Source organism: Gardnerella sp. c11Ua_71 (genome assembly GCF_055818025.1).
The window spans coordinates 1-56,907 of record NZ_JARFVR010000001.1 but is presented as its reverse complement, the minus strand read 5'-3'; the positions used below and the strand labels follow the sequence as shown (position 1 = coordinate 56,907).

The following is a 56,907-nucleotide window of genomic DNA, read 5'->3' as shown; positions in this document are numbered from 1 at the left end:
GATGCGTTCCAACTTATTGATGAATATATAAATGTTTTGTATCCAGGCAGGCATTTTAAAGATTTAAAACAAATGGATACTGATGCGATTATTGAAAAATATAATGTTGCGCCTAAGCAATATTCAGATTTAGCAGCTCTTAGAGGAGAAACTTCCGATAATATTCCAGGTGTTCCTGGAGTAGGCGATGGTTATGCAGCAAAGTGGATTAATCAATTCGGTGGATTAGAAGGCATTATAGAACACGCGGATCAGGTGACTGGCAAAAAAGGTGAGTCTTTGCGAGAGAGCATAGATCAGATTCGTCTAAATAAGAAAGTAAATACTCTTGTTAAAGATTTAGATCTTGGTGTTAGTATTAATGATCTTGAATTTGGAAATGTTGATGCCGCGTCGGTTGGCGAATTGTTTGAAAGACTCGAATTTGGTACTCGCAGTAGAAGGAAGATTTTAAAAGAATTTACGCGTGGAAGCAAAGAGCTTTTAGAAGAGAACATTAAGATGATGATTTCTGCTGGAAGCACTCATGCTGGCAGTGATGTTAGTTCTACAGAGTCTGATAATTCAGATGATTTAGAGGATTTCAAAACTATAGTAGATAAAATAAATATTCATAAAATTTATTCAGAATCTGATTTAGATAATTGGATTAATCTCGTTTCACCATGTATTGAGAAAAGTGAGTCAAATGAATCGTCAGAATTAGTTAAAGAGAATACGGAATATAAATCTAAAGCAACCGTAGATTTGTTTGAATTACTTGAGTCTCAAGAAAAACCTTCTTTAAATCTTATAAGAAATGATTTAGAGTGTGCAAAAACTATTAAAGATCACAAAGAACTAGTTATATATGCATTGCAAAAACCAAATAATAGCAGTCAGTTTGGTATTTATGCAGATGTGCTAGTAATGCTATCGCAAAATAATGCTGCAATTGTGTATTCTGATGTTCTTAATGAGGATTCTAGCGAAGATTGTAATAAAATCTGCCACAAGCTAAAAGATTTCATAAAAATGTATGAATCTTCAATTGTTTTGCATGACTACAAAAAACATATAGCTCTTCTTAAATCGCTGAAAATTGTAGATAATAATTACTCTTTTAATCCATTACTTGACACTCGTTTAGCATCTTATTTGATAGAACCAGATTTTCGCAATGAAAATATTGAAGATATGGCGGAACACGTTCTAAATATTCATGTAGAAAATGAAAAATCTAATGAAGAGCCTGCACAAGGAGAGCTTGATTTTGTTTTAGAAGATAGTGATAATCCTGAAGAGTTAAATCAAGAAGAGGATAAGCGTAAAAAGCAAGAAAAGCGTATTTTGGAAACTGCTATAACAATAAGATTGTTGGCAAAGCAATATGCTATAAAACTAGATGAACGTAAACAAACAGGCTTAATGGTCGATGTAGAAATGCCTGTTTCTAGGGTCTTAAGAGGCATGGAAGATGCAGGTGCTGCCGTAGATATGAACAGGCTCGTATCTATGAGAGATAATTTTGCGGCAGAAGCTCAATTTGCCCAAAAAATGGCTTTGGATGTAGCAAACAAGCCGATAAATTTGCAAAGTCCTAAGCAGCTTCAACAATTGCTGTTTGAGGATATGGGTTTAAAGCCTACAAGAAGAACGAAAAGTGGATCTTATACTACTAATGCAGAAGCATTGCAAGAATTATATGCAAAAATTGATCCAGATGAAAAAGCTAGTCAATTCTTGGGGGCTTTGCTAAAACATCGTGAGACAAACAAGTTAAAGCAGATTGTACAGAGTCTTATTGATTCTGCAAGATATGAAGATGGCAGGATTCATACCACTTTTGAACAAACTATTGCAGCTACTGGGCGTTTAAGTTCTTCGGACCCAAATTTGCAAAATATACCGAATAGGAATGTGGTTGGTAGGGAAATTAGAGCTGCTTTTATTCCAGGAAACCAATACGATCAGCTTATGAGTTGTGATTATTCTCAAGTAGAGCTTAGAATTATGGCTCATGCCTCTGCAGATGAAACACTTATTAAAGCTTTTAAGTCTGGTGTTGATTTTCATAAGTTTGTAGCAAGCTTGGTTTATAAGATTCCAGTTGAACAAGTTAGCTCAGATCAGAGATCGCATGTTAAAGCAATGAGTTACGGATTGGCATATGGGCTGAGTACTTATGGTTTAGCAAAACAGCTTTCTATTAGTCCTGCTGCTGCAGAAGTCCTTAAAGAAAAGTATTTCAATACTTTTGGTGGCGTGCATGACTATTTGGAGTCTTTAGTAGATAAAGCTAGAAAGCTTGGATATACTCAAACGATGTTTGGTCGTAGAAGGTATTTTCCTAAGCTAAATTCCACGAATAGGGCATCTCGTGAGGCTGCAGAGCGAGCAGCTTTAAATGCTCCTATTCAAGGAAGTGCTGCAGATATTATGAAGCTTGCAATGATTCAAGTAGATAAGGATTTGCGAGAAGCTAAAGTAAAAAGTCGTGTGATTTTGCAAATACACGATGAACTTGTTCTCGAAATAGCACATGGCGAAGCAGATATTGTAGAAAATATTGTTAAAAACGCTATGGAACATACTGTTGAGCTAGACGTTCCGCTTAATGTGTCTACTGGATTGGGAGCTGACTGGCAGCTTGCTGCTCACTGATTTTATTTGTGAGAATTATTGTAAAGCCAATGTAGGTTTATTGTAGGTTTATTGTAAAGGTGTAGAATATGGCAACTTTAGTTGATGTTGTTAGGGTTTTAGAAGACTTATATCCTCTAAATCTTGCTGAATCTTGGGATAATCCTGGACTAATTGTTGGAAATCCTATGGATAATGTGAATAAGATAGTTTGTTTATCTGATCCAACTTTAGAAGCTGTTGAAGAATCGTGCAAAATGGGTGCTAATTTGATTGTTTCTCATCATCCTTTATTCTTTAGGTCAGTTCATGAAGTTTCTGGTTTTTCTGTTCGAGGAAAAATAGTTCAGACGCTTATTGAAAATCGTTGTGGCTTGTGGGTTGGTCACACTAATGCGGATGCGGCTTTTAGGGGAGTGGCGGATGCTGCAGCTAATGCTTTTGGTCTTAAAGATTTGCATCCTCTTGTTCCAGCAAGTAATAATGACCTTTCTCTTGGTCTTGGTAGAGTTGGAGTGCTTGAGCAAAAAATCACGCTTAAAGAGTTTGCTATACGCGTTTTTAACGCTTTGCCTACTACTAATCTAGGCGTTCAAGTGTGTGGAGATATTAATGCTATGGTTAGCAAAATAGCTGTTCTTCCAGGTTCAGGTGATTCTTTATTTGATGAAGTTCGCGCTTGCGGAGCAGATGTGTATGTAACAAGTGATTTAAGGCATCATCCTGCAACGGACGCGTATGAGCAAGCTATTTATGAATCGCAACTAACGCACTCTAATATTATTAAGCCTATGCTTATAAACACTCCTCATAGTGCCATTGAGTCGTTGTGGTTTAAGTATGCTGTGCAAGATGTTCATGATTCTATATACAAGAATTTTGGTGAATCGTTGGATGTTTCTTGGATTGGTAGAGCTTTCGACCCTTGGAATTATGTGATTAATTAGAGTGATCGATCAGCGCGATTAGCGGATATGAATATGAAAAAACAGAAAAGTCTTGCCGATTTCTCAGCAAGACTTCATTCCGTGTCCGGAGCGGGACTTGAACCCGCACGCCTGTACAAATAGGCACTAGCACCTCAAGCTAGCGCGTCTACCATTCCGCCACCCGGACGGGTGTTTTAGACAACAGATAGAACTATAACATCTTTTTTAACTCTTTGCTTCGGCGTGTTGAAAATTAATCTATTTTTGTCATAATTTTGTTAATTTCATCCTTATTTTGATGATTAATAGGCTTGTTTGGGTCAAAATCGACAATTATTACTGGAATATTTTGTACTTCACCGCTTGAATCCACTATAGAATGTTGTGGATTTTGATTGTTATTACGTTTTGGATAGTCCAATCTTGTGAATGCTCCACGAGATTCATGTCTTGCAAGTGATGCTTGCAGAACCGATTTTGCAAGCGTAATCATGTTTTGTAATTCCCAAATAGCAATTAGCTCTTGATTAAAAACAAGATTTTGTGAATGTAAAATAAGAATTTTAGCTTGCGGAATAATAATCGTATCGATTTTTTGCAAAGCATCTTTAAGGGTATTTTCACTGCACCTAACCGCTGCAGCATTTTCCATAATATTTTCTAGTTTTTCTAGTAGATTATATGGGTTTGTTGTGTTGCTAGATGTACTTGTATTTTGAATAAGACCGATTATCTCTTGTACACGATTTTCTGATAATTTGTCTAGATTTTCAAAAGTATTAGGAGTGCTATCGTACACATTTTTTGATGTATCTGCTGTATGTTCCTCGTGTTTTTCCTGACTTTTCTCCTGACTTTGTTCTTTTAATTCTTTTGCAATAGACTTACCAGCTAGTTTTCCGAACAGGCATGCATCAAGAAGAGAGTTTCCGCCAAGGCGATTGGCTCCATGTACTCCCGAGCATGCGCATTCTCCTGCGGCATATAATCCTATTATTCTCTGTTTTTTATTATTAACCAGTTTATAAACTTGCCCGTTAAGTGATATGGGTATTCCCCCCATCGTGTAATGCGCTGTAGGTCTAATAGGTATAAGATCTTTTGATGGATTAAGATGAGCGTATTTTTCAATAGTTTCTACAACCTGTGGAAGAGCTTCTAGCATATGTTGCTTTTCTATACGAGTCATATCTAGCCATACGCAATCTTTTCTATCAATGTTGCTAGTAGTATCTTCAACGCCTCTTAAAGCATCTATTTCTGATACAATCGACCTGCTTACTACATCTCTTGGAGCTAAATCCGCATGCGTGTCGTCGTAGTTTTTCATAAATGCTTCATTCTTGCAATTCCTAAGAACGCCGCCTTCTCCTCGAGCTGCTTCCGAAAGCAATATTCCAGTATGAGCTAGACCAGTCGGATGGAATTGTATGAACTCTATGTCTTCTAGTTGCAATCCTGCGTTTAGTGCTAAAGACATTCCGTCCCCAGTTAAATCCCAGGAATTAGATGTTGTTGAAAATAGTCTTCCAGCTCCGCCAGTTGCTATAAGAACATTTCTTGCACATATTTTTTCTACTTTTCCACTTTTTTCGTTTAGTGCGATTATGCCCTCTACGCTATTGGATTTGTGGTTTATAGCAAGATCTGTTACATAAACATCTTCTTCGATTTTAATATTTTCCTCTATGCATTTTTGCCATAGACTGTATAGAATTTGGTGTCCAATTCTGTCTGCAGCGTACGCAGCTCGTCTAATTGGCTGCTGGCCGAAGTCGGCAGTATGCCCACCAAAAAATCTTTGATTAATATGACCATCTTCTGTTCTAGAAAAGGCAACTCCAAAGTGTTCTAGTTCAATAACTGTATCTCTAGCTTCTTTTGCTAGCATTTTTGCTGCGTCTTGATCGCTTAGCCAGTCTCCACCGTGAACTGTGTCGTAATAGTGCCATTGCCAGCAATCTTTTTCTATGTTTCCTAATGATGCTGCGATTCCGCCTTCGGCAGAACCTGTATGAGACCTTAACGCTTGAAGCTTGCAAATCACTAATATTTTAGGCTGTTTTCCTTGAGATTTTAGCGTTTTATATTCTTCAGATTTCACTAATCCCAGTGCTGCAGAAAGTCCTGCTGCTCCTGCGCCGATAATCACAACATCGTATGATGATTGCTCTACTTGTATTTGTACAGTTTTTTCTTTAACTGTAGTAGTATTTTCTTTTTGCTGACTCAAGTTTGACTGCATAACATTTATTTTCTCATATTTTCTGCTTTTTATTTAAGATTTTTCCTATTTAAACTAAAAACACCATTTTGGTTTTTGACTATTCCATTTAATTCAAGAATTGCTATTTCTCCAGAAATCTTAGATATTGAAAAATCATTATTTGAGTTTGTATGAAGCATGATTGCGTGTATATTGTCAATGTTTGCGCATATTTTTTTGCTCTTACACTCTTGAATTGCTTTCAATATAATTCTTTGAAAATCATTACACGTATTTGGAATAATATTGTTATTGCTTAAAGAGTGTGGCAAATAATGGTGTGAATTAGGGTAGATACTATCTATATCATTTTGTGAACATATCATCATAGCTTTCCCATCGTGAATAAGCATATTGCATCCAGCGTTACTCGGTGATGTTACATCTCCTGGAACAGAATAAATCTCGCGATTTAAGCTATTTGCCCAGTTTGCTGTGTTTAAAGCTCCAGATCGTAATCGTGCTTGAGATACTATTACCTTGCTGGCAATAGCCGCAATAAGGCGATTTCTGAGTAAGAATCTACGTGCAACAGGAGTAGTGTCTGGGCATAATTCGCTAATACATGCTCCGCCGCTAGAAAGAATCGCATCAAAAAGTTGAGCATTGCTTGAAGGTCCCATTTTGTTCAAACCTCCAGCAAAAACAACAATTGTCTTGCCAACAGGATTAACATTTGCTGCATGAGAGTCTAAAGCATCCAAGGTTCCCCAATGAGCTGCAGCGTCAATACCATAAGCTCCGCCAGAAATAACTGTGTGCCCCTTTTTAGCGCACGATTTAGCGAATGTAAAGCTAAGCTCGTATCCGTAGTCATTGCAACCTCTAGAGCCAACAATTGCAAGTGGTTGCTTACATTGAATAAGTGCGTTTGGATCTCCAATTCCCCACAAACACAATGGGGGAGCTACTTGGCATTGTGTTGCTAAATCTTGTAGCTGTTTTGGCCAATATTTACTGTTTGGTGAAATAATCCATTGCGTTCCGTTAGAACTAAACCATCTTTTAAGTTGATTTGAATCCCAAGAAGGCAATTGTTTTAGTCTTAAACACCATTTTTTAATGGATTTGTGTAATATATCAAAATTGTTAATAGCAATTTTATTGTCAGCATTATTGCTTCCCCATATTTTAAGACCTTTTAGAAAATATTCTTCTAAAACAGAAACCTTCGAGTGATTTTTTATAATATTAAGAATTTTTCCATCATTTTCTAAATCATTTAAATTCGATTTAGTCTGATTTTCTAAAGATACGTCTATGTAAAAATCATCTTGACAGCAGCTATTTTGCAGATCTAACTCTAGTTGCTTGTTTTTTGTTTTACCAATAGATTCACTTATAGATTCGCAAATAAGGTGAAGTGTTTCCACAATACTGCCAGCGTTTACTGACCCTATTACAAGCGTGTACATTATTGCGTCTGCGCCATCAATACAAAATGTGAGTATTGCGCGCGATAAAGTATCGTCATCTATTCTGTAAGTATTGTTATTGCCATTTATGCTACTAATACTGTTCATATTCTGGTCCTTAAACTAATTGCCTGAGCCATGTCAGTTAAATCTGGAGAAGTGTGCCCATAAAGATCAGCCAAAGTCCATGCAAGCCTTAAAGCTCGATCTGCTCCGCGTAAACTCAACTTGTGGTTTTCAAGTGATTTATTAATCAACTCAATAGCGTATTTAGATGTGTATTTTCTAAGCCACGTTCCAGACGCTTGAGCGTTACAACTCCAGCCGAGTTTTCTAAAACGATTTTGAGCAACCAGCCTTGCGTTTTTTACGTTTTCTCGCATCATTGCACTAGTTAGAATTTTTTCTGACATTTGACTAGATCCATGTTCTAATTGCGCTTTTGAAGTAATAATTTTTTCTACAGGTGGAACATCCATTTGAATATCAATCCTGTCTAGAATTGGTCCAGAAAGTCTAGAAAAATAACGTATTCGTTCCTTCTCTTTGCATGTACATCGTTCGCCATTGCCATATGCGTATCCACATGGGCATGGATTTGCTGCGATAACAAGTTGGAATTTAGCAGGATATAATGTTGTTCCTTTAGATCTAGAAACAGCTATATGACCAGATTCCAATGGTTCTCTAAGAGTTTGCAAAACTCTTGGTGAGAATTCTGGAGCTTCATCCATAAACAAAACTCCACAATGCGCACGAGTTATTATTCCAGGCTTGGCTAGACCTGCGCCTCCTCCTATAAGAGATGCTGCAGAAGATGTATGATGAGGTGCCTCAAAAGGCGGAACATCTGTTATTCCATAGTAGGGTAGTGTTCCGCAAAGTGACCTAATAGATGCCACTTCAAGCTGTTCTTGCTCGTTTAGTGGACACATGATGCTTGGCATTCTAGATGCCAGCATAGTTTTACCAGATCCTGGAGGTCCAATCATCATAACGTGGTGTCCGCCAGCTGCCGCTACTTGCAATGCCCACTTTGTGTGTTCTTGCCCTAATACTTCCGACATATCACCGATTTCTCCTAGCGGATTGGCGCTTTTTATTGGATCAACATTATCCGTATTATTCATGTTTGAAGTCGTATTATCGTTAAGCGCTGATTTGGAATAGAGTCTTGTATTATCGATTTCTTTAATATGAAGATGATCATAAGGGTTAATTGCTTTTAATGCTCGTTCTCTGTTCTTTTCGGCAATTGGTCTAGCCTTGTTTTCTAATTTCCCGTTTAGTTCGTCTACCAAATCTAAAATGTGTTTAATCCCAATTACTTCAATTCCATTTATCAGCTTGGCTTCTGAAAGATTTTCGTAGGGAATAATCATTTTTGTAATATTTTTTTGCTTGGCATATAAACAAATTGGTAGCATGCCTTGAATTGGTAGAACTGACCCATCTAAGTTAAGTTCTCCTAAAATAATCGTATTTTCTAGCTCGTTAAGTGGAATAATTCCTCTAGCACTAAGTATGCTTGCTGCAATTGCAAGATCGTAAGATGCTCCACTTTTTGGCATAGACGCAGGTGAAAGATTCACTGTTAATCTTGTTTCTGGCCATTCGCAGCGTAAAGACGTATATGCTGATTTAACTCGTTCTCTCGCCTCGCTTAAAGAGGTGTCAGGAAGACCAATAATAGAGAATCCTGGCAATCCACTAGATATGAATGCCTGCAATTGTATTGTAAAGGCTTTCAAACCCAGTAATCCTACAGATAATGCGTTTCCAATAACCATTAGAATGCTCCTAAAATGTGACGTAGTTGAATATTTTTATCTTTTGAAATTAGTATTGATACAACGTCGAATCGTATTTTTCTGTGTTTAAAAAAGTTATGCTCGTCTAACCACTTAAATCCAGCTTTATGTGTTTTTAAGCATTTTTCGTTTGTTACCGCTTCTAGTGGAGTTCCAAATCTTACGCTTCGTCTCGTTTTTACTTCTATGAATACAATTCTTCCAAACGGATCCATCATCACAACATCAAGCTCTCCAAAACGACTATGCCAATTTCTGTCCAATAGAATCCAATTTTTAAGAATTAGTTTTAGAGATGCGTATTCTTCTCCAAGATTTCCTATTGTTTTATTAGGGATTGAAAAATCGCATAGTTCTACTTCAATTTCTGCTATGCGATTTAAAATTTCTTCTTTTAATCCCACGTCATCCGTGTAATATTCGTTTTGCTTATATGTCATGTTGCTATTTCATCAACACTAAAAACGAATTACCAGATTTTTTAATCAATGTGGTTAAAGGATGCTTTTGGCGTGTTGCGTTGGTTTTAAAGGAGAATTAGCACATAAATATAATTCATATTTTTTTTTTATTATGCGTTAATTGTGATTATTTTTGAATCTTTTTCATCTTTTATAAAGAATCGCCTACAGTATTAATGAAAACTATATAAATATATGCAATACTTGAATTATGCAAATTAGACCAGGTTCTATGTATCCGCTTGGAGCTACCTACGACGGTGCAGGCGTGAACTTCGCATTGTTCTCTGAGGTGGCAAAGCATGTTGAGCTATGCTTGTTCGACGAGCAGGACAATGAGACTCGCATCGATATGACCGAGCAGAATTCTTACGTTTGGCATACCTACATATCTGGAATACAGCCAGGGCAGAGATACGGTTATCGTGTGCATGGACCGTATGATCCAAATCATGGATTATGGTGTAATCCAAACAAACTTCTTTTGGACCCTTATGCAAAGGCAATAGAAGGCAATATTGACGGTGACGAAAGCCTATTTTCGTATTGGTTTGCTAATCCAGATGATTTAGCCGCAATGAACACTTTGGATTCTGCAGATCACACTATGAAAGCAGCTGTTATTAACCCATATTTTGATTGGGGTAACGACCAGCATCCAATGATTCCGTACCACGATAGCGTGATTTACGAGGCTCATGTTAGAGGAATGACGAATTTAAATCGTAATGTTCCTCCAGAAATTCGTGGAACATACGCAGGTTTAGCTCATCCAAGTGTAATATCTTACTTAAAAAAGCTTGGTATTACTGCTATTGAGCTTATGCCTATCCACCAGTTTGTAAATGATTCTTTCTTGCAAAATAAGGGATTAAGCAATTATTGGGGATATAACACCATTGGATTCTTTGCTCCTCAGAATTCGTACTCGAGTTCTGGACAACGCGGCGAGCAAGTTAACGAATTCAAGGCAATGGTTAAGGCGTACCATGCTGCAGGAATGGAAGTTATTCTAGACGTTGTTTACAACCATACCGCTGAAGGAAACGATAGAGGTCCAACCTTAAGCTTCCGCGGAATCGACAATCGCGCATACTATCGTCTTGTAGATAACGATCAGAGACATTATTTCGATACTACTGGTACTGGAAATTCGCTTCTTATGCGTTCTCCTAAAGCGTTGCGACTAATCACAGACAGCTTGCGCTATTGGGTAACTGAAATGCACGTAGACGGATTCCGATTTGACTTGGCAGCAACGCTTGCTCGTCAATTCCAAGAAGTAGATAAGCTTTCTGCATTCTTCGACATTATTGAGCAGGATCCTATTATTTCTAGCGTAAAGCTTATTGCAGAGCCTTGGGATATTGGCGTAGGAGGATATCAAGTTGGAGGATTCCCTCCAAGCTGGTCCGAGTGGAATGGTCGCTACCGTGATTGTGTACGCGATTTTTGGCGCTCGCAGCCTTCGACTTTGCCTGAATTTGCAAGCCGACTTATGGGAAGCTCGGATTTGTATGAGCAAAATGGACGTAAGCCTGTAGCTTCTGTGAACTTTATTACCGCTCACGATGGTTTTACTATGAACGATTTGGTGAGCTATAACGAAAAGCATAATGAAGCGAATAAAGAAGGCAATAACGACGGTGCTAACGATAATCGTTCGTGGAATTGTGGAGTAGAAGGTCCTACTAATATTCACGATGTTAACGAACTTCGTCAACGTCAAATGCGAAACCTGTTCTCAACTTTGTTGATGAGCCAGGGCATTCCTATGATTTGCGCTGGTGACGAGATTATGCGTACTCAAAATGGAAACAACAACGCATATTGCCAAGATAATACTATTTCTTGGATTAATTGGGATTTTAATTCCACACAAAAAGATATGTTTGATTTTGTTTCTAAGCTTATTCATTTAAGACTAGATCATCCTGTTCTTCACAGGCGTAGATTCTTTACTGGTCGAGAACCAGGGGATGATGTTTCAGAGATTCCACAAGTAGAATGGTTTGATCATACTGGTTCTGTTATGGATATGGAGGCATGGAGTAATACTCATGCTCTTTCGGTAATGATTTATTTGAATGGTTCAGATATTCCAGAAACCGATTGGTATGGAAGCAGAATGGTAGATAATGACTTCCTTCTTATTTTCAATGCGCATTATGAGCCTATAACATTTACTTTGCCAGATAAGAATTATGGTGAAAAGTGGACTCTTGTTGTGGACACTCATAATCCAAAAGGACCGCAATTGCATTATGAATCAGGATTCAATATTGTTGCTCAATCGCGAAGTTTCCTTCTGCTTATGAGCGAAAATCAAGAAGAAAATAATCTAGCATAAAAATATTCATATATAAAACTAATTTTCATATATAAAACTAATTGAGGCTTAGATTCTAAAAACTAGATTCTAAGCCTCAACTTTTTTATTGATTAATCTATATCATATTGAATATTGTTTTTAGAATGTTCATTTATTTTAATTTGCAAACGGTCGCTTTGCATTGCAGCGACCTGTCTTGAAAATACTATTATCCATCCTAAAAAGAGTAAACAAGATAATGCTTCTACATTAGTTAATGTGTTATGACCCTGCACCCATTGGTTTCCAACCCATGCGGTAAGGACTACTGCTAAATCTGAAGCTACGTAGAATGTTTTAGAAAGTCTAGGAGCAAGCCAAGGAAGGCAAATAAGCATAGTGCAAATAAGACCAGTAACACCTCTTGCACATAAATCATGTATAACTGGGTGAGGAGTGTATCTAAATGTTCCTATGCCAATAAACGCAATTCCCCCCAAAATTAGTAATGTAGCCATAATGGTGGTTCTAGTTTTAAAGTGTTTTGTAATATTAGTGTCTTTATGTTGCAAAATTTCTTTCTGAGTGGCAACGAACTCTGTTATAGCAAAGTAGCTTGTAATAATAATGCATATTCCAGATAAAATCAGCGTAGCATTAAACATGCTTGCAGCAAATGTTGTTTTATCTCCTAGTTGAGAGAAGTTATTGTTGTACCAATACGGGTCGTCGGATGTCAATCCAGCTGTTGCTGCACCAGAAATCACAAATAGTGGTAGCAGTGATGCAACGGTTTTCGCCTCTAAGAGTTCCGCTTGAACCAGAGTTGCGTATCCAACAATTCCACTTAAAGCACAACAAAGTACAGGAAGATAACTGTTTACTGCGCTTCTTCCAATAATGCTATTGATTATAGAAAGCAGAGCGAAAGACATAAGCAGCATTGTTGCGCCATAAATCGTAGATAATGCGATTATTTCAAAAGCATGTTTTGCAATTTGTAGCCAATTCTTTTTAAGTATTTCTTTGTGTGTTCTTAAATATCCGACTACAAAAGTACACATGCTGCAAATAGCCACTATTCCAGATGCTACCGTAAATAATCGTTGCGTAACTTGCCAAATCGCTGGCATAGTTTTCATGTATACAGACATTACGACTATGCTGAATATTGCACAAGCTAAAAAAGCTATTAATCCAGCCGCTTCTGCACGCTGAAAACGCCCCATGCTAACCTCTAAAATCTATCGCCTATTTTCAATGCTATTTATATTCTATCGCGCGTGTTGCAAATTTGCGTTTGTCTGCGATGTGCGCTATTGTAGTTGATTGTGCTTGGAGCTGGTAGTCAGCTTGGAAGCCTCGGGGTGTAGCGCAGTTTGGTAGCGCGCCTGCTTTGGGAGCAGGATGTCGCAGGTTCGAATCCTGTCACCCCGACTTTTTTGTATTCGCTTGTATTTGCTTGTTTTTGTGTAATTTTTAATCAAACTGTGTACGTAGTTGTGTACTTATATAAATGTGCTTATACAAAATTGCGTATTTGCATTTTCAACACTTACTATACAAAAAAGTACTCTATGTGTATTCTTGAAAAGGTGAGTTTTTGATGCATTATTTGCGTTGGATTCTTACATTGTGATTATAAATATTTGACTCGGGAGCCGTTTTTGGCTGAGAGGAAGCGAAAGCTTCGACCGATTGAACGTGTGCTAAGTAATGTTAGCAACGGATGTCGCTCTTTCCCCGTGCCCAAATCTTTTAATATTGAAGAAAGGCACTTATTATGACTAATGTTTCAATTGAACATTCTAATCGCTGGCGTATTCTTGATATCGTCATAGCTGCTATTATCGCTGTTGCATCTGGCGTATTATTCTGGGCTTGGGATATTGTGTGCGCAGCTCCTACTAATCTTTTTGCAAGCCTATTGCCTGGTGCTGAAGGTTTATCTAATGGTTTTTGGCTTTTTGCTGGACCTTTAGCTGCAATAATCGTGCGTAAGCCTGGTGCTGCATTGTTTGCTGAAACTCTTGCTGCTTTTGTGGAACTTATGTTAGGAAATCAATGGGGTGTTGGCGGATCGTTAATCGTCGGCATTATTCAAGGTGTTGGCGCTGAACTTGCATTCATTTTCTTTATGTATAAAACATGGAATTTGCTTTCCACTGCAATATCTGGATCGTTAGCAGGCGTAGCTTGCTTTATTTATAATTGGGTTAGCGGCGGTCAAGGCTGGAGTACTCAGTATATTGTTGCAAATCTAATTACTTCTATTATTTCTGGTCTTATTGTTGCAGGCGTTGTAGTGTGGTTTGTTCAAAAGGCATTAGCTGCAACGGGCGTGCTTGATCGTTTTGAATCAGGCCGTCCTCAAGCATTAGTGTGAGTTATATCTAAATACTCATTGCAGCTTGTAAACTATCGTGTTTTGTGTAAAAAGTACAAAACACGGTAGTTTACTCGTATGATGCTTATATTTCGTATTTGTTTTACTTTATATTTTTGAAATTGTGTTATGCAATTTTTATATTTTAGATTTTGCTATGCAATGAAAGTTTGTTTGTATGCAATTTGTGAATAAAACTGAATGGACTCCAGCTAGCGTAGTTGCTAAAAACTGGGGTTGGAGACACGCTACTCGCAAAGATTTTGTGTTGAGGAATGTAAATATTGATATTAAGCCTGGTGAACATGTGTTGCTTTTAGGTGCTTCTGGCGCTGGGAAAAGCACATTTATGGCTGGTTTAGCAGGTGTTTTAGGCGATGAAACAGAAGGTATGGAAGAAGGTAGCCTTCTAATCGGTGGTGTTCATGCTAGAGATGCTCGCGGAAAAGTTGGACTTGTTATGCAAGATCCAGATTCACAAATCATTCTTGAAAGAGTAGGCGACGATGTAGCTTTTGGAAGTGAGAATCTTGGAGTTAACAGCGAAGAGACTTGGAATCGCGTAAAGCTTTCGCTAAAAGCTGTTGGTTTAGACAATATTACTCAAGGAAGTCAGGGTCTTAGACGCTCAACACAATCTTTATCTGGAGGCCAAAGGCAACGTCTTGCTTTAGCAGGAGTGCTTGCAATGCATCCTGGATTGCTGCTTTTAGATGAGCCTACAGCTAATCTTGATCCTGAAGGTGTTCAGCAAGTGCATGATGCTGTAGCGAATATTCTTAAAAAAACAGGTTCTACAATGATTGTAGTTGAACATCATATTGATGTGTGGCTGGATTTGATTGATAGAGTTATTGTTATTGGAAAAAACGAAAATAATAATGATTCAAATGTAGGATGCGTTATTGCAGACGGTAAGCCTGAGGATGTTTTTGAAAAGTATGGCGATATGCTTGCAAAAGGTGGTGCTTGGGTTCCAGGAAGAACAGTTAAATCTTTTGCTCCTAAACATTGCGATGATGAGATCAAAGACGAGATCAAAGATACGGAAGAATCTGTAGCGCTCTATACTAATGATTGCTCTTTTGGAAGAACTTTACCCCTAGCTGAACATGTTAATGTAGCTTTTCGTTTTGGTGAAGTAACGGCTTTAATGGGACCTAATGGTGCTGGTAAAACTACGCTAGCGTTAACGCTTGCAGGCTTGTTAAAACCAATTGCTGGCAGTGTGTGCATGATGGAAAAGTATGTGCCAAAACGACGTAAAAATAATCTTTTTACTTGGAAAAGTCAAGAATTGCTAGGGCGAGTTGGCATGGTGTTTCAGGAGCCAGAACATCAATTCATAACATCTTCTGTAAGAGACGAAGTTGCTGTAGGGCCTAAAAAGCAAGGAAAAAGCGAAAAGGAATCTTACGATATTGTCGATAGCATGCTTGAACGTATGGATTTGAAGCGTTTTGCTCTTGCTAATCCTTATACATTATCTGGAGGAGAAAAACGTAGACTTTCTGTAGCTACGCTTTTAGCTGCTGCTCCACGTGTTGTTATTATGGATGAGCCTACTTTTGGGCAAGATTTTAAAACTTGGACAGCAATGGTGAAACTTATTGCGCAAATCCGCGATAGTGGCTCAGCGGTGATTGTGGTTACTCACGATGATGAGCTTGTAAAGTCTTTAGAGGCAAGAGTAATAAGAGTTGAGTACGAAAAAATCGTAGAGTCCGCTCATAACTATAGCGAAGGGAATGAGTAGAAGTGAATAAAACTAGTAGTGCAGAAGAATCGTCTAGTATTCAAGTTAAAGACTTTGAAAATTTATTAAAAGTTTCGCATATTGATGTAACAGCGTCTTCTAAACGTTTAGAAAGTGAACGACTAGTTTCGCCTTCTTGGTTTATTCGTAAGCTCAATCCAATAAGTCGTTTTATTGGAGCGCTACTACTTTGCTTGCCTATGTTCGTTACATTAGATATTGTTTCATCTTCTATTGCATTCGGTTTAGACGTACTGTTATTTGCAATTGCTGGAGTAACTCCTTGGTATGTTTTACGCCATACTTGGCCAGTTTGGATTGCTGCTTCGGGTAGTTTTATATCGGTGCTTTTATATGGTCAAAGTTCTGGAGATGATATATTTAAGTTTGGCTGGATGCATATAAGTCAAGGATCATTGTATTTGGCAATTTGTACCTTTGTTCGTGTTGCATCTGTAGCAGTTCCAGGCGTTATATTAGCTATTGGATTAGATCCAACTGATTTAGCAGATGGTTTAGTGCAGATTTTGCATTTTTCTCCACGATTTGTGTACGGAGCATTAGCTGGATTGAGAATGTTTAGTCTATTACAAAATGATTGGCGTGCTTTTGGTTTAGCTCGCAGGTCTCGTGGTATATCGGATGGTAAAGCCTTACAGCGCATGCTTTCGCAATCTTTTGGCTTGCTTGTGTTATCTATTCGCAGAGGCACTAAGCTTGCTACAGCTATGGAAGCTAGGGCTTTTGGAAGTAGTATTAAACGCGTTCCAGCACGAAAATCGAAGTTAACAGCATACGATTGTATATTTTATGTAATTTGCATTGCTGTTCCTACTATTGCTTTATATGCTTCAATACAAACAGGATATTGGCATAATGCGTTTATTCATATGTAAAGCATTGTGAAAATTACAATGCGTACATATTTATAGATAGTATTCATAATATGAGCGGAATAATGAATTCTTATAGTTATGATGATGTTTGGAAAGCTCCATCATGCAATACTCCTTTGAATGCAACAGTGAATATTCCTGGAAGCAAGTCGTTATCTAATCGATATTTGATTTTAGCTGCTCTTGGTAAAAAGCCAGTTGTTCTAAAGGGATTGTTGCGATCAAGAGATACGGAACTTATGATTAACGCGCTAAGCGTATTTGGAGTTAAATGCGATTCGCTAAGCCGAGACGGCACAACAGTTTGTGTTATTCCGCCCAAAAATGGCGTTTTTAGCGTAGATGATTGTGCGGTTGTTAATTGTGGCTTGGCTGGAACAGTTATGCGTTTTGTAACAGCTTTAGCGCTGTTTGCAAATAATTGTGTGAAATTTGATGGAGATGAGCAAGCGTATGCTCGTCCAATGAAGCCTGTTCTAGATGGATTGGAACAGTTGGGCGCAAAAATCGTATATCACGGAAAAGTCGGTTTCTTACCATTTAGCGTTATTCCGCCTAAAAATCTTGAATCATATGGTATAAATGACGCTCAAAATTCTTGCAATAATCGCGTTATTCGTATCGACTCTTCGTCGTCGTCTCAATTTATATCCGCACTTCTGCTAATTGCATCTCGCGTTCCAGGAGGGCTACAAATCGAGCATATTGGAAGCAAATTGCCTAGTATGCCGCATATTCAAATGACAATGGAAGATGTGCGCAAAGCTGGCGGAGCGGTAGATATGCCAGAAAGCGGAGTATGGCATGTTAAAGAGCATGATTTGACTTTGCCAGATGAAGTTGTTGTAGAACCAGATCTTTCTAATGCAGCGCCTTTTATTGGAGCCGCGTTGATTGCTGGAGGATGCGTTAAAATCCCTAATTGGCCTCTTAAGACGACTCAGCCTGGGGGATTGTTGCCTGGGATTCTTGAGCAAATGGGCGCAAAAATTGTTTTTGAGCATTCTAGATCATATTCTTCAACATTGTGCGTAACTGGTAGCGGAAAAATTCGTGCTATTAAGTCGCTTGATTTGGCTGCTGCTGGCGAGGTTGCGCCAAGTATTGCTGCGATTCTTGCGTTTGCAGACAGTGTAAGCGAGTTACGCGGTATTGCGCATCTAAGAGGCCACGAAACAAACCGCTTGAGTGCAATAGTTACGGAACTAAATCGCGTTGGAATAGGCGCAGAAGAGCTAGATGATGGAATTCGTATTATTCCTAGCAAAAATATGCATGGGGAAGTGATGGAGACTTATGCGGATCATCGCATGGCAACTTTTGCGGCAATGTTAGGGCTTCGTATATCTAATATAAGCGTAAAAAATATTGCCACTACGCGCAAAACGCTTCCTGATTTTCCAACAATGTGGAATAACATGCTTAAAGAGTGAGCCTAAATAGTGAGCTTAAATAATATGCTTAAATAACAAATAATCCCGAGTTTTTTTTAACCCGGGATTATTTATGTGTTACGTTTTTACGTTACGTTGTTTTACACTACGATTTAGCGTTCAAACTTGTTGCCGTAAGAATCGACTCCATCTTCTGCAATTTGTGCAGACTTTCGAGCGATTGCCAACTCTTCGTTAGTTGGGATTACAGCAATAATCACAGAGCTATCTGGAGTGGAAATAATGCGTGGCTCCTTAGAACGAACCAAGTTCTTCTCTTCATCGAGCTTAACGCCGAATGGAGCAAGCTTTTCGCACACAAGAGCGCGAACAATCTCGTCGTTTTCGCCAACGCCAGCGGTGAATGTGATTACGTCCACGCCGCCCATTTGAGCAGTGTAGTTGCCAATATAGCCAACAATGCGGTGAACGTACACGCCGAGAGCAAGCTTAGCGTCTTCGTCGCCTTCTGCAATTAGCTTGTGAATGTCTCGCAAATCGCCGTGGCCAGTCATACCCATCATGCCAGAACGCTTGTTGAAGAGCGTATCAAGCTCGTCTACGTTCATGTGAGCGTTGCGAATAAGGTGGAACACTACAGCTGGGTCAATATCTCCAGTGCGGCCGCCCATCATTAAACCTTCGAGAGGCGTTAAGCCCATAGAAGTTTCAACTGGCTTGCCAGAAATCTGAGCGGAAGCAGAAGCGCCATTGCCAATGTGCAAAACAATCTGCTTTAAGCCTTCTGCAGGCTTTCCAACAACGCTTGGAACTACAGAGCCAATGTATTCGTGGGAAGTGCCGTGAGCGCCATAGCGACGAATGTGGTACTGGTTTGCAATATCTTTGTTTAATGCGTAAGTTGCAGCAACTTGTGGCAAATCGTGGAAGAACGAAGAATCGAACACCATAATTTGTGGAACATCTGGCAAAAGTTCAGTCATGACTTCAGCGCCAACAGCCTCAGGACCGTTGTGAAGTGGAGCCAAAACAGCCAAATCCTTCACCTTATTAATGGTCTTTTTGTTTACTAATGCAGGCTTAGGGAATGTTAAGCCACCCTGAACAACGCGGTGTCCAACAGCTACGATTCCAGACTTGGAAAGATTTGGACCATATTCCTCGAAGAAGCCGAGTACGCGCTTTAAGCCTTGCTCGTGATCATGCACTGGCTCGTCAAACTCATGCTTTTCGCCATTGAATACGTGCTTGTAGTGTCCGTCAACTGGCTCGCCAATTTTTTCTACAATACCAGATGCAATACCTTCGCCGCTTTCCAAATCGACGAGCTGGTATTTAATCGAACTAGAACCAGAATTGATAACAAGAACGGTTTTTGCCATGAGGGAATCCTCCATAAAGTGTTGATAAGGCTAGTAAATTGCCACGTTTAAGTGTACAGGTAAGTTCCTACAATGAGTAGGTTTTATTAGTCAGAATCTCTGCAGGAACTTACCTATTTATTAAATTTGTTATTTATTATTAGAATTGTGCTTCCAATGCTGTAAGAGCAACAGTGTTAATAATATCTTGAACCAACGCTCCTCTAGACAAATCGTTAACAGGCTTGTTTAATCCTTGTAGGATTGGTCCAACAGCTAAAGCGCCGCTAGAACGCTGAACAGCTTTATATCCAATGTTTCCAGCGCATAAATCTGGGAACACAAACACATTTACGTGACCTGCTACATCATTTCCTTTAGCTTTGGACGCAGCAACAGTTTCAGACCATGCAGCGTCAAATTGAATAGATCCAACAACTTTCAAATCTGGGTCTTTTTCTTTTACAAGCATTGTAGCTTCCTCAACTAAATCAACGTCTGGGCCTTTTCCAGATCCGAGCGTTGAATAAGATAGCATTCCAACTTTAGGATCTAATCCGAAAGCTTTAGCGGTTTGTGCAGATTGAAGAGCAATGTCAGCCAATTGTTCAGCGTCTGGGTTCAGATTAATAGCGCAATCAGCAAATACTGCTACATGATCTTTAAAGCACATAATGAATGCGCCAGAAACAAGCTTAGATCCAGGCTTAGTTTTAATAACTTGAAGAGCAGGGCGAACGGTATTTGCCGTTGAGTTAACAGAGCCAGAAACAAGTCCGTCTGCTAATCCAAGTACCACTAGCATTGTGCCAAAGTAGCTTGCGTCTTTAAGCTGCTCTCTAGCTTGATCTTCTGTCATGCCTTTCTTTGCACGCAATTCGCAAAGCTTGCTAATCATTTTGCCAAGAATTTCTTCGTCGCTCATAGATTGGAAGCTTGCTTTGTTAAGAGACTTTAATCCAAGCTCTTGTGCTCTTGCAAGAATAGATTCGCGTTCTCCAACAATAATGAGGTTTACAATGTCTCTCTCTAGCAAGTAATCAGCTGCTTTTAGAATGCGATCTTCTTCGCCTTCTGGAAGTACTATTGTTTTCTTATTTGCTTTAGCTTTTCCAAGCAAGCTGTATTGGAAGGCATATGGGGTAGTAGGAGCGGCAAATGGCTGCTGCAAAGCGCTAATGATTTCTCCATCTGCAACATAATCGTTGAATTTATCTGATTCTGATTCGCTTATAGAAGGCAAAGTCCAAAGTGGAGCGCCATTATTGCTTTGAGCATAGTCTTCTTTTAGTTCTTTTGCTAAGTCTTCTTTGCAATCAGTTACAAAAATGCCGAATACTTTTGTGTATTCTTTGCTAACGCTTGCGCATTGTGCTTCGATTGTTTGCAAGATTTGCTTGCTATCTCTGCCTTCTGCGCAAATGCTTAGGAACACAGGAGAAGCTAAGTCAGCTGCCACACTTGCATCAAATCGGAATAAATCTGGATCAAATACAGAAGTGGAATCGCTTGCTACAATAACGCATCCTTGAGCGTTCGTTACGCTAATCAGCTCGTTGAAGTGAGCTACAATATCTCCTCTTAGTGTGTCTTTGTTTTTACGAACTGCGCATGGGCATGCTGCGATTACTTGTTCTAGAGTAGCTTTTGTGTTGCTTGATGCTATTAATTCGCTTGTAAACGCGTCATCATGTTTTGCGGATGGCCTAAAAACAGTTGTTGGATAATGACTTGAAAGAGCTTTTGTAACTCCTAGTGCTACGACATTGCGACTTTGTGCGCAATCTGCGCTGATAATAGTTACGTTAACTAACGACACGACTTTTCTCCTTTGATGCGTCTGCGTTTATTTTATTTTGCGTTGCATTTTTATTTTGTTTCGCATTTTCGTTTTTGCTATTCTTCGTATTTCAACGTTGAAAAATTTGCATATCAAACGAAGAATCCTCTAGTTATTTTAGAGCTATTTGCGGGACAACAAGCTGATTTTTTAATTTTTTGCGTATTTTTTATTAATTTTTTAGGGAGCCAACCTTTCGATTGACTCCCTAAAAATCAGCTAAGCAATTTTAGCATTGATAGCTTAAAACTACTCGTTATCGCCAGCGGTTGCAGCGGTAGCGGTGACAGCGCCTGGCTTGTCGGTCTTAACGCCTGGCCATACCCAATCGGTGTAGTCTGGGTGATCAAGACCCTTGTCGACTGCATACTGGAAGGCTTCGAGGCGGAAGTCCTCGAGCTTCTTGATTTCGTCGGCATACTTAGCGGCGTCAACCATGCGCAATGCTTCAGCAGTAAGCTCGTAACGATCCATGTCGTTAACGCGAACCATATCGTATGGCGTGGTGGTGGAGCCCTGCTCCTTGTAGCCATGAACGTTGAAGTTGTCGTGGTTTGGACGATCGTAAATCAAGCCGCGAACGTCATGTGCGTAGGAGTGATAAGCGAAGAGGACTGGCTTGTCAGCAGTGAAGAGATCAGTGAACTCTTCGTCAGTCAAAGCTTCGTTGTTTTCCTTAGCGGACTGCAACTTGAGCAAGTCAACAACGTTAACAACCTTGAACTTAACGCCAAGCTTGTTCAACTTGTCGGCAGCTGCCATCAATTCCTGCTGTGGAACATCACCAACACCAGCGAGAACAACCTGAACTTCGTCATTGTTCTTAGCGTTGGAAGCCCACTTCCACTCAGCAGCACCCTTCTCGAGCTCTTCGCGAGCTTCGTCGAGAGTCAACCAAGTAGCAGCTGGCTGCTTACCAGCGAAGATGGCGTTAATCATGTTGGTGGACTTGTAAGCCTTTTCAGCAACAGCAAGCAACATGTTGGAATCTACTGGGAAGTAGATGCCGATTACGTGATCGTTGTTGAAGGTCTTGTTCAAGAGCACGGAAGTTACGCCTGGATCCTGATGCGAGAAGCCGTTGTGATCCTGACGCCACACGTGAGAGGATACCAACAAGTTCACAGAGGAGATTGGCTTACGCCATGGAATCTCACGAACGGTAGCTTCAAGCCACTTTGCGTGCTGGTTCAACATGGAATCGATGACGTGTACGAAGGACTCATAAGAGCTCCAGATGCCGTGACGACCAGTGAGCAAGTAGCCCTCGAGGAAGCCTTCCATCTGATGCTCGGAAAGCTGCTCGGTGACCTGTCCGGTAACAGCCATGTGCTCATCGACTAAGCCAGAAAGGTAGCCAGCATCCCACTGCTTGTTGGTTACCTCGTAAGCAGCCTGCAAACGGTTGGAAGCAGTCTCATCTGGTCCGAAGATACGGAAGGAATCTGGGTTGTTCTTAATGATGTCACGAGTGTAAACACCAAGACGACGGGTAGCTTCGAGCTGACCCCAGCCGTGACCGAATTCCTTAACTTCCTTAACTTCGTAATCCTCAAGCTTTGGAAGCTTCAAATCTTCACGAATACGGCCGCCGTTAGCGTTTGGATTTTCACCAATACGGAGTTCGCCCTTTGGCATGAAGGAAAGAACGTCTTCCTTAACAGCACCCTTTTCATCGAAGAGTTCTTCAGGCTTGTAGGACTTCATCCAGTTCTTCAAAACCTCGAAGTGAGCTTCGGTATCGCGAGCAGATGCCAGTGGCACCTGGTGGGCACGCCAAGAACCTTCGGTCTTCTTGCCATCGATGAACTTCGGGCAGGTCCAACCCTTTGGAGTGCGGAAGATAATCATTGGATAGTAAGGACGAGTTACATCGTTAGTCTGAGCTTCAGCCTTAATATCGCAAATCTCATCGAAGATGGTTTCGAACATATCAGCGAAGCGACGGTGGATGGAAAGATGATCCTCATCGTCGAAGCCAGCAACGAACTCGTATGGTTCGTAACCCATGCCGTGGAAGAACTCATGAAGCTCTTCGTCAGAAATACGGGAAAGAATAGTTGGGTTAGCAATCTTATAACCGTTCAAGTGCAAGATTGGAAGCACGATACCGTCGGTACGTGGGTTCACAAGCTTGTTGGACTGCCAACCAGTGGCCAAAGGACCAGTTTCAGCTTCGCCATCGCCGACGATTGCTGGAACGAACAAGCTTGGGTTGTTCATAACAGCGCCGTAAGCGTGAGAAAGTGCATAACCAAGCTCACCACCTTCGTGGATGGAACCTGGGGTTTCAGGAGCGAAGTGAGAAGGAATACCGCCTGGGTAAGAGAACTGACGGAAGAACTTCTGTAAGCCAGCTTCGTCCTTAGTGATCTTTGGATAATATTCAGTGTATGTGCCGTCGAGGTAGGACTGAGCAGTACCAGCTGGGCCGCCGTGGCCTGGACCCATGATGATTACAGTATTCTGCTGGTGATCAGCGATAAAACGGTTGATGTGTCCAATAAGGAAGTTAAGGCCTGGAGTAGTGCCCCAGTGACCTACCAGACGATGCTTAACATCTTCGCGAGTAAATGGCTCCTTCATTAGAGGGTTGCTGCGAAGATAAATCTGACCGATTGCGAGATAGTTTGCTACGCGCCAATACTTGTCTACGCCTTCGATGGCCGCCTCAGAAACTGGAGCATTTAGCTTCTTCCAAGGGGTGCCAATAACAGGACTCGTCATGTGTACTCCTGTACTCAAGCACTTTTCAGTGCAATTTTAATCATTACCATTTGGTTATAGAGGCTGAAAAACGAATGTATTAGCCTCTTTTTCCATCATTCTCAGTATAGTAACAGCTTTTGACTTTTGTGCGTTTGATTACTCACTACGTGCGATTTTGTTGAAAAAATGTGTTAAAGTGTTCGCAAAAATCTTCTTAAAATTATCATTTATGTTATGTTTTATGTTCACTTTATTGTTATATAAAGCTTGATTGGTTTTAAAACTAGATAAGTCACGGCGTTTCGAAGCGCTGCAACGTCGCAAAGCGCCATTAGTATAAAATGAATCAGCCTTAAATATCACCTTTAAAACATTTGCAAAAAATAAAGTGATAAATAAGGAATATATAAGAAGCGTGTAAATAAGGAGAATCATGGCAAAAGGTCCGGTACTTGTAGTTGACTTCGGTGCCCAATATGCCCAGCTAATCGCTAGAAGAGTGAGGGAAGCAAACGTTTATTCGGAGCTTGTTCCACACTCTATGCCAGTAGAAGAAATGCTGGCAAAAGATCCAAAAGCCATAATTCTCTCTGGCGGGCCTGCTTCTGTTTATGAACCAGGAGCGCCAAAAATTGACACAAAGATTTTTGAAGCAGGAGTTCCAGTGCTCGGAATTTGCTACGGATTCCAAGTTATGGCTCATGAGCTTGGCGGAGTCGTAGACAAAGCTGCACTAGGTGAATATGGAAAAACGCATGCAACCATTGATGAAGCAGAAGGATTGCTTGCTAATTCTCCATTAGATCAAAATACTTGGATGAGTCACGGAGTGGCAGTTAAGAGCGCGCCAGAAGGATTTGAGGTGCTTGCTCACACTCAAGGCGCTCCAGTTGCAGCTATGCAAGACAAAAGTCGCAAGCTTTACGGAGTACAATGGCATCCAGAAGTCAAGCATACGCCTTTAGGTCAAAAGCTGATTTCCACATTTTTGCACGAGTGCGCAGGATTGGAAAATGATTGGAATCCTTCGAATATTATAGAAGATCAGGTTGCAAAGATTCGCGCTGAAGTTGGAGATGCACAAGTTATTTGCGGACTTTCTGGAGGAGTCGATTCCGCCGTTGCAGCAGCCCTAGTGCATAAAGCAATCGGAGATCAGCTCACTTGCGTTTTTGTAGACCATGGCCTTCTCCGTAAAGGCGAAGTTGAGCAAGTTAAGCACGATTTTGTTGAGGCTACTGGAATCAAGCTTATTGCAGTGGATGCAGAAGATGACTTTTTAGATGCGCTTAAAGGCGTGAGCGAGCCAGAGCGCAAGCGCAAGATTATTGGCGAAAAGTTTATTCGCACATTTGAAAAAGCACAGCGCCAAGTTATTGAAGAAGCTGGAAAATCTGGAGCAGAAGTTAAGTTCCTTGTACAAGGCACACTTTACCCAGATGTTGTGGAATCTGGTGGCGGAGACGGTGCTGCAAATATTAAGTCGCATCACAATGTTGGCGGCTTGCCAAAGGACTTAAAGTTTAAGCTTATTGAACCTTTACGCACTTTGTTTAAGGATGAAGTTCGCGCAATTGGTACGGAGCTTGGGCTTCCAGATGCTATTGTGTGGCGCCAGCCGTTCCCAGGCCCAGGATTGGGAATTCGCATTGTTGGCGAGATTACTCGCGAGCGTTTAGCTGTTCTTAGAGAAGCAGATGCGATTGCGCGCGAAGAGCTTTCGGCAGCTGGATTAGATCGCGATATTTGGCAATGCCCAGTTGTTCTTTTGGCAGATGTTCACTCTGTTGGAGTTCAAGGAGACGAGCGCACATATGGATCTCCAATTGTGCTTCGACCAGTAAGTTCTGAGGATGCTATGACTGCTGATTGGTCGCGAGTTCCTTACGATGTATTAGCAAAGATTTCTACTCGAATCACAAACGAATGTCGCCAGATTAATCGCGTTGTGCTTGATGTAACCTCTAAGCCGCCTGCCACGATTGAGTGGGAATAGATAGTCCTAATATAGTGAGGTAGAATCTGGCTCTAAAAAGAATAAAGTAAGAGTAAGAACAAAGTAAAGCCGCGATTCTTGCAGAAAGGAACAATGATGATCCACAGCATAGAAGTATTTACGAGCTTCAATAAAAAGGCGCTTGTAAAGTTAAAGTTTGTGTTGGCAAGAGTTGCGGCTATAACATCTTGTGTTGCTACGATTTTGGCGGGAGCAGTAGTCGCAAGCAGCCCAGCGATTGCAGATGAGGGTGCAAAATCATCTCAAAAAACTACACAAAAAGGTGTAATCGTAACAGCGTTCCAACAAAATTGGAGAAGTATAGCTAAAGAATGCAAAAAAACGTACGGTCCAGAAGGCGTAAAATATGTACAAGTATCACCTCCGCAAGATCATATTAAAGGTGACCAATGGTGGACAAGCTATCAACCTGTAAGCTATAAGCTAAATTCAAAACTTGGCACCGAAGACGAGTTTAAAAAGATGATTACAACGTGCAAAGCTTCGGGTGTTGGAATTATTGCAGATGCGGTAATAAACCACACAACTGGTTTTGCAAACAAAGACACTGTTGGCGTTGGTGGAAGCAAGTATGATGCTGCAAATCAATCGTTCCCAGATGCAGGATATACAAAAGACGATTTTCATAAGTCAACAGAAAATATCAACACGTATCGAAAAGCAGAAATCGTTTGGACGCATCGACTTGTTGGACTGTTGGATTTGGACACTTCTAATCCTCATGTGCAAAAAACTTTGGGAGAGTACTTTGCACATATGTTAAAGCTTGGAGTGGCTGGGTTTAGAGTTGATGCAGCAAAACACATGTCTCCGCAAGATGTAAAGGGAATAAAAGATGCAGCTGCAGATGCTGCTGGAACAACGCCAGATAAGATTTGGTGGATGCAAGAAACAATAGGGTTTTCTGAGCAAGACCCTAGAATTCAGCCGGACCAATATTTGCAAACTGGTGAAGTGAACGAATTTGAGTACTCTTATAGGCTTAGAAACTATTTTTATGGGTCTATTGAGAATCTTAAACATATCACAGATAAGTTGATTCCAAGCAAAAAGGCTGCGATTTTCGTTACAAATTGGGATACTGAGCGAGATAATGCAAGCAGAGTTTTGACGTATAAAGATGGTAAAAAATACGAGCTTGCAAACGCGTTTATGCTGGCGTATCCATATGGAACTCCAAATGTGTTTTCGGGATATGAGTTTACAAAACGAGATGAGGGAGCGCCTGGAGCTACGCAAACTTCGATTCCTGATGTGAGTTGTGCAAAGGATTCCAAGTGGCAATGCACGCAAAGGATAACTTTGATTCGCGGCATGATTGGGTTCTACAACGCTGTTAGAGGCACTAAGGTTACTAATTGGCAAGATGATGACGATAATAACGTTGCGTTTAGCCGAGGAAACAAGGGTTTTCTTGCGATTAACAACACGGAAAATCCGCAAAAAGTGAGTTATAAAACCGACTTGCCTGACGGTGAATATTGCAATGTTTATGAGTCTAAAGATTGCACTAAAACTGTGAGCGTTAGCGGCGGAAAAGTAGAGACCACTATTGCTGCAGAATCTGCTGTTGCTCTTCATGCTAATGCTGTAAAAAGCCTTGGAAATACTAGAGCTAGAAACGTTACAATATTTATTTGCGTGTGTGTTGCGCTAATTTGTGCGTTTGTTGTTAATAGAAGATTTGTTGAAAAATCGAAGAAGCTTGCTAAAGGCAATAGTGGTGATGTTAAAACAGGTGAAACTAAAGGTAAGTGATTTATTAGATGATTCTTTAGATGATTCTTTAGATAATTCTGAAATAAATCAATAGTCTAAAACAGGTTGACTCTGTTAAAACGTTTATTTATAATAAATAGTCTGGCTTTATACCAGTATTTAACTGATAGTTTGATAAATCAAAAGGGGTCGATCGGTTTCGACGGTGATCTGTTCGCCGCGGGGAAGCGTGCCGAGAATGCGAAAGTCCACTCGTAAACGTCCTTTCGCAAAAGAATAAGTGCTAAATCTAATCGCACTGAGTTCGCTCTCGCTGCCTGAGCTTCGCGCCAGGATTAACCAGTGAGCAGCTGCTCCGTTCACCCACTCACGTCTTCGGGGTGGTGCTGAACGTCATTAGAAGACTTGCTTGAATTGCTGGGCTGCAGGGCAATTCAGGGACTTTTACTGTAGATATGCTCGCCATGAATTGTCTGCGATAACATGGGGGCAGAAAAATTGCCAAATGGTCAGCAGACTACGCACGTAGAAGACCGAGGGTACGGTTTCCGGACCGGGGTTCAATTCCCCGCGACTCCACAAACGCAATAACGCCACTGCTAAAACAGTGGCGTTTTTTGTAGTAAATTCTAATGTTTCCAATGCTTAAGGCTCAAAAGCTTTTAATATTGAATTGTGCAAAATAATGCATTTTGATACGATATAATACATTATGAAGGGCATTATATAGGGCATTGAAAAATGACCTTCAGAAAATCAATGCCCATCATTGCCCTAAGTGCTAAAAATTGGTTAATGCGAAGGGGTATGCATTATGGCACGGCGTAGTTTTGGAAGGCTCAAAAAAGTAACACGATCATACGGCGCTGCATACGTTGCACGCTACTCAACGCCGCCAGCAGCCTTGGCAGAAAACCCATCGCTACCAAAAGAATTTACTCGAACATTGCCAGCAGCCTACCGCGTAGAACTAGAAGCATGGCTTGCACAAGCAGAAAAAGAAATAGCATTAGGCACATGGACACCACCAGCGAAAATAAACCGTCACGAAATAGATAAAAGCTCAATTACGTTCGCTCAGCTAGCAGATGACTATATGCAAAATCAGCGCAAGCCAGACGGAAGCAAGCTTGAAGAAACCACGCAATCACACAAAGAAGGACGATTGCGCAACTACCTACTACCAGCATTTGGAGAAAGACGCATCAAAACAATCACAAGCAAAGACATACAAAACTGGTATGACGCATTCGACTGCGACGAATTTACAGGAAGAAACACAGTAGCAAGATCACACTGCTACACACTGCTTAGAAGCATATTCAACTACGCTTGTGCAAAAGAAGTAAACGCAACTGGAGAAACATTGCTGCAGCGCAACCCTTGCACGCTCAAACTCAAAAAACCACGCACAAGGCACGAAAGCATTGCCATCAGCATTGCGCAACTTGTTGACATATACAGCATGATGGCACCACATTTGCGCATCGGAGTCATGCTAGCTGGAGCGTGCGGATTGCGCGAAGGCGAATGTTGCGCACTCACCAGGAGTGACGTAGATCTTAACGCAATGACAATCAGCGTCAACAAAAGTCTAAAAAGCATAAACCATTTAGGACAAAAACGACGTCTTGAAGTAGGCAAGCCAAAAACAGCAAGTAGCATAAGAAAAGTACCAATACCAGAATGGACGCGCGAATACTTTGAAATGCACATGCGGCAACAAATGCCAAGCGGCAAACCAGATGAGCTAATACTACATACTCGCACACCTAGAGCGTTCGTTGCGCCAGCAAGCCTTAGAGAAAGCTTCAACCGCGCAATAGCACACATGCCGTCGCTCAAGGATATGCATTTCCACGACCTTCGGCACACCGCACTCACGCACTATGGAGAAGCAGGCGCGAGTCTTGCAGAACTCATGGAAGTCGCAGGACATAGCGACATTAAAACCGTATCCGTATATCAGCAAATCAGCCAAGAGCAACGCAAAAGAACATCAGCTAGACTTAATGAACAAGCAAAAGAAGAACAACTTGGAATAAAACAACAAAGCGTTGAAACACAAAAAACTGTAGAACCTACGCAAAGTAATGTAGGACCTACACAAAATCAAGAAAAAGACCCACTCATAGCAGTACTAGCAGCACTCACACTAGATCAGCAAGTAACAACACTCAAAGCAATAGACAAAACAAGACAAGCAACAATAATCAGCCAAATGCCGCCAGAAAATCAAATTCAGCTACTTTCACGGCTACTTTAGGCAAAAAACACGCAAAAAAGGCGCTGAAAATGCAAAAATCGCAATTTTCAACGCCTTTTGGTTGTTATTGTTAAATACTTTTAGCATTCGTGTTGCCTAGGTAGAAAAATAAAATCAATAGAATTTTTTACTTGATTATAATTTTTATTTGATGCAGCCCAATATAACCTATTAGCTACAATATCAGCTGCTCTAATAAGTGCATCTTGTTTTGAATCTTTTAATTTCAAATCAACTGACTTCATGCCAGGAAACAATGGCGGAAAATGTTTTTCCCAAGTCATGTTATACGTTCCATTCTTAAATTCATTCTCTAATGCTTCACGCAATTCATATCTACCGTTTGTTGCAGTAGTATGTTCGTCCATAAAAACATATATGTTCTCTATGGAATTTTTGCATATTTCATTATTATCAAGCATTTTCTGCAACTCAGATTTAACAGCAATCTTAAAAGCATAATCTAAGTATCGTTGTTTAGTTTTCTTATTATTAAAAATATTCTTAATAACATATTCTTGCTCTACAACGACGCCAAAACGATGATAATGATTCATAGAACGGAACATGGAATACTTTTGTTTATTGTTAAGATAAATTGCCTTCATTTCGGAATGCCCGCTAGCAGCACCATTATCGCGCTGAACTTTCTCAGCTGCAATATACAAACGCTGTGCAGAATCTTTTTCATCTTTATCTAAAAATATAAGACCGCCAAAAACAAACACTTTATTGTGCTTATAATCAAACACCCCAGATTCATCCGCATACACAAAAATATTCATATAGTAATCCTCTAACTATAGAAAAAGCCGCAAACGCGGCCTTTTCTAGCCGTGGGACTGACGACGGAACACGCCGCTTAAACGTTAATTCAGTTACCCACGTATACAGCGCAATAAATGCCTGTGTAAAAAAATCTATACGATAGGTAAGACATCACACAGGAACGGGAGAAGACAAGAAAGAGCGATAGTCCTGGATAACATCACAAGTAACACCAAGAGCCTCAGAAAGAAGCCAAACATCAGTGCCATACATTGATTCAGCAAGCTTGTAATCAACATCGCTAATAAGCCTAGAAGCAGTTATGCGCCTTGTGCGAGTCTCAAAACGCGAATCAAGCCCACAAGCAACATCACGATACTCAGCATGAACCAGCTCATGGCACAACGTACACAAACGCTGATGATCAGCCAAATGCTCATCAAGAAGAATCAGTCTACAAGCATCGTAATAGTAGCCGCACACACTGCCAGAAAGGCGGCGCTCTTCCACTCGCACACCAAGACGCGCGGCTTCATCATAAAGCGAATCAAAGCGAAGCATAATGTACCCCAACCGAAAACGTCTTAATGCAGGTTATGTTAATTACTAGATTCAGAAGATTTATTCTGCTTAAGTTTTTTTACTTTTTTATAGCAGACTACACTTACCGTGCCCGTAAAAGCAGCACCAATGAGCATTGTAGGGTCTTTCGGAGAATCAACAATAAGTCCTAGTGTAATTAGAGTACACATTATTGTAATTACAGTCCACACTAGTGTGATTAGAGCCCTCACAAAGCTTCTAAAATTATAATTCTTAGATGTTAAAACTTTTTTAGTTTGTTTTTTTAGCACGGTGTTGCCCTTTGCTTACAAATTGGTTCGTGGAAACATGCTCACTTGGTAACTCTTCTTTATAAATATTGACGTTTTGTTCTTCTTCATAAGCATTATTATTTTGTTTTTCATTTGCATTATTTTTAGAATTTACATGAAGATATTCATCCACGCGATTTTGAACAACAAGTGTAGCCTTGCAATCAGCTAACGAATCATGAGCATTATAGTAATAATCACACTCAGCTGCTGCTACTGTGAGCTTGATAAATTGTTTACCATAGAAGATTTTACCGTATTGTCGCATAGTGTCAGTCACTTTGCTTTCATCCAAATAAAATCCCAATTCACCAAGAAAAGCCAAATCATATTCTGCGTTAAACGCACACACTTCTCCAGCAGCATCAAGAATTGCCTGTATTTTGTCAAAATCTTCAACAATGTGCTTTTTATTGGCTACATCTTCCGGGCTAATCCCATTGACTCTTTGCGCTTCTGGCCATTCGGTGACCTTTTTTGGCTTGTAATACTCGTTCAATAGAGTATCGCCATTGCCATCAATTATAGAAAGCTGAATAATTTCATCTTTTATAGGATCAAGACCAGTGGTTTCGGTATCAAGAACAATTCGAGGGATAGTTATTTTCGCTGAATTATTTTTAGAATCTACACACAATTTGCAGTCCAAGTACGAATTGCCGTCACCAAATTGCGAATATTTTTCACACCAAGAAAGCGAAACATTAGCACACCCGACTAAAGGCTCAAGCATTGCATATTTCCCGTAATTTCTAGGGCCAACCTCTAGCAGTTTTATACCTTTTTGACTCATTATCGCCAATTTAGGCTTACGATTATTTGGCTGAGGTATAGAAATAACAGAGCATTTAGTGTACTTACGAGTGCCAGACAGAGTAGCGTCACTTACAGCTTTATCTGGCTCAATAGTAAAAGTATGCACTCCAAAGAGTTTGCTGGCAGATTTCTTGTAACTTACCATTGTTGCTCTCCTATTTTCTCTTAGTCACGAGGTGTGGTGGATTCGAGGAATTTGTTAGGGTCGGTATGAGCCATAAGAGCAAACTGAGAAGGATCAGCGGCAATCAGGTCAGCAATGTGGCTTATGTAATCATCGTCCGCAGCACTCGGAGGCACGGAAGACGCATCAGAGCTAGAAGACGCATTCGATGCGGACTGTGCAGAACCAGAGTCGGCACTTGTAGGCGCAGAAGACGCATTCGATGCGGAAGAATCCGAAACAGAAGAATCTACAGTCGCAGACGGCTCTGGCTCTTGCTGCTCCATTTTCTTACGCAGCTCTCTTTGCATATAAATTTCAGCCTGTTTAACAAGTTCGTGCGGTTTTAAGTCAAAAACTTCAGCAAGTAGCGCTACATGGCGTACATTTATATTTCTTTCATTTTTCAGCAGTCTCAACAATGTTCTTTCGTTGATTGTCGATTTTTCTGCCAATTCTTTAATGGTCAATCCAGCAGCAGCTCTTTCTGCTGAGATTGATTTTGCCATTGCTTCGTTTATGTCCATATGGTCATCATACAGCACGTATATAAAATAAAAAATGCCCACTCGGTCGGTGTGTCGAGATTGACAGTAGCCCAATTGGTCACTACTATGCAAGATATGGTCACAATTACTGCAGAAACAGTCGCAAATAATGTAAAGTATGCGTTGGAAGAATCTGGATTAACGCTCTCAGAAACCGCTGAGAAAACTGGAATTCCACGCACTACGCTTACACGCAGGCTTACGTCTGCCAATACATCGCCTTTTGACGTGTCAGAACTTTTAAGGTTATCAAAAGTAACAAAGTATAGCATCGAAGACTTTTTCAAGCATAAGCAATCTGCACTTGCAGGCAAAGAAAAGAGTCAACCATGTTAGACGGAATAAACCGCGCGCTCAACACAGACTGCGGCGTGAACACAACCAAAGTCTTGGAACTCATAGCCGAATACCGCAATGCACTCGATCAAGAAGAAAACGCACTCAACAAAGTCAAAGAAGCGCGAGACAAGTGCCAAGCAATAAAGAAAGCAGAACAAGCAGTCAGAGACGCGCAACAAAAATATCACGACGCGCTACAAGAACTTAATAAGCAACAAGACAAATTCAACGAAGACAATGCAGAACTACTCTGCAAAGTCAGCGAAACACATCACGCCAGTAAAGACGCAGAAACGCAACTACTCAACGAAATAAGGAGGTGAGAGGGATGAGCGCAATAAGCTGCATTTTAATAGCACTAATGCTAATAGAAATAATTCTTTTTTATGCGTGGATTCGCCTTGTGCAGTTAGATGGCAAGGAAATAGATGAGTACACAAGACTTGTAGAAGTAGGGACGGAAGAGTGCTTAAAACGGCGTATTCCTATTAGAGAAATCTTATAAAGCGCTAAATATCCCTCCCCCTCCTCGATACGAAAGGAATAAGTCAATGCTACAAATCAGCCCGATGCAAATATGCAGCCTATGCGCGAATTTACTCGTGACAGTTGCAGAAATCTTCATGATATACACGCATTACAAAGACTACAAAGAAGATAAACGCAAAAACGAAGCCATTAAAGCAAAATGCGCAAAACTGCACATTGACTTAACTCCAGCAACTAACGCAAAGAATTAGGAATTTGAAGAGTTAAAGAATAAGACTTCGAAGAAAGGAACAGAAATGGAAGAGCAAAAAGACAAAGAGCGCAAAGGCAACAAAGAGTACAAGAAGCTCAAGAAGATGCTCAAGAAAGCGTATAAGGCTACTGTTAAGGAAAACCGGCTTGATGCATTCATAAAGGAAACAAAGAAGAATTTCCCTGGCTACATGAATGCAGAAAAAGCGTATGACGAAGCTCCTAGAGGCGCAGACTCAGTTAAATGTGCAGCATTCAGCCGCGTGAAAGCTGATTTTTATGAAACATACGCCGAGCAGATAGATAAATATCGCAAAACAGGAGAAAAAGCCTTCAGACTTCGCTGCCTCGTTAGTGGCAAGCTCATCCACTCTGGCGAAAAAGAAAGCGAGGAAGAGTGATGAGCGAAGTCAAAAATTTAGCTGCCGAACTGCACGATGCAGCTGTAGAGAGAGAAGAAGCGCGATGTCTAGTGAAACAAGCACATCATGCTCTTTCCGTTGCAAATAAGAAATACGCCAAAGCATTACGCGCTATAGAAGTACAAGTGTGCTCAGATAACTACAAAAAAGACGTCAATAATTCGCAAGAAGAGGAAGAAGAGTGAGCAAGAACGGGGAGCCAGAAGTGCCAGAATCACAAGAAACATATGAGCTAAAACACGCTCAGCAAGGAATTTTTATGTACCACGTTATTGATGAGTGGGCAAAAGATAAGGTCACTGCATGTAAAAAACAAGCACAAGCAATGACCCCAATAATTGCTATAAGCGCGTTAGTAGTGGCTCTACTAGCAGTAATAATCAGCAAACATAAATGTTAGTTTTGCAAATGTTTTGCAACTTGTTGAGCGCCAAACCCAATAAAATGCACAGCCTTAGCAAGTTCCCTAATTTCACGGCTAGAAGCAGAATCTTGAAGGTTTGCAGCAATGCTAGTACCAAACTCTATATTGCCTATGCCTTCTTTAATTTCTAGCTGATTTGAATAATCCATAATTTAACCTTTCAAAACAATTTTTAATACAGCAGTTACAAGAACTGCAATTACAGCTTACAAAGGAGGCAAAATGAGCTTCGTACAAAAATATCCGTACACAACAACGCTCGTAAGCCTTGTGTGCTTTGCTATTAGCTTTTGGTTTGCAATAAGGAATATGGCTTATTGCTTTAACGGAGCAAACATTTTGGGAATTGCAGGAACAATTATTGCAGTTGTTTTTGAAATTCGTTCAGTATCAATAATTGACGAAAGACTATTAGAACAATGAAAAAGCGTATAGCAATGATCACCGGTGTGCTTATAGCAATAAGCGGCCTAGCGCTTGTATTTAGCGCTTTCTACAACTTAAGCCTTTACTTATGCGTGCCACTCGGATTGTTCCTCATACTCATGGGGATTACGGGTGTAATAGCAGCAACTGAGATTCCAGACGATAAAAAATAGAAAAGGACAAACAATGAGTACATCAGCACTTACACCAAGAATTCCATACAAAAGACTATGGAGCCTTAAAGAAGTATGTGACCAGCTAAGCATGGACAAACGTGCCGTAATGAAGCTCGTAGACGCAGGGATCTTGCACATGCCTCACGGACGCTTACCAGGCAGCAAAGTTTACATTACAAACACAAGCATAGAAAAGTATGTAGGTGAATGAAATGGTTACCTTGCTAACGCCACAAGATGTAAAAAATATGCAATTCACAGAGTGCCCTGGCTTTTTTGGAATGCCAAAAGGGTACGACGAATACGAAGTAGATCAAGCATTAGAAAAAGTCCAAGAAACCATTGAAATACTCGGCAACGAATGGATAAAAGCAGTACAAGCAGCAGCAAAATATCGTGCACAACTTGAAACTGCAGGACTACTAGCTAAATAAGGAAGGCTCATGAGCGATAACACATACTACATTGCAGGGAATCTTACAAAAGACCCAGTGGTAAGCACTACTCCTAACGGCACTACTGTAGTAAATTTCACAATTGCTACAACCACTCGTGTGCTTGATCCACAAACCTCGCAATACAAAGATGCCGGCACCGTTTTTATGCGCTGCACAGCATGGAGAGCGTTAGCAGAACATGTAGCTAAAAGCCTTACAAAAGGCATGAGAGTTATCGCATATGGGAAGTTAGAACAAAGTACGTACGAAGCCGAAGATGGCTCGCGCCATACTTCAATCAAACTCAGCGTAGAAGACATTGGGGCATCAATGCGATTTGCAACCGCGCAAATTACGCAAATAAAGCAGCAAGGTGCGCAGCAAATGATTTCGCAGTCACAACAGCCTATGGAATCTACTCAAGACACATGGCCGCCAAAAAACAATATAGATCGCTACTACAGCGAAGAACCAGCATTTTATAACTAAATTAACGAATTTTAGAAAACTATATACAAACCTTACGAAAGGAACAATAATGGCACCACTATCTGCAGCAAGGCGAAAAGAAGCGTGCGAATTGGTTATTATCGCAAAATGCGATGGTATTAATACGCTAGATTCTAGAGAATTGAGACTTGTTAAACGATATATGCAAGAAATAGGCGTGGAAGCATTGGAAGAAGCTTACAAGCAGGCTCTAGAAGAAAAGAAAGCTCCTGAAGGTCAGCAAAAACCAAGGAAAGCAAAAGAAAAGAGTCTTAATCAAAAGAAAAAGCCAGAATCTAAAAGTAACAATACTTCTACAAGTTCGGAGGAGTTGCTTGAAAACTGGCCTGAAGGGTCATTTGAGAAGTTTGCTTATCCATTGCATTACAAAGATTTTGTTGACAAATGTAAAGCAAATCCAAATCGCGTAGCACTGTTCAAAGAAGGCCTTACAAGGCATACAGCATCTGATACGGCTTTACGAGTGAGAAATGCTAGATATAGGGCGTTTGCAGCTATTAAAGGCCATTTTGAGGCACGAATACTGCAATGTGATGAGTCTTACTCGGTATACGTGAAATATGTTCCACAAAAAGCAGCGTAAAAGGGAGTAAACAATGATAAAAAGATATTCTGAGTATAAACCTTTGTATCCGAGATTGAGATATTTTGAACAGGCGCATCGCATTTATGCTAATAGCGCGTACGCAAAACCTGAGATAGTTCCAGTTGCGCTTACAGGTTCGCAGTACTTCAATAAAACCATTTTTGCCAATAGGCAAGAAGTTGTAATAAAACCACAAAACTACAACAAGCTTGTATATGCACATAGTTGCAAGACGAATAGATCATATCCGTATGCTTTAGAACTTTATGGGTATTGGGCAAAAAATGAGCAAGATGAAAAAGCGAGTTCTAACCAAAAACAAAAAATCAGCGTAAACCCTTTTAAGGCATATTAGAACGTTAAATCTGCAGGGGGCAGTTGGAATAGGTAAAAGTTTTTCTAGTTCCTCTACAGTACTCGCATTGGCCAAATGCGGGACAATTTAATGCGGCATAGACTTACGCCTCTTAGGCAGCGTAAATAGCCGCTGTAAAGACCTATATCGGTTTCCCTACCGATAACATAAGCGTTCCGCGGTATTGAGCGGAAAGAGTCGGGAATTGATGCTGCAAGGTGTCTTATGACAGGACGACCAGATAAGCGAACATGGCAAAGCCAGAGCCTTACAGCAAACCGCCGTGTGGATATTTTTTCACTCGTCATACGCGATGGCATGGCTCCGCCGAAAGCGCTGTATGGACGACCTAAAAGTCATTGAGAAAATGAGATTGAGAAAGCCGAAAAAGCTTTCTCAATTTTTATTTTCCCCTTGACAAGGTCGTCCCACTCAAGCAATTCACCACCGAAAGTACAGGGAATTTTCGAGAGGAGAAAATTGTGAAATGTAGTCAAGATAAAAATATTAGTAAAAAGCGAGAGAGGTTAGAAAAACTTACTTTTAGACTTTCTTACTTGTACAAAATTCTTAACTCAATACACAAAATAGAAGTAGATGAAAGTTACATTATTACTGCACTCGGATTAAGAACATTAAGTAAGTATGACATACATGGGATTCATGCATTGCAGCAACTTATAAGTAGCGGTTTAATGCCGAGACCATTTAAGAAACATGGAATACGCTACTGGAATACTGAAAATCTTATAAATCATTTGGAAGGAATCTTATGATCTACACTGTAAAAGAGCAACGTGAATATATGAAGCTTCTTGGTTCGCTTCCATCGTTAAATAAGCAGTTATCAATGTTGGCGTATTGCGAAGTAAAGCGTAACCAATCGGGGTATCATACTCATGTAAACAGAAGTGTAGTTCCAGTAAACTTGAGTGCTCTTGATAAACTTGATGAGCTGGAAAGTTTAGAGCGTGAAATATTAAGTCAACTCGGCAGCAACAATTTAGCAATTGCACAGACTTCACCAATTGCAACAGTAGTTAAAGCACTTAAAGATAACGCAAAAGAAATAATTTTATTGGCAAGTGCATCAATATCTTATGAGCAATTAAAAACTATTAGAGATAAAGTGCTAGCAGATACAAATCCAAAGGTCTTAAAAACATTTGGATTATGCCCAACTTGCAGGAGGCCATTGAGATATGAAGGCACTAATGAATGCGTTACTTGCCAATCATGTAGATCAGTGACGAATAGCAATGAAGTTTTAAGTAATACGCGTAAAGAATTATCAAAGCTTACTTATGTTGGTAGTAGCAAGCAAGCATCGGAGTTTATCAGAGAGAAAACAGGCATAGATATAAAGCCTGCTACTTTGCGCAAACTATCAAGTACTGGAAGAATTCATATTTCAAAAAGTGTAAATGGAATCAAATGGCCAATAGGAGAAATAGTAAAGAAGAAATTGTTTTAATCATTCAACACTCCCGAAAAGAAAAGTACTTGACAAAGATTCACAGTTATTTGATATAATCACACTGTGGTGTGAAGTGGCCGCAAAGAAGGAACCACCCTCCACGCTAGAAAATAAAAGACGTTAAAGAAAGCCTCGTGGTTAATACCTCGGGGCTTTTTGCATACACAAGGAAGTAATTATGAACCAACCAACAATTACACTTACTATTACTCCTGATTTAACAGAAATAAAAAAGTTCGCTCACGCTTTCGCAGATTGGATAGACGAATACGCAAACGAACAAGATAAGAACACTACTCAAGCTCAGATGCACACTGAGGATGAATAGCGACAACATTATTAGAAGGACAATCTACAGGTTCAATTGGTTTTTCACATACAATGCATATACCTTTAGATTGTTCAACAAATTGGCTCATAGCTTCATCGGCTAGTTGGTTCAACGCATTTGAATCAACTTTTATTTTAATAGACACAAATATCACCTCCTTTCGCTTTTATTAGTCTTATATTAAATACATCATATGCCACAGAAACCAAAGAGTAACCCCCGTAGTAAGTATGGGAGTAGGCGCAAAGCAATGCGCAAACGAGTGCTTGCTTACTATGACACTTGCTACTTGTGCGGCAAGCCAGTAGATAAAACTATTAAGACTCCAGACCCATTGAGTCCTGAAGTAGATGAGATAGTTCCAGTGAGTAGAGGTGGAAGCCCAACAGACTGGAATAACGTTCGACTTACACACAGGCAATGCAATCAGCTTAAGAAAGCACACACTGCAGCTTGGGCGCAAGCAAGAATATACGAGAAAGAACACGGATTAGACACAGGTGTAGCGCCTGAAGCATGTTGCGACGCATACAATCAGAAAAACAGACACTCAAATTGGTAAACACGAGTAACGCAACACAAAACGTTTCAACCTTAGAGCATTTCGACAGGGGGAGTAACCCCACGACTTTCTAAAGGAAACCAAGCCGCACAAAGGGCTAAAATCCCCCCACTAAATAGCCATTACGTTACAGCCAAATCGTTACACGGTGATTTTTCACTACAAAAAGGAGCAAAAATAGCCATGAAATGCAAAAATTGTGGTCGTTTTTTCAAAACAACGGGCCGCGGACGCGCTCCAATGTACTGTAGCGAGAAATGTAGAGTCGATGCACACCGAAAAAAGAACCCAAAAACAACAAAATCAAAAAGACAAGAAGTACTTTTTGAGATTCCAGGCGAATCAAAACCAATAAAAACGACAATACCAACAGACGAATTAACAAAAGACGCATTCGACAGAATGTGTGACAGCAGACTTGAAGACGAGTTAAGATTCGCGCGCGACATTTTACATGCAGCGCTTATAAGTCCAGATACGCCGCCAAGCGCATTGGCAAGCATGGCAAAACAATACATAGAAATAACAGAAAAGCTAGCAGGCGTAGTTGATGACGAAAAAGAAGACGACGAAAATATGGATTCGGAGGTAACTTTTGACGCAGTCTTTACTCCAGACCAAAGCTAGGCATTTTATATACCCAGATGGAATAGTTGCATCAGAATTCCCAGCATTGCAAAAGAAAGCATTACGATACGGCGTAACCTTTGACTCGTGGCAGTCTGAATTAGGCATGTACATATTAGGCAAACGCAGTAATGGCAAATTTGCTGCAGGAGTATCTGGCGTAGTAATGAGCTTGCCGCGCCAAGTTGGAAAAACGTATACGATCGGAATGATTGTAGTCTTTTTATGTTTAATGCACGAGAAAACTATTGCTGTTTGGACAGCACATCACTCAAGAACAAGCGATGAAACATTTCGCGACATGAAAGAACTGATAGAAAACAACAGAGGAATAGCAAGATTTGTAAAAGAAATACGCAAAGCAAACGGTCAACAAGCGATTGAATTTACAAACGAATCACGAATCTTATTCGGGTCTCGCGAGAGAGGCTTTCGAGGGCTACATGAAGTTTCCGTTATAGTTTTCGACGAAGCTCAAATTTTAACAAATAGAGCACTTGACAATGCATTGCCAACATTAAATACAGCTTCAAACCCATTAGCTTTCTATATGGGTACGCCGCCGAGACCATGCGACCCTGGAGAAGTATTTAGAGATAAGCGCACAGCATTATTAAAAGGATCAGATAGAGATGGAATATATCTAGAATTTAGTGCAGACAGAAATTGCAACTTAGATGATAGAGAAGAATGGGCCAAAGCAAATCCGTCTTATCCATCAAGAACAAGCGAACTAGCAATTTTACGCTTACGCAGACAATTTTCCGAAGACTCATTCAGGCGCGAAGCTCTTGGAGTATGGGACGAACTCGCATTAGCAACATCCGCAATCAGCGACAAGCAATGGCAAGCAGCAACAATAAGCAATCGTATAGAAGGCGGCGTTAAAGCATACGGAGTAGAAATCCCACCATCGCGGGACCGCTTAACATTGTCTGCATGCATGAAATATCCCGACGGATACGCACATATTGAATTTTTAGAATCACATCCACTCACAGAAGGCACAGACTGGCTCATCGACTTCCTAGCAGCACGAAAACGCAACATGTTAGGAGTCGGAATAGACGCAGGAAGCGCAACAGGCATACTCTTACAAGATTTCGCAGACGCACACATCCCAACAATATCGCTAACCATGCGAGACGTAGGGCAAGCATGCGGAAGATTCATGGACATGCTAGCAGCTGGAAAACTTACGCATCTGCCAGATGAAGATCAGCCAGCACTCGCAGCAGCAGTAAAAGGCGCATCAACAAGACCTCTTGGCAAAAGCGGACTTTTTGCCTGGGGAAAGTTAGACGATGACGTAGATACCACACCACTCGTGTCTTGCACAATGGCATTACACGCAGCATTCGTGAGCAAACGACATCCTGGAAGAAAGCAGAGGCTATTAGTATGACGTTACAAGATTTTGAGAACACAAGCTCGCAACTGTTGTCATTCGGTAGCAAAATTGATGGCGTAGACGAAAAAGACATGCCAACCATTAAAAGGCTTTACGACACATGGCAACAACATTATGAAAGTAACCAAAAACGAACAAAATACTTTAACGCAGACGAAACAGTTAAAAATCTAAACATTTCCATTCCAGAAGATGTAGCTCGTAGAGTTAAAGCAGTCGTTGGATGGAGCGCGAAAGCAGTAAGAGCATTAGCTGACCTAAGCGTTTACGATGGGTTACAAATCAACGGTGACGATGTACACAACATGCGCGCAATCGCAGAAGCAAACCAGTTCAGCGTGATTTTGCCACAAGCCATCATAAGCGCATACAAACATTCATGCAGCTTCTTGGCAATATATAAGGACGTTGATGCAGGTGGAGCAGTAAGAATCACACCTAGAAGCGCGCTCAATAGTTCCGCATTATGGGATATGGGCCACCAAGAAGTAAAAGCTGCAATGACCATTACAGGAACAAATGAGAAAAACGAAGTCAACGAAGTAAGATTCTGGCTCAAAGGGTACTCATACGAAGTTAAAAAAGTTGAAGGCGCATGGAAAGCAACACTTGCTAAACAGTCCTATCAAGGCGTATGCGTAGTACCAATTTGCTACGATCCACAGCTCGACAGACCATTCGGACGAAGCAGAATCACAAGACCGCTTATGAGCTATACGGATATGGCAATTAGAACCTTCGTAAGAATGGAAGCAACTGCAGAGTTCTACAGTATTCCAAAGTTATGGTTCTTAGGTCTTTCTGAAGATGCACAAAAAGCACAATGGAGTAACTACATTAGTGCAATCAACGGTGTAACGAAAGACGAGGACGGAGACACTCCAACCTTGCAACAGATTACGCAAGCAAGCATGACTCCACACTCGGAGATGCTGAAAACGATTGCACTCATGGTATCTAGCGAAACAGGTTTGCCAGCATGCGACCTCGGCATTACAACATCAAACCCAGAAAGTGCTGAAGCAATGAGCGTAGCAGAACGCAAATTAACGCGCGAAGCAGATAGGCAAAACCTGATTTTTAGCCAATCAATCATCAAAGCGCTCGGCATTGCAGTTTGCTTACAAAATGACGGAATGACAACAATTCCTCCAGATGTTTATGCGGCACAAGTTGCATGGAAACCAACGCAAGAAGTAAGCATGGGAGCTAGAGGCGACTTCTTCAATAAAGTTGCAGCAACATGTCCATCGTACGCAATGAACGAAATCGCATGGCGACAATTAGGGTTCAGCGATGCAGAAAGCAGGGCCCTACTCAGCGAAGCACGAAAGACGCGTGCGCTTGATTCACTTAACAATTTGCTAGGCAAGGAGACGACAATTGGTAACAAGGGAGGATACGAATCGTCTAGCAGCAGCCAACAAGAAGATAAGCGACTCAGCGCAACAAGCAGCACAGGAAGTACTACAGAAAATAGCTAGTGCATCAACAGAAGCTGCTCGCATTGCTCTCATAGACGAACTGATTCCAGCAGTAGCATCACAATATAGCGAACAAATTGCTATGGCGGCTGCGAAATGGTATGAAGAAGTTCGTGCGGACGCATTGCCTGACGTTGACGACGGTTTTGAAGCATCACTCGCACAAACTTATTCCAAGAAAGCAATCGTTGAAGAAATTCACGATCATATACTTTCAAATAGAAACAAGTTTGATGAAGCAATCGTCGACGCCATGGATAGATGGGTTAAAATACCAGGACGCGCAACAATCGCTGAAAATTGCAAACGAGACCCCAAAAAACCACGCTATGCATTAGTGCCACAAGGCAAAACATGCGCTTTCTGCACAATGCTCGCAGGCCGTGGGTTTGTGTACAAGTCTGAAAAAACAGCTCATAAAATGCATGATCATTGCGATTGTGTAGCTTGCCCTGAGTGGGATGCAAATCCAAACAAAATTCGAGGCTACAATCCTGACGCTCTTAGCGACGAATGGGATAAAGCTAAAAAAATAGTTTGGGAGAAAAACAAAGCGGAAGCTCGCAAACATGGTAAAGATGCTAACGAAGTTGTTGAGCCAACATGGCAAGAAGTTGTTGCGCAGTTACGAAAGACGCGCGGACTTTGCTCCGATGGACGGGTAGTAAAATATCCCAAAAATTATCCAACAAATGTAAAGCATATTAGCGACCACGTATGGAAACACATTATGGAAGGAGATGCAGACGGCAAGGGTGGTCATGCAGCTTGGTCTAGCAATCCTGGAAAAACAAAATTCCCTGATAATTGGGATTCAAGGCAAATACAGAAAATGGTTATGTCTGTAATAACTAACCCAAGCGAAGATGTAATCGAATCTTTTAGGAAGCATCGCTATATTAGTGCTACAAGATATGGTGTTAAAATAAAAGTAGTTCTAACAAAAAAGAAACGTGGATGGCGTGTCATTACTGCATATCATGACGTAGAAGATAAGAGAGGTGTGAAAAGCTGATGAACATGATGAAAATTTGTTATGACATGGCTGAGAAACTTCGTCCCTATGCTGAACCCAATATGGACAAACACTCTAAAGAAGCAGCCAATAGCGCTATTAGAGCAGGTGAACCATCAATCGCAATTGATATTTATTTAGTAGACGTATGGATGCGCAAGAGCGCACCTAAAGAATTGCTAATAGAAGCCTATAACCTTCTAGATCCTTATGAATGCGGGGATGTCTATGACGATATAGCAGACGATTTAGGAGTCCCGCGTAAAGTTCATTCACCAGATGAATAAATAAATTTTGGTCCATAACACAGTAACCCTTATTTTTTAACATATTCAATACAACAAGGATTTAACATGACATATCTTGCTAAAGCTGCACTATTTTGTGACCATTGCAAAGCTAAAGTCGAATGTGCACCTGAAGTAGAACCAACACTAGGATTTGACTTGAGGGAGGATTCTCCACTTAAAGGCTGGATAGGTGTTGGGAACAATCACCACTTATGTGCTAATTGTGCAAAAGCCTATCGTGCTAAACAAGCAGAATTCGAACAAGAACTTAAAGAATACTTAAACGATACTAACGAATTTACGCTATAACTTATAGCAATTATCAGATTTTAGCCACCTTGCAAAAGGTGGTTTTTTATTAACCAGCCCCGCATGGGGCTTTTTTATTAAGGAGAAAAGTTGGAAAACACAACACAAGAGACAGAAACCGAAAAGGTCGAAGAACTCAACAATGCCGAAACTACTTCAACGGAAGAAAAAAACGAGGAAGTAGATTACAAAGCGGAAGCTGAAAAATGGCGCGGGTTTGCACGCAAATGGGAAGCCAGAGCCAAGAGTTCAGAACAAGCAGCTGAAAAACTCAAAGCAGTAGAAGAATCTGAAGCAAAGCTGAAAGAAAAACTATCTGCTATTGAAACACAGCGCAAACACGATGAACTCACACAACTCGTCGCAAAAGAAACTGGCGTACCAGCTGCACTATTGCGCGGTTCAACAGAAAAAGAATTACGCGATCACGCGGCGGTAATTAAAGAGTTTTCCAAACCACGAACAGACAGCATTCGCCTTAACGATGAGCCAGACGGCTTAAAAGTAGACGATACTCGTGCGTTTGTTCGCAAACTTTTTTCTAACGATTAAACAAAACCCTATGTAAGGAAGGTAAAAAAATTATGTCAATTTTAGAATCTAAAGACCTAAAGCTCCCTGACCACTTGGTGAAGGGAATTGTAAAAGGTGTAACCTCTGGCTCTGCTGTTGCAGCATTGTCTGCCGCAAAACCAACACTTTTTGGTAATTCCACACTTGTCACCTTGGATTCGAAGCCACGTGCAGAATTTGTTGCAGAAGGCGCAGATAAAGGCGCAACCAACGCAACGTTTGGATCTGTAACTGTAACGCCGCATAAGACTCAGGTAACAATGCGCTTTAGCAACGAAGTGTTGTGGGCCGACGAAGATTACCAAATCGGTATTATGCAAACTCTCGCAGAGGAAGGCGCAACAGCGTTAGCTCGCGCACTCGACTTTGGCGTATTTCATCGCGTAAATCCAGCAAACGGCGCAACAACCGACTGGACGAATTACCTTACTTCTACAAAGAAAACCGTTGATGCTAGTACAAGCATTGACGCAGACATTGAAAAGGCAATTGGTTTAGTTTTGACAGACGGTGAAGGGACGGACGTAAACGGTTTAGCACTTTCCAAACCAGCTGCTTACGCTCTTGCTACAGCTAAAGACAAGCAAGGTCATTTAATGTACCCAGAACTTGGATTTGGTACTGGAATGACTCAGTATAAGGGCATTAAGACAGCTGTGTCTACTACTGTAAATGGTCTTCCTGAAATGAAGCAAGACAGTGGTGTTAAAGCTATTGTTGGTGACTTTACAAATGGTGTGTATTGGGGCATTCAGCGCAATCTTCCATTGGAACTTATCCAATTCGGTGACCCAGACGGTCAGGGCGATTTGAAGCGTAAGAATCAGGTTGCGTTGCGCTTGGAAGTTCAGTACGCATGGTACGTATTCGCAGACCGTTTCGCTGTTGTTAAGGCACCAGCTGGATCAGCAGTGGTATCTCGCTAACAGGAAGGCGCTGGCATGGAAGTGTTCGCAACGTTTGACGACGTAAAGGCGCGCTACCCAGCAGCCTCAACGCGAAACCGTGAAACGGTAGAAACACTGATATCTGATGCGTCAGCTCTTATGCAAGCAAGCGCGCCAAAACTCACAGACAACAAGCGGCTACTTTGCTTCGTTTGTTGCAGTGTAGTAAGGCGCGCTCTTGCATCAGCTGAAAACGTTGGAGACGGAATGACTGGAGTAACGCAAACATCACAAACTGTGGGAGCTTTCTCACAATCGTGGAGTTTTACAAATCCAGCTGGTGACTTGTATTTGACTCGCGCTGAAAAACGCTTAATACGAGGGCAAGGAGCGCAAACAGGCTTTCACGTGAACCTTATAGGAGATTTAGATGAAAGGTGAAACAGTAACAGTTCTTTTCCCAGTATTCAACGGCGTTGACGCGCTCAACAATCCTATAGAAGCAGAACCAAAAGAGGAGCAAGTAGAAAATGTGCTTGTTTCTCCAGGAAGCGGAGTATTTGCTAATGCAAACGCGGATAGTGACCTGCAGCCATACGGCATAGAAGTGTCACGCATCTGTTACTTCCCTCGTTCTTGGACTTACAAAAGCCTACGAGGAGCAAAAATTCGGATTCGAGGGCGCGAATATTCAGTGTTAGGAGACCCAGAGCCACTAGACGGCGGTATGAGTCCAACCGCTTGGAATCTCGAAGTCGACGTAACAGACAAGGAAGGATGATGTGAGCAAAAACAACGTTAAATTAAACTTTGACGGCTTCCTACAGCTGCGACGAACAGCAGGGCACACAGTAGTAGCAAAAGTAGCACAAGAAATCGCATCAAATGCTACAGCCATGGCAACAACCACAAAAAGCGGAATACACCCGAAATATGTGGCATTGCCAGTAAAAGATACTAAACACGGCGCCGTTGCAATCGTTACAGCAGCAAGCAATCCTTCCAAAGAATGGCTGGCAACAATGCGATCAGAAGGACGACATCACTGGTTAGCAAAAGCTGTAGGAGCAGGTAAATGAAAACCATTGAAGAAACAGTTATCACTTACCTCAACACTGATGGACGCATTGACGGGTTTGAAGCGTCAGGGCTTGTGCCACAAAATGCAACAAGCTCAAGTAGCTTCATAACGGTGGAAAAAAATGGCACAAGTATAAGCGACAGAAAAAGAATTTACGCTCTTTCTGCATCAATTTATGCACCAAGCCAAATAAAAGCCGCAGAAGCTGCAGATGCTCTTGCATTCACACTTATGGCAATGCCAGAGCATGCAGAAAACGTTGCAAGCGTGATCATCGATACAGTCACAATCTACCCAGACCCAGACACCCCATATCATCACCGTTTCATGGTGAATTTCAGAATTAACACACCTTTATAAAGGAGATTTTTATGGTTAAAAAAATTGCTATAACAAAACAATTCCCAGGCGGAGTACTTTTCGTAGCGCCAGCAGGCACGCCGTTGCCTACAAATGCTACAGACAAGCTTGACGATGCTTTTAAGAATGTAGCAGACTTGAACAAAGACGGAATTACCACCAGCACCGACATGGACACTACAGACATCGATGATATGGATGGGAAAACAGCAGCGTCATTTATCGCTTCTTATTCAGAAAAAGTTCAGTTCACGATGCTAGAAACAACAGCTACAGTGCTTAGAACTCGATACGGAAGCAATCGCGTCATAGCTAATGGAGAAGATGTAACTTCTTACACTACAGGAATGCCACAGGCTGAGCATATAAGCATTGTTGCAGAGCTTCTCTTAGAAGGTATGAACAAAAAGCAACGCAAAGTATTCCCCGATGCAATTCTTACGGATTCTGATGATGTTCAATATCATGCCGGAGATGCCATTACATACAGCGTAACATTCTCTACCTTCCCAGATAAGCAAGGCAATAATTCATACAATTACTTTGCAGATTTGGGAGCGTCGCAGCCAGTTAGTGGCGCATCTTCAGAGTCTAATCACAGTTGATGAATCTTGCTCACGTAGGGCTTTTATTCCTTTCACTTGCGTGAGCAGCTCTTAACAAAAACGAAAGGAACTTTCACCCTCTTACACACTCCTAAAAAGGACTAAATATGACACAAGAAAAGAAAATTGTACCTAACGATGAGCCAATTCTTGTATCCATCAAAGGCGTAGAACTTACAGTCGACCCACAAGTGCTAGACGACCTGGAAACATTGGAGCTTCTTTCACAATTAAACCCAGCAGACGATACAGAACCTAACGCTTTCGCACTTATTCCATTACTTAAACGACTTTTTGGAGAAAAGTATAAGCAAGTTAAAAACGCTTTACGAAATAAGGAAACAGGACGAATCACTATGGAAGAAGTATCCTCTTTCGTATCTGAATACTTGCGTAGAGTCTCCCCAAACTCCTCACGCTCGTAGAAATGCTACACATCGCGCCAGATACCTTACGCGCGGACATTCAAAGATTCTACGGGCTTAACTTAGATGAAACAGGCGAAAGTATACGCGTTAGGCGAATGGCTGACTTGGCAGCAAATTTGCCAGACTGTGCACTTATTTGGGGAAAAATCAACCCACAAGCACAATGGGATACAACGCGACAATTGCTTGCAAATATTGCAGACAATACAGCTTTTCTAGCATTTTGCAAAACAAAAGACGCAAGCAAAGGCAAAAAGTTCAGCAATACGATTAAGCGGCCTGGCTCGAAAACAAACGGTAACAGCACCACAATCAAAACAGGTCATGCGGAAAGCAGTGAAGAATTTTACGCTTTGCTTGGGATAGATAGAGAAAGAGGCAAATAATGGCAAGAGGTGATACCGGTATTAACATTGCGCGCGCTTTCGTAGAAATAGTGCCATCTACAAAAGGCGTAGGTAAGGCTATTTGTGATGCTTTCAACAATGCCAACAATAGTGTTTCTCAAAAAGGTTCTGAATCTGGCAAAAAATATGCAGTTGGATTCAATCAAAACATTAGCAAAATCGGAAGCAATATTGCCCAAAAACTAACATCAGCCAACTCTACTGTTATACAAAAAGGCTCACAAGCAGGCACAGGTTACGCAAGCACTTTTTCGCAAAAAGCAGCAGGGATAGGCGGTAAAATCCAGCAAGCACTCAACTCTATGGCATCTCATGCGCAAAAAAGCGGTGAAAACGCAGGTAATGGGTTTGCTAAAGGTTTTGGCTTAAAAATGGGCATGATTAGCGGCATAGCGCAATCTGTTACAAGTAAAATTATTGGTGCTTTTGGCGGTATTACTAGCGAAATCATGAGCGCATCTGACTCTGCGCAAAAGTTTGGCGCAACCTTACAATTTGCAGGAGTAAGCAATAAGCAGATTAAAGAGCTTACCAAATCAACACAAACGTACGCAGATAAAACTGTGTATGATCTTGAAGATATACGCTCAACTACAGCACAGCTTGCATCAAATGGAGTAAAAGGATACGACAAGCTCGCTGAAGCAGCTGGCAACTTGAACGCAATCGCAGGCGGCAACAAAGAAACATTTAAGTCCGTCGCATTGGTACTTACTCAGACTGCTGGCGCTGGAAAACTCACAGCAGATAACTGGAGGCAGCTCTCACAGGCAATACCAGGCGCATCTGGCAAAATTCAGGAGCAACTTAAGAAAAACGGTGTATACACTGGCAATTTTGCAGATGCAATGCGCCAAGGCAAGATTAGCAGCGAAGCCTTCAATAAAGCATTGCTTGATCTAGGGTTCAACGATGTTGCCGTAAAAGCTGCACAAAGTACAGTAACAATTGAAGGTGCTTGGGGAAATCTGCAAGCGTCTGTTGTAAAAGCTGGAATGGTAATCTTTGACTCAATCAAAGGGCCAACAACTCAAGCAATGAGCGCAATTGCAGACGCAATTAGTGACCTCACTAACTCGATGCAAGCACCATTATCAGCAGCCATTAGTGGAGCTATTGACTGGTTTGGGAAACTCTTTGCAGCAATGCAAAACGTTGGAGTATTTGAATCATTTAAAGCAATATGGCAATCATTGTGCGACATTTTCAAAGAGGTATTCAGCATTGCTGGAGGAATGTGGAATGCACTATTTCCTCCTGAAGCTCTTGCTGCAGCTATTAAATTTATATGCGATGTGCTTAATGGCGTTTTGCAAGTAGTTAAAGCTCTTGCACCTGCAATAATGCCAGTTATAGCAGCTTGGGCAGCTTATAAAGCAGCTGTAGTTATAGCAACAGTTGCACAGACTGTATTTAACGCTGTTATGGCAATGAATCCGCTTGGATTAATAGTAATAGCAATTGGCGCAGTTGTAGCTGCTCTTGCATACTTCTTTACTCAAACAGAGCAAGGGCGCGAAATGTGGCAATCGTTATGTGATAGTTTTAATAATTTCACGCAAACAATATTGCCGCCTTTGCAGGATGCATGGAACGCATTCTTAGACTTATGCAAAGAGCTACAGCCAGCAACAGATGCTCTAAAAGATGCATTCGGAGGATTGGTGCAAGTGCTAGGAGATACGCTTGGCCCCGTTTTTAGCACAATTGGAGATATCGTAAAAGGCGTAATACAAGTGTTCAAAGGCTTATGTGAATTCCTTTCTGGAGTTTTCACTGGTGACTGGGGTAAATGCTGGCAAGGCATACAAGATATTTTTTCAGGAGTTTGGAATGCTATTAGTTCATTCTTCAGCGGAGTTTGGAGAGGAATGCAAAATCTTTTTAGCGATGGCTTGAGATTTATTAGCAACATTTGGAATAGCACCTGGAATGGTATTAGCTCGTTCTTTACTAACATTTGGAACGGCATAAAAAACGGTGCAAAGGCTGGTATTGATGCCGTGTTCCGCTTTGTTACTGGTTTGAAGGATAGAATCCTTGGATTCTTCAGTGGCGCTGGTCAATGGTTGTGGAATGCTGGCAAGGCAATCCTTAACGGTTTGCTCAAAGGCTTAAGAGCTGCATGGGACGGAGTTTGCAATTTTGTCGGTGGGATTGGCTCGTGGATTGCTAAACATAAGGGGCCAATCTCTTACGATAAGAAGCTGCTCATTCCTGCCGGTAATGCCATCATGCAAGGTTTCAGTAAAGGGCTTGGCGATTCATGGCAAGGCGTGCAAAAACAAGTTGCAGGATTCACCAAGCAATCTGGGAATTGGTTTAATGACGCGAACGCTATCCGCTTAAGGACTACTGTTATGCCGCCTGATGGAGGCTGGAACGCTCAACAAAACCAGATAGCAAAAGTTGCAGCAAATTATGAAGTCGACGCATCAAGAACAGGCTTAACGAAGCAGGATCTATACGACGCGTTCGATGGAGTAATGAGCCAAGGCGTAGCGCTGAAACTGAACGGTCGCGGCGGCGAAGTTATGGCTGGAATACTTGCAAAGCCAATGAACAATGAGCTAAACAAAATGGCAACACTAGGAAGATAAAAGAAGGGAACAATAATGCTGGAATGTAGAATCAACAAAATCCCACTCGACGAATGGGGGCTGAATCTCGAAAAAAAGGGAATCAGCATAGAATCGCCAAAAACAACTACTTCCAGCATTACTGTTCCTGGGCTTAACGGCGTACTAGACACAACAGTAGAAGACGATACGCACGCAGCATTCCTACAAAAACGCGCAATCACCTTAAGCCTCTACGCTTTAGGAGATTTAGCTACAGTAAACGCTCTTTTTGAGCATATCGCCAAAGAAATTCACGGAAAGCAAGGAAGCCTGCAAACAAGCGACTCAAACGGAGAATATCGCGGACGATGGAGTGTATCAAACTGGAAAATAATACGAAACTGGCAAGATTCATTCCACTGTGCACTACTGCTAGAACTATCACTCGATGCAGATCCATACGTTTATGGCAAAAAGCATATATTCAGGCTGCATGAAGGCGAAAACCACGTGGCAATACCAGGGAGTAGTCCAGTGTGGCCGCAATTCTCGCTCTCCCTTGACATAGACGCCGCGTCAATAGCTAGGCAAGATGGCAAAACTCTTACTTTTAGCACAGGCTCACACATGAATGGCGTATTGTCCGTAGATACAAGTCCGCAAAGCAGAAATTGCAGGATCAACAACAATATCATTCTTCCAACAATCGATTCCGACTACTTCACGCTGCTACCAGGAGCAAACACGATCACGTGTACAGGCTGCAGCGGAACACTCGAAGTAACACCATTAACTTTAATGTAAAGGAGCATCAATGCGATTTGCTCACGTAAGCTACAACGGCATATTAAAGCCAGATATTACATCTATCATTAAAGCGGTAAGCACATGCGCAGTAGACGGCACAGACACGCTTGACATTACAACGCTTGACGGTGATGTAGAGAAAAATGACCGCTTGCTTTACTTAGACGGCAAAGGCTTATGGCATGAGTATATTGTGCAAAGTGTGGAAACACAACGCGATGAAGGCAAGCCAGTCACTACTGCATACTGCGTGAACTCTATCGCAGAACTCGGAAGCGTATACATACTAGACAAACGAGGGAGAAAAACAACCGCACCAGAGCGCGCGAAAGTAGCGTTAGAGGGTACACGATGGAATGTTGGCACTGTAGATAACGGCACAATACGCCATTACACTGATCTAAACTTCTACCATCAAAGCGTTCTAAAATCTTTACAAGATATTGCAAAAGCATACGGTCTTGAAATCGAAACCAACATAACCGTTGAGAATGGCAAAGTTACGGCTCGAACTGTGAATTTGCTGGAGCAGCGCGGTAATAAGAATGCTGAAAGACGATTCGAGTACGGATGCGATCTAAAGAGCGTTAAGCGCACTCTTATGGCTGAGCAGGTTATAACGCGCCTTTACGCTTGGGGCAAAGGCGAAGAAAAAACAGACGATGACGGGAACACTACTGGAGGTTACTCTAGGCGCATTGGGCTTAAGGAAGTAAACGGCGGTAAAGCGTATCTTGATAATGTTGAAGCGCAAAAGTATTGGGGTGTGCTCGAAGGTGACGCGGTTTTTGATGATTGCGATGACCGTAATGAGCTTTTAAGACTTGCTAAGGCGCGATTGATACAAGTGTCGAAACCTCAAGTGGCTTACGAAGCGGACGTGGTGAATCTTGGTCGTGCTGGGTTTGATGCGCATGGCGTGAGTGTTGGCGACTCCGTGCAGATTGTTGATACTACGTTTACGCCGCCTATTCGCGTTGAAGGGCGCGTGCTAAAAATTGAGGAAGATTTACTTGATTCTGTTGACGCGACTCGCATTACGCTCGGCAACATTCACGAATCTTATACGCAAAAGCGCCGTGCTCAAGAGCAGAAGCTTGATGCTCTTATTGCTCAGTCTGATGAGTGGAATGCGGTTGCTGAGGGTAACGGCTTGTATGTTCGTGACCTTATCGAACATGTAAACACGGTACTTAATGCTCGCGGCGGATATACTTATCTAACACCTAATGCTGGCTTGTTTGTATACGACAAGGGTAAAGACAAGGATCCTACTACCGTGACCCAGATTGGTGGCGGTTTTTGGCGCATAGCGGATTCTAAAAAGTCTAATGGCGACTGGGATTGGAAAAAAGTTTGCGACGGCCACGGACTCTTTGCAGACCGTATTTATACTGGCATTTTGAGTGATGCTGTTGGCAGGAATTTTTGGAATCTCGACACTGGTGAGTTCAGCTTGCAATCAACAGCTAGGATTGGCGGCAAAACTGTTAAGCAGATTGTTGACGATAGTGCTGATGGTGTGATTTCGAAGATGAATGAGTCTTTGACTCAGGAGTCGATTTTCAACAAACTCACCAACAATGGCGAGACACAGGGCATCTACTTGAGTGGCGGACATGTTTATTTAAACGCGTCTTATATGCGTACTGGCTATCTTAGTGCGGACATGATTAAGACTGGTAATTTGGACGCGAATTTGATTCGTGCTGGTCGTATCCAAGATTACGCAAACTCTAACTGGTGGGATTTAACAAATTCTACTATTCACGTGTCTCGTGGTGAGATTGGTGGAATGACTATTACGGATAATGCTATTTATAACGGCGCGCTGAAGCTAAACAGTCGCGGCATGTATTTTACGGACGATTACGGTGGTGCACTGGGTCATATTGGCTGGCGGCGTGACTACTCTGGCGCGCGCATGCTCGCGTTTGAAGCTGACTCTTATGATACTTGCCTTGGCTGGTGGAGTGATGGCAGGCTGCGTATGCTGCTTGATAATAATGCTGCTGTTGACGGCAGCGGCGGACGCTCGGCTGGTTTCACGATTTGGGGTAACCTATCGCTTACGGGTCGAAGTCTTACGAACGCTGTTATTGATAGTTCTTGTTGTGTTTCTGGCGGCGGATTAAATATGGCTGTCCAGCAATTCTATTTGCCGAGAGCCATATACAACGGTCAAGTCACGGATTATCAGCCTGTTCGCTTTGGCTTTGGTCATGGCTTTGTCATTGATGATAACTGGAGGTGAAAATGATAAAAGATGATAGTGATATGATTCCACCGATGCTTGAGATGCCAGAGGGTAGTTTTGCGCCTCCACCTGTGAAGCTTGACTTATCTAATAGTCCGTCGAATCAAATACTTGAAAAGCTCGATTTGATTATGAGCGCGTTAGGCATTGATGGAAAAGATAATAAAAACACTACAAGCAAGGAGAATGAATAATGGAAGATGAGAATACTATCACTGTGACGAATTTGCAGTTGATGATTGCAAATCTGAGTTTGGATAATGCGCGCTTGCAGGCTCGCACGAAAGTGCTTTCTGCAAGAGTGGAGGAGCTTGAGGCGGCATCTACTAATAAGGAGGCTGCTCATGAGTGATTTTACTAGCGTTACGCGTTCTATCATTCAGCTTGACTATGCGAACTCTTTTATTCCTGATGTTCGTTTGAATGGCGGCGATGAGAATGGTCGCACGGTTTGCGTGCAGCCTTGCAATGACGGCGTGCCTGTTGATGATGAGAATGTGGAAGTATGGCTAGCTTATAATCAGCAGCCTGGTGTCTTGCTTGGTGGCCGAGTGAAAATGGATCGTAAACAGTCTCCTGAAGGAGTGGTCTACGAGTGTGTTGTGCCTCGTGACGCGTGTCGCATGACTGGCGCCGTGACGCTTGGTTTTGAGGTTAAGCGCGGCAGCTCTATCGTGTGTTCTAAAAGCTTTACGGCTATTGTTGAGCGCGCCGTTTATGACGCTGGCTCGCCTGAAGGCGTATCTTATAGGCAGGCTTTGCAGGAGGCGGCGCAGAAATGTGCTGATGCGACTAGCGAGGCGAATGCGCTTAGTGGAAAGCTTACGAGCGTTATTGAGCAGAGCGAGACTGTTGCGAAGAATGCTCAGAGCGCTGTAGCTAACGCCAACGAGGCGGCATCTAAAGCGGATTCTATACGAACAGCGGCACAAGAGGCAGCGAACAAAGCCAATGAGGCGGCACAAGAGGCAACAGAAGCGAAGACCAAGGCTGACCAGGCGGCGCAAAAGTGTGATTCTAGCAAGCAGTCTGCTGACCAGGCGGCGGCGCGCGCTGATGCTGCTGTAAGTAGCATGAAACAAACTGTGCAGGACGCGACGAATGATGCGGCTAGTAAGGTTCAGCAAGCTGTTGAGCGTGCAAATAGCGCGGCACAACAAGCGGACTCAGTGCGTGAGAAAACAGAGACTGCTAACAAGCAAACCGAGACTGATTTAGCAGCATTGAAGGAAGAAGTCGTTAAGGCTCAGCGTGCTGGCTTTAGCGCGTCGTCTAGTGCTCAAAAGTGCGATGAGGCAGCACAAGCCTATAGGAACGTGTCTGGCGAAGTGGCTCAAGCAAAGCAGACTAGCGAACAAGCGGTAGAAGCAGCGAACAATGCGCTCCACACGGCTCAAGAGTCTGCTACGGCTGTGGCTCAAGCTCAAAGTGTTCTTGACCAAGTCAAGACGGCTGGCGAAACAGCCGCTAAAGTTGTTGGCGCTGTTGAAGAGCTTAAGCAGACTAAAGAGGCTGCACTCGAAGCTACTCGTACGGCTAACGCTCAAGCGGCGGCGGCTGGAGAGGCGGCTGGCAAGGCTAATAATGCTACTAGCACGGCGAATGGTGCGGCGCAAGCAGCTACTGAGGCGGCTGGCAAGGTTACACAAGCCTTGCAAGAGTCTGAAACACGTTTGAAGGCTGTTGAGCG

Annotated in this window: 63 protein-coding genes, 2 tRNA genes, 1 other RNA gene and 2 pseudogenes (1 of these 68 only partly in view); 52 read left to right on the top strand and 16 right to left on the bottom strand. The window is 41.6% G+C overall.

Annotated features, from left to right (window positions below):
- Both polA and P0106_RS00335 read left to right on the top strand, forming a co-directional pair.
- Positions 1 to 2,643, top strand: the 3' portion of a protein-coding gene (polA, locus tag P0106_RS00340) for a DNA polymerase I (RefSeq protein WP_473730302.1). It extends 459 nt beyond the left edge of the window; only the last 2,643 of its 3,102 coding nucleotides appear in the window; its start codon lies off the left edge, out of view; its stop codon occupies positions 2,641 to 2,643.
- A 68-nt stretch (positions 2,644 to 2,711) separates the two neighbouring features.
- The gene (locus tag P0106_RS00335; protein ID WP_410313885.1) at positions 2,712 to 3,569 is read left to right on the top strand and encodes a Nif3-like dinuclear metal center hexameric protein; all 858 of its coding nucleotides are present in this window, start codon (positions 2,712 to 2,714) and stop codon (positions 3,567 to 3,569) included.
- An 82-nt stretch (positions 3,570 to 3,651) separates the two neighbouring features.
- Here the strand turns inward: P0106_RS00335 and P0106_RS00330 are convergent.
- From P0106_RS00330 to P0106_RS00305, 6 genes and pseudogenes are all read right to left on the bottom strand, one after another.
- Positions 3,652 to 3,738 (bottom strand) — tRNA-Leu (locus tag P0106_RS00330).
- A gap of 66 nt (positions 3,739 to 3,804) precedes the next feature.
- Positions 3,805 to 5,796: an FAD-binding protein gene (locus tag P0106_RS00325; protein WP_473730301.1), complete on the bottom strand. Its 1,992-nt coding sequence runs from the start codon at positions 5,794 to 5,796 to the stop codon at positions 3,805 to 3,807.
- A gap of 29 nt (positions 5,797 to 5,825) precedes the next feature.
- Positions 5,826 to 7,340: a DNA-processing protein DprA gene (dprA, locus tag P0106_RS00320; RefSeq protein WP_464401462.1), complete on the bottom strand. Its 1,515-nt coding sequence runs from the start codon at positions 7,338 to 7,340 to the stop codon at positions 5,826 to 5,828.
- Positions 7,337 to 8,317 (bottom strand): annotated as a pseudogene (locus P0106_RS00315) (YifB family Mg chelatase-like AAA ATPase); the annotation flags it as partial. The pseudogene P0106_RS00315 and the gene dprA, both read right to left, overlap by 4 nt.
- 188 nt (positions 8,318 to 8,505) lie before the next feature.
- A pseudogene (locus P0106_RS00310) lies at positions 8,506 to 9,022 on the bottom strand (magnesium chelatase domain-containing protein); the annotation flags it as partial.
- Positions 9,022 to 9,483 (bottom strand): YraN family protein, encoded by a 462-nt coding sequence (locus tag P0106_RS00305; RefSeq protein WP_020760171.1) that lies wholly within the window; start codon positions 9,481 to 9,483, stop codon positions 9,022 to 9,024. The pseudogene P0106_RS00310 and the gene P0106_RS00305, both read right to left, overlap by 1 nt.
- Before the next feature lie 232 nt (positions 9,484 to 9,715).
- Between P0106_RS00305 and glgX the strand changes: the two genes are divergently transcribed.
- Positions 9,716 to 11,854, top strand: a complete 2,139-nt coding sequence (gene glgX / locus P0106_RS00300; protein ID WP_415682107.1) for a glycogen debranching protein GlgX — start codon at positions 9,716 to 9,718, stop codon at positions 11,852 to 11,854.
- 92 nt (positions 11,855 to 11,946) lie between these two features.
- Here the strand turns inward: glgX and P0106_RS00295 are convergent, their stop codons facing one another.
- Positions 11,947 to 13,044 (bottom strand): DUF998 domain-containing protein, encoded by a 1,098-nt coding sequence (locus P0106_RS00295; RefSeq protein WP_101887863.1) that lies wholly within the window; start codon positions 13,042 to 13,044, stop codon positions 11,947 to 11,949.
- A gap of 134 nt (positions 13,045 to 13,178) precedes the next feature.
- Here P0106_RS00295 and P0106_RS00290 point away from each other — a divergent pair.
- The 5 genes from P0106_RS00290 (at position 13,179) to aroA (ending at position 18,286) form a co-directional block, all read left to right on the top strand.
- Positions 13,179 to 13,252 (top strand) — tRNA-Pro (locus tag P0106_RS00290).
- A gap of 346 nt (positions 13,253 to 13,598) precedes the next feature.
- Entirely contained in the window at positions 13,599 to 14,201 is a 603-nt protein-coding gene (locus P0106_RS00285; protein ID WP_116772935.1) for an ECF transporter S component, read from the top strand.
- A 178-nt stretch (positions 14,202 to 14,379) separates the two neighbouring features.
- A complete protein-coding gene (locus tag P0106_RS00280) occupies positions 14,380 to 15,957 on the top strand; it encodes an ABC transporter ATP-binding protein (protein WP_116772934.1) in 1,578 nt (525 codons plus the stop codon).
- 2 nt (positions 15,958 to 15,959) lie between these two features.
- Positions 15,960 to 16,853: an energy-coupling factor transporter transmembrane component T family protein gene (locus P0106_RS00275; protein ID WP_473730300.1), complete on the top strand. Its 894-nt coding sequence runs from the start codon at positions 15,960 to 15,962 to the stop codon at positions 16,851 to 16,853.
- Between the two features lie 62 nt (positions 16,854 to 16,915).
- Positions 16,916 to 18,286: a 3-phosphoshikimate 1-carboxyvinyltransferase gene (gene aroA / locus P0106_RS00270; RefSeq protein WP_473730345.1), complete on the top strand. Its 1,371-nt coding sequence runs from the start codon at positions 16,916 to 16,918 to the stop codon at positions 18,284 to 18,286.
- 113 nt (positions 18,287 to 18,399) lie between these two features.
- On the opposite strand, the gene P0106_RS00265 is transcribed toward aroA, so the two are convergent.
- From P0106_RS00265 to P0106_RS00255, 3 genes are all read right to left on the bottom strand, one after another.
- Complete coding sequence (locus tag P0106_RS00265; RefSeq protein WP_009994803.1) at positions 18,400 to 19,629, bottom strand: acetate/propionate family kinase; 1,230 nt, start codon at positions 19,627 to 19,629, stop codon at positions 18,400 to 18,402.
- 139 nt (positions 19,630 to 19,768) lie between these two features.
- A complete protein-coding gene (gene pta / locus P0106_RS00260; protein ID WP_285085248.1) occupies positions 19,769 to 21,427 on the bottom strand; it encodes a phosphate acetyltransferase in 1,659 nt (552 codons plus the stop codon).
- A gap of 270 nt (positions 21,428 to 21,697) precedes the next feature.
- Entirely contained in the window at positions 21,698 to 24,175 is a 2,478-nt protein-coding gene (locus P0106_RS00255; protein WP_004112522.1) for a phosphoketolase, read from the bottom strand.
- Between the two features lie 415 nt (positions 24,176 to 24,590).
- On the opposite strand from P0106_RS00255, the gene guaA reads away from it, so the two are divergent.
- The 4 genes from guaA (at position 24,591) to P0106_RS00235 (ending at position 30,159) form a co-directional block, all read left to right on the top strand.
- Complete coding sequence (gene guaA, locus P0106_RS00250; protein WP_004112523.1) at positions 24,591 to 26,153, top strand: glutamine-hydrolyzing GMP synthase; 1,563 nt, start codon at positions 24,591 to 24,593, stop codon at positions 26,151 to 26,153.
- Between the two features lie 96 nt (positions 26,154 to 26,249).
- On the top strand, positions 26,250 to 27,932 hold the full coding sequence (locus tag P0106_RS00245; RefSeq protein ID WP_473730344.1) for an alpha-amylase: 1,683 nt from the start codon (positions 26,250 to 26,252) through the stop codon (positions 27,930 to 27,932).
- A 146-nt stretch (positions 27,933 to 28,078) separates the two neighbouring features.
- Positions 28,079 to 28,475: a transfer-messenger RNA gene (gene ssrA / locus P0106_RS00240) on the top strand.
- A gap of 232 nt (positions 28,476 to 28,707) precedes the next feature.
- Entirely contained in the window at positions 28,708 to 30,159 is a 1,452-nt protein-coding gene (locus tag P0106_RS00235; protein WP_473730299.1) for a tyrosine-type recombinase/integrase, read from the top strand.
- An 80-nt stretch (positions 30,160 to 30,239) separates the two neighbouring features.
- Here the strand turns inward: P0106_RS00235 and P0106_RS00230 are convergent, their stop codons facing one another.
- From P0106_RS00230 to P0106_RS00210, 5 genes are all read right to left on the bottom strand, one after another.
- Positions 30,240 to 30,944: a DUF3800 domain-containing protein gene (locus tag P0106_RS00230; RefSeq protein ID WP_473730298.1), complete on the bottom strand. Its 705-nt coding sequence runs from the start codon at positions 30,942 to 30,944 to the stop codon at positions 30,240 to 30,242.
- Between the two features lie 154 nt (positions 30,945 to 31,098).
- Positions 31,099 to 31,488: an ImmA/IrrE family metallo-endopeptidase gene (locus P0106_RS00225; RefSeq protein WP_473730297.1), complete on the bottom strand. Its 390-nt coding sequence runs from the start codon at positions 31,486 to 31,488 to the stop codon at positions 31,099 to 31,101.
- Positions 31,489 to 31,526: 38 nt separating this feature from the next.
- Positions 31,527 to 31,679: a hypothetical protein gene (locus P0106_RS00220; protein ID WP_473730296.1), complete on the bottom strand. Its 153-nt coding sequence runs from the start codon at positions 31,677 to 31,679 to the stop codon at positions 31,527 to 31,529.
- An 82-nt stretch (positions 31,680 to 31,761) separates the two neighbouring features.
- Positions 31,762 to 32,763, bottom strand: coding sequence for a 3'-5' exonuclease (locus P0106_RS00215; RefSeq protein ID WP_473730295.1), 1,002 nt, complete (start codon positions 32,761 to 32,763; stop codon positions 31,762 to 31,764).
- Positions 32,764 to 32,783: 20 nt separating this feature from the next.
- Positions 32,784 to 33,308, bottom strand: coding sequence for a helix-turn-helix domain-containing protein (locus tag P0106_RS00210; RefSeq protein ID WP_473730294.1), 525 nt, complete (start codon positions 33,306 to 33,308; stop codon positions 32,784 to 32,786).
- A 96-nt stretch (positions 33,309 to 33,404) separates the two neighbouring features.
- On the opposite strand from P0106_RS00210, the gene P0106_RS00205 reads away from it, so the two are divergent.
- The 7 genes from P0106_RS00205 to P0106_RS00175 are packed head-to-tail and all read left to right on the top strand — an operon-like array spanning position 33,405 to position 35,231.
- Positions 33,405 to 33,665 carry a helix-turn-helix domain-containing protein gene (locus P0106_RS00205; protein ID WP_473730293.1) on the top strand — a complete coding sequence of 87 codons (261 nt, stop codon included), beginning with the start codon at positions 33,405 to 33,407 and terminating at the stop codon, positions 33,663 to 33,665.
- The gene (locus P0106_RS00200) at positions 33,659 to 33,991 is read left to right on the top strand and encodes a hypothetical protein (protein WP_473730292.1); all 333 of its coding nucleotides are present in this window, start codon (positions 33,659 to 33,661) and stop codon (positions 33,989 to 33,991) included. Before P0106_RS00205 ends, P0106_RS00200 begins: the two co-directional genes overlap by 7 nt.
- Before the next feature lie 5 nt (positions 33,992 to 33,996).
- Positions 33,997 to 34,173: a hypothetical protein gene (locus tag P0106_RS00195; protein ID WP_464397744.1), complete on the top strand. Its 177-nt coding sequence runs from the start codon at positions 33,997 to 33,999 to the stop codon at positions 34,171 to 34,173.
- Positions 34,174 to 34,219: 46 nt separating this feature from the next.
- Entirely contained in the window at positions 34,220 to 34,408 is a 189-nt protein-coding gene (locus P0106_RS00190) for a hypothetical protein (protein WP_473730291.1), read from the top strand.
- Positions 34,409 to 34,453: 45 nt separating this feature from the next.
- Positions 34,454 to 34,810: a hypothetical protein gene (locus P0106_RS00185; RefSeq protein ID WP_473730290.1), complete on the top strand. Its 357-nt coding sequence runs from the start codon at positions 34,454 to 34,456 to the stop codon at positions 34,808 to 34,810.
- Positions 34,810 to 35,016, top strand: a complete 207-nt coding sequence (locus tag P0106_RS00180) for a hypothetical protein (protein ID WP_473730289.1) — start codon at positions 34,810 to 34,812, stop codon at positions 35,014 to 35,016. The genes P0106_RS00185 and P0106_RS00180 overlap by 1 nt, the downstream gene beginning before the upstream one ends.
- Positions 35,013 to 35,231, top strand: coding sequence for a hypothetical protein (locus tag P0106_RS00175; protein WP_076002991.1), 219 nt, complete (start codon positions 35,013 to 35,015; stop codon positions 35,229 to 35,231). Before P0106_RS00180 ends, P0106_RS00175 begins: the two co-directional genes overlap by 4 nt.
- Here the strand turns inward: P0106_RS00175 and P0106_RS00170 are convergent.
- Positions 35,228 to 35,404 carry a hypothetical protein gene (locus tag P0106_RS00170; RefSeq protein ID WP_165845959.1) on the bottom strand — a complete coding sequence of 59 codons (177 nt, stop codon included), beginning with the start codon at positions 35,402 to 35,404 and terminating at the stop codon, positions 35,228 to 35,230. The two genes, P0106_RS00175 and P0106_RS00170, sit on opposite strands and share 4 nt — an antisense overlap.
- 73 nt (positions 35,405 to 35,477) lie before the next feature.
- On the opposite strand from P0106_RS00170, the gene P0106_RS00165 reads away from it, so the two are divergent.
- The 33 genes from P0106_RS00165 to P0106_RS00005 all read left to right on the top strand — a co-directional run.
- A complete protein-coding gene (locus P0106_RS00165) occupies positions 35,478 to 35,678 on the top strand; it encodes a hypothetical protein (protein ID WP_473730288.1) in 201 nt (66 codons plus the stop codon).
- On the top strand, positions 35,675 to 35,854 hold the full coding sequence (locus P0106_RS00160; RefSeq protein WP_473730287.1) for a hypothetical protein: 180 nt from the start codon (positions 35,675 to 35,677) through the stop codon (positions 35,852 to 35,854). Before P0106_RS00165 ends, P0106_RS00160 begins: the two co-directional genes overlap by 4 nt.
- Positions 35,855 to 35,867: 13 nt before the next feature.
- The gene (locus P0106_RS00155) at positions 35,868 to 36,068 is read left to right on the top strand and encodes a hypothetical protein (RefSeq protein ID WP_016797627.1); all 201 of its coding nucleotides are present in this window, start codon (positions 35,868 to 35,870) and stop codon (positions 36,066 to 36,068) included.
- 1 nt (position 36,069) lies between these two features.
- Positions 36,070 to 36,291, top strand: coding sequence for a DivIVA domain-containing protein (locus P0106_RS00150; protein WP_410314266.1), 222 nt, complete (start codon positions 36,070 to 36,072; stop codon positions 36,289 to 36,291).
- A gap of 9 nt (positions 36,292 to 36,300) precedes the next feature.
- Complete coding sequence (ssb, locus tag P0106_RS00145) at positions 36,301 to 36,783, top strand: single-stranded DNA-binding protein (RefSeq protein WP_473730286.1); 483 nt, start codon at positions 36,301 to 36,303, stop codon at positions 36,781 to 36,783.
- A gap of 49 nt (positions 36,784 to 36,832) precedes the next feature.
- Positions 36,833 to 37,387 (top strand): hypothetical protein, encoded by a 555-nt coding sequence (locus P0106_RS00140; RefSeq protein ID WP_473730285.1) that lies wholly within the window; start codon positions 36,833 to 36,835, stop codon positions 37,385 to 37,387.
- Between the two features lie 13 nt (positions 37,388 to 37,400).
- A complete protein-coding gene (locus P0106_RS00135; protein ID WP_004137943.1) occupies positions 37,401 to 37,745 on the top strand; it encodes a hypothetical protein in 345 nt (114 codons plus the stop codon).
- Between the two features lie 225 nt (positions 37,746 to 37,970).
- A complete protein-coding gene (locus tag P0106_RS00130; protein ID WP_016797637.1) occupies positions 37,971 to 38,108 on the top strand; it encodes a hypothetical protein in 138 nt (45 codons plus the stop codon).
- Between the two features lie 119 nt (positions 38,109 to 38,227).
- On the top strand, positions 38,228 to 38,521 hold the full coding sequence (locus tag P0106_RS00125; protein WP_004575040.1) for a hypothetical protein: 294 nt from the start codon (positions 38,228 to 38,230) through the stop codon (positions 38,519 to 38,521).
- Positions 38,518 to 39,219, top strand: coding sequence for a hypothetical protein (locus P0106_RS00120; RefSeq protein ID WP_473730284.1), 702 nt, complete (start codon positions 38,518 to 38,520; stop codon positions 39,217 to 39,219). Before P0106_RS00125 ends, P0106_RS00120 begins: the two co-directional genes overlap by 4 nt.
- Before the next feature lie 181 nt (positions 39,220 to 39,400).
- The gene (locus P0106_RS00115; protein WP_016797641.1) at positions 39,401 to 39,550 is read left to right on the top strand and encodes a hypothetical protein; all 150 of its coding nucleotides are present in this window, start codon (positions 39,401 to 39,403) and stop codon (positions 39,548 to 39,550) included.
- 196 nt (positions 39,551 to 39,746) lie between these two features.
- The gene (locus P0106_RS00110) at positions 39,747 to 40,115 is read left to right on the top strand and encodes an HNH endonuclease (protein WP_016797643.1); all 369 of its coding nucleotides are present in this window, start codon (positions 39,747 to 39,749) and stop codon (positions 40,113 to 40,115) included.
- Positions 40,116 to 40,298: 183 nt separating this feature from the next.
- Entirely contained in the window at positions 40,299 to 40,742 is a 444-nt protein-coding gene (locus P0106_RS00105; RefSeq protein ID WP_116285979.1) for a hypothetical protein, read from the top strand.
- A complete protein-coding gene (locus P0106_RS00100) occupies positions 40,711 to 42,147 on the top strand; it encodes a phage terminase large subunit (protein ID WP_473730283.1) in 1,437 nt (478 codons plus the stop codon). Before P0106_RS00105 ends, P0106_RS00100 begins: the two co-directional genes overlap by 32 nt.
- On the top strand, positions 42,144 to 43,637 hold the full coding sequence (locus P0106_RS00095) for a phage portal protein (RefSeq protein ID WP_473730282.1): 1,494 nt from the start codon (positions 42,144 to 42,146) through the stop codon (positions 43,635 to 43,637). The genes P0106_RS00100 and P0106_RS00095 overlap by 4 nt, the downstream gene beginning before the upstream one ends.
- Positions 43,537 to 44,652: a VG15 protein gene (locus P0106_RS00090; protein ID WP_473730281.1), complete on the top strand. Its 1,116-nt coding sequence runs from the start codon at positions 43,537 to 43,539 to the stop codon at positions 44,650 to 44,652. Before P0106_RS00095 ends, P0106_RS00090 begins: the two co-directional genes overlap by 101 nt.
- Complete coding sequence (locus tag P0106_RS00085; protein ID WP_473730280.1) at positions 44,652 to 44,939, top strand: hypothetical protein; 288 nt, start codon at positions 44,652 to 44,654, stop codon at positions 44,937 to 44,939. The genes P0106_RS00090 and P0106_RS00085 overlap by 1 nt, the downstream gene beginning before the upstream one ends.
- A gap of 66 nt (positions 44,940 to 45,005) precedes the next feature.
- Positions 45,006 to 45,251, top strand: coding sequence for a hypothetical protein (locus P0106_RS00080; RefSeq protein WP_473730279.1), 246 nt, complete (start codon positions 45,006 to 45,008; stop codon positions 45,249 to 45,251).
- A gap of 90 nt (positions 45,252 to 45,341) precedes the next feature.
- The gene (locus P0106_RS00075; RefSeq protein ID WP_473730278.1) at positions 45,342 to 45,803 is read left to right on the top strand and encodes a hypothetical protein; all 462 of its coding nucleotides are present in this window, start codon (positions 45,342 to 45,344) and stop codon (positions 45,801 to 45,803) included.
- Between the two features lie 32 nt (positions 45,804 to 45,835).
- Positions 45,836 to 46,750, top strand: a complete 915-nt coding sequence (locus P0106_RS00070) for a phage major capsid protein (RefSeq protein WP_473730277.1) — start codon at positions 45,836 to 45,838, stop codon at positions 46,748 to 46,750.
- Positions 46,751 to 46,765: 15 nt separating this feature from the next.
- A complete protein-coding gene (locus tag P0106_RS00065) occupies positions 46,766 to 47,152 on the top strand; it encodes a hypothetical protein (protein ID WP_473730276.1) in 387 nt (128 codons plus the stop codon).
- Positions 47,142 to 47,492, top strand: a complete 351-nt coding sequence (locus P0106_RS00060) for a hypothetical protein (RefSeq protein WP_473730275.1) — start codon at positions 47,142 to 47,144, stop codon at positions 47,490 to 47,492. Before P0106_RS00065 ends, P0106_RS00060 begins: the two co-directional genes overlap by 11 nt.
- Before the next feature lies 1 nt (position 47,493).
- On the top strand, positions 47,494 to 47,790 hold the full coding sequence (locus P0106_RS00055; protein WP_020758134.1) for a hypothetical protein: 297 nt from the start codon (positions 47,494 to 47,496) through the stop codon (positions 47,788 to 47,790).
- The gene (locus P0106_RS00050) at positions 47,787 to 48,152 is read left to right on the top strand and encodes a hypothetical protein (protein WP_016809869.1); all 366 of its coding nucleotides are present in this window, start codon (positions 47,787 to 47,789) and stop codon (positions 48,150 to 48,152) included. The genes P0106_RS00055 and P0106_RS00050 overlap by 4 nt, the downstream gene beginning before the upstream one ends.
- Before the next feature lie 11 nt (positions 48,153 to 48,163).
- A complete protein-coding gene (locus P0106_RS00045; protein WP_415702306.1) occupies positions 48,164 to 48,757 on the top strand; it encodes a phage tail tube protein in 594 nt (197 codons plus the stop codon).
- 107 nt (positions 48,758 to 48,864) lie between these two features.
- Positions 48,865 to 49,182 (top strand): hypothetical protein, encoded by a 318-nt coding sequence (locus tag P0106_RS00040; RefSeq protein ID WP_473730274.1) that lies wholly within the window; start codon positions 48,865 to 48,867, stop codon positions 49,180 to 49,182.
- A 2-nt stretch (positions 49,183 to 49,184) separates the two neighbouring features.
- Entirely contained in the window at positions 49,185 to 49,571 is a 387-nt protein-coding gene (locus P0106_RS00035) for a DUF5361 domain-containing protein (protein WP_473730273.1), read from the top strand.
- Positions 49,571 to 52,192, top strand: coding sequence for a tape measure protein (locus P0106_RS00030; protein ID WP_473730272.1), 2,622 nt, complete (start codon positions 49,571 to 49,573; stop codon positions 52,190 to 52,192). Before P0106_RS00035 ends, P0106_RS00030 begins: the two co-directional genes overlap by 1 nt.
- A 15-nt stretch (positions 52,193 to 52,207) precedes the next feature.
- Positions 52,208 to 52,957: a phage distal tail protein gene (locus tag P0106_RS00025; RefSeq protein ID WP_473730271.1), complete on the top strand. Its 750-nt coding sequence runs from the start codon at positions 52,208 to 52,210 to the stop codon at positions 52,955 to 52,957.
- A gap of 10 nt (positions 52,958 to 52,967) precedes the next feature.
- Entirely contained in the window at positions 52,968 to 55,214 is a 2,247-nt protein-coding gene (locus P0106_RS00020; protein ID WP_473730270.1) for a phage tail spike protein, read from the top strand.
- A 2-nt stretch (positions 55,215 to 55,216) separates the two neighbouring features.
- Entirely contained in the window at positions 55,217 to 55,411 is a 195-nt protein-coding gene (locus P0106_RS00015) for a hypothetical protein (protein WP_473730269.1), read from the top strand.
- Positions 55,411 to 55,569, top strand: a complete 159-nt coding sequence (locus P0106_RS00010) for a hypothetical protein (RefSeq protein WP_473730268.1) — start codon at positions 55,411 to 55,413, stop codon at positions 55,567 to 55,569. The genes P0106_RS00015 and P0106_RS00010 overlap by 1 nt, the downstream gene beginning before the upstream one ends.
- Positions 55,562 to 56,907 (top strand): hypothetical protein (locus P0106_RS00005; protein WP_473730267.1); only part of this gene is annotated, 1,346 nt, incomplete at its 3' end. The genes P0106_RS00010 and P0106_RS00005, both read left to right, overlap by 8 nt.

What these genes read in the sequence shown, in the direction of transcription:
- P0106_RS00220 (WP_473730296.1), bottom strand. Translation starts at nt 31,679, where the DNA reads ATGTGTACTCTAATTACACTAGGACTTATTGTTGATTCTCCGAAAGAC.
- ssb (WP_473730286.1), top strand. Translation starts at nt 36,301, where the DNA reads ATGAGCGATAACACATACTACATTGCAGGGAATCTTACAAAAGACCCA.
- P0106_RS00225 (WP_473730297.1), bottom strand. Translation starts at nt 31,488, where the DNA reads ATGCTTCGCTTTGATTCGCTTTATGATGAAGCCGCGCGTCTTGGTGTG.
- P0106_RS00165 (WP_473730288.1), top strand. Translation starts at nt 35,478, where the DNA reads ATGAGCTTCGTACAAAAATATCCGTACACAACAACGCTCGTAAGCCTT.
- P0106_RS00065 (WP_473730276.1), top strand. Translation starts at nt 46,766, where the DNA reads ATGGAAGTGTTCGCAACGTTTGACGACGTAAAGGCGCGCTACCCAGCA.
- P0106_RS00060 (WP_473730275.1), top strand. Translation starts at nt 47,142, where the DNA reads ATGAAAGGTGAAACAGTAACAGTTCTTTTCCCAGTATTCAACGGCGTT.
- P0106_RS00305 (WP_020760171.1), bottom strand. Translation starts at nt 9,483, where the DNA reads ATGACATATAAGCAAAACGAATATTACACGGATGACGTGGGATTAAAA.
- P0106_RS00020 (WP_473730270.1), top strand. Translation starts at nt 52,968, where the DNA reads ATGCGATTTGCTCACGTAAGCTACAACGGCATATTAAAGCCAGATATT.
- P0106_RS00285 (WP_116772935.1), top strand. Translation starts at nt 13,599, where the DNA reads ATGACTAATGTTTCAATTGAACATTCTAATCGCTGGCGTATTCTTGAT.
- P0106_RS00135 (WP_004137943.1), top strand. Translation starts at nt 37,401, where the DNA reads ATGATAAAAAGATATTCTGAGTATAAACCTTTGTATCCGAGATTGAGA.
- guaA (WP_004112523.1), top strand. Translation starts at nt 24,591, where the DNA reads ATGGCAAAAGGTCCGGTACTTGTAGTTGACTTCGGTGCCCAATATGCC.
- P0106_RS00325 (WP_473730301.1), bottom strand. Translation starts at nt 5,796, where the DNA reads ATGCAGTCAAACTTGAGTCAGCAAAAAGAAAATACTACTACAGTTAAA.
- P0106_RS00335 (WP_410313885.1), top strand. Translation starts at nt 2,712, where the DNA reads ATGGCAACTTTAGTTGATGTTGTTAGGGTTTTAGAAGACTTATATCCT.
- P0106_RS00025 (WP_473730271.1), top strand. Translation starts at nt 52,208, where the DNA reads ATGCTGGAATGTAGAATCAACAAAATCCCACTCGACGAATGGGGGCTG.
- P0106_RS00170 (WP_165845959.1), bottom strand. Translation starts at nt 35,404, where the DNA reads ATGGATTATTCAAATCAGCTAGAAATTAAAGAAGGCATAGGCAATATA.
- glgX (WP_415682107.1), top strand. Translation starts at nt 9,716, where the DNA reads ATGCAAATTAGACCAGGTTCTATGTATCCGCTTGGAGCTACCTACGAC.
- P0106_RS00150 (WP_410314266.1), top strand. Translation starts at nt 36,070, where the DNA reads ATGGTTACCTTGCTAACGCCACAAGATGTAAAAAATATGCAATTCACA.
- P0106_RS00010 (WP_473730268.1), top strand. Translation starts at nt 55,411, where the DNA reads ATGGAAGATGAGAATACTATCACTGTGACGAATTTGCAGTTGATGATT.
- aroA (WP_473730345.1), top strand. Translation starts at nt 16,916, where the DNA reads ATGAATTCTTATAGTTATGATGATGTTTGGAAAGCTCCATCATGCAAT.
- P0106_RS00210 (WP_473730294.1), bottom strand. Translation starts at nt 33,308, where the DNA reads ATGGACATAAACGAAGCAATGGCAAAATCAATCTCAGCAGAAAGAGCT.
- P0106_RS00205 (WP_473730293.1), top strand. Translation starts at nt 33,405, where the DNA reads ATGGTCACAATTACTGCAGAAACAGTCGCAAATAATGTAAAGTATGCG.
- P0106_RS00155 (WP_016797627.1), top strand. Translation starts at nt 35,868, where the DNA reads ATGAGTACATCAGCACTTACACCAAGAATTCCATACAAAAGACTATGG.
- P0106_RS00050 (WP_016809869.1), top strand. Translation starts at nt 47,787, where the DNA reads ATGAAAACCATTGAAGAAACAGTTATCACTTACCTCAACACTGATGGA.
- P0106_RS00140 (WP_473730285.1), top strand. Translation starts at nt 36,833, where the DNA reads ATGGCACCACTATCTGCAGCAAGGCGAAAAGAAGCGTGCGAATTGGTT.
- P0106_RS00160 (WP_473730287.1), top strand. Translation starts at nt 35,675, where the DNA reads ATGAAAAAGCGTATAGCAATGATCACCGGTGTGCTTATAGCAATAAGC.
- P0106_RS00180 (WP_473730289.1), top strand. Translation starts at nt 34,810, where the DNA reads ATGAGCGAAGTCAAAAATTTAGCTGCCGAACTGCACGATGCAGCTGTA.
- P0106_RS00080 (WP_473730279.1), top strand. Translation starts at nt 45,006, where the DNA reads ATGACATATCTTGCTAAAGCTGCACTATTTTGTGACCATTGCAAAGCT.
- P0106_RS00230 (WP_473730298.1), bottom strand. Translation starts at nt 30,944, where the DNA reads ATGAATATTTTTGTGTATGCGGATGAATCTGGGGTGTTTGATTATAAG.
- P0106_RS00015 (WP_473730269.1), top strand. Translation starts at nt 55,217, where the DNA reads ATGATAAAAGATGATAGTGATATGATTCCACCGATGCTTGAGATGCCA.
- P0106_RS00045 (WP_415702306.1), top strand. Translation starts at nt 48,164, where the DNA reads ATGGTTAAAAAAATTGCTATAACAAAACAATTCCCAGGCGGAGTACTT.
- P0106_RS00280 (WP_116772934.1), top strand. Translation starts at nt 14,380, where the DNA reads ATGCAATTTGTGAATAAAACTGAATGGACTCCAGCTAGCGTAGTTGCT.
- P0106_RS00235 (WP_473730299.1), top strand. Translation starts at nt 28,708, where the DNA reads ATGGCACGGCGTAGTTTTGGAAGGCTCAAAAAAGTAACACGATCATAC.
- P0106_RS00245 (WP_473730344.1), top strand. Translation starts at nt 26,250, where the DNA reads ATGATCCACAGCATAGAAGTATTTACGAGCTTCAATAAAAAGGCGCTT.
- P0106_RS00120 (WP_473730284.1), top strand. Translation starts at nt 38,518, where the DNA reads ATGATCTACACTGTAAAAGAGCAACGTGAATATATGAAGCTTCTTGGT.
- P0106_RS00035 (WP_473730273.1), top strand. Translation starts at nt 49,185, where the DNA reads ATGCTACACATCGCGCCAGATACCTTACGCGCGGACATTCAAAGATTC.
- P0106_RS00195 (WP_464397744.1), top strand. Translation starts at nt 33,997, where the DNA reads ATGAGCGCAATAAGCTGCATTTTAATAGCACTAATGCTAATAGAAATA.
- P0106_RS00185 (WP_473730290.1), top strand. Translation starts at nt 34,454, where the DNA reads ATGGAAGAGCAAAAAGACAAAGAGCGCAAAGGCAACAAAGAGTACAAG.
- P0106_RS00115 (WP_016797641.1), top strand. Translation starts at nt 39,401, where the DNA reads ATGAACCAACCAACAATTACACTTACTATTACTCCTGATTTAACAGAA.
- P0106_RS00130 (WP_016797637.1), top strand. Translation starts at nt 37,971, where the DNA reads ATGACAGGACGACCAGATAAGCGAACATGGCAAAGCCAGAGCCTTACA.
- dprA (WP_464401462.1), bottom strand. Translation starts at nt 7,340, where the DNA reads ATGAACAGTATTAGTAGCATAAATGGCAATAACAATACTTACAGAATA.
- P0106_RS00070 (WP_473730277.1), top strand. Translation starts at nt 45,836, where the DNA reads ATGTCAATTTTAGAATCTAAAGACCTAAAGCTCCCTGACCACTTGGTG.
- P0106_RS00030 (WP_473730272.1), top strand. Translation starts at nt 49,571, where the DNA reads ATGGCAAGAGGTGATACCGGTATTAACATTGCGCGCGCTTTCGTAGAA.
- P0106_RS00295 (WP_101887863.1), bottom strand. Translation starts at nt 13,044, where the DNA reads ATGGGGCGTTTTCAGCGTGCAGAAGCGGCTGGATTAATAGCTTTTTTA.
- P0106_RS00265 (WP_009994803.1), bottom strand. Translation starts at nt 19,629, where the DNA reads ATGGCAAAAACCGTTCTTGTTATCAATTCTGGTTCTAGTTCGATTAAA.
- P0106_RS00040 (WP_473730274.1), top strand. Translation starts at nt 48,865, where the DNA reads ATGACACAAGAAAAGAAAATTGTACCTAACGATGAGCCAATTCTTGTA.
- P0106_RS00105 (WP_116285979.1), top strand. Translation starts at nt 40,299, where the DNA reads ATGAAATGCAAAAATTGTGGTCGTTTTTTCAAAACAACGGGCCGCGGA.
- P0106_RS00255 (WP_004112522.1), bottom strand. Translation starts at nt 24,175, where the DNA reads ATGACGAGTCCTGTTATTGGCACCCCTTGGAAGAAGCTAAATGCTCCA.
- P0106_RS00190 (WP_473730291.1), top strand. Translation starts at nt 34,220, where the DNA reads ATGCTACAAATCAGCCCGATGCAAATATGCAGCCTATGCGCGAATTTA.
- P0106_RS00085 (WP_473730280.1), top strand. Translation starts at nt 44,652, where the DNA reads ATGAACATGATGAAAATTTGTTATGACATGGCTGAGAAACTTCGTCCC.
- P0106_RS00110 (WP_016797643.1), top strand. Translation starts at nt 39,747, where the DNA reads ATGCCACAGAAACCAAAGAGTAACCCCCGTAGTAAGTATGGGAGTAGG.
- P0106_RS00200 (WP_473730292.1), top strand. Translation starts at nt 33,659, where the DNA reads ATGTTAGACGGAATAAACCGCGCGCTCAACACAGACTGCGGCGTGAAC.
- P0106_RS00095 (WP_473730282.1), top strand. Translation starts at nt 42,144, where the DNA reads ATGACGTTACAAGATTTTGAGAACACAAGCTCGCAACTGTTGTCATTC.
- P0106_RS00215 (WP_473730295.1), bottom strand. Translation starts at nt 32,763, where the DNA reads ATGGTAAGTTACAAGAAATCTGCCAGCAAACTCTTTGGAGTGCATACT.